The following is a 57,671-nucleotide window of genomic DNA, read 5'->3' on the forward strand; positions in this document are numbered from 1 at the left end:
GGCGACGGCGGCCGGCCTACGGCGGACCGGCGCGACACTCCGCCGCCACCGCGGCGAGAGCCTCGCGCGACCGGACGACCCGCGCCGCTCCGGCGCGGACGCCCGGCTCGCCCTCCTCGTGGCCGCCGCCCTGCTCGCCCTGCTCGTGGCCGACCTGTCCGGCATGAGCAAGGCCGAGACGGAACGCATCTGGCTCCCCTTCGCCCTGTGGCTCCTCCCGGCCTGCGCGTTCCTCACCCGCCCGCGTGTCTGGCTGGCCGCCCAGGCCGCCCTGGCCCTGCTGCTCAACCACCTGTTGCTGACGGGCTGGTGAACCGGGGCGCGACGGCGCTCACCCGGCGAGTTCTCCGAGGAGCGCCCAGGTGCGGCGGCGTGCGGCGTCCCCGGCGATGCCCGTGCCCGAGAACACCACCTCCGTCGCCCCGGCGTCGCGGTAGCGGCGCACCTCGGCGGCGACCGTCCGCTCGTCGCCGATCACCGCCACGTCGGCTGCCCGCCGGCCGCCGGAGAGTTCGACGACCCGCGCATAGGACGGGAACTGTTCGTAGAACGCGAGCTTTTCGGTGGCCTTTTCCCGTACGGCGTCGGCGTCGTCGGTGACCACTCCGTACACCAGGGCGACGATCCGTGGCGCGGGACGCCCCGCGGCCTCCGCCGCGGCGGTGACGGCCGGGACGATGTGCTCCTCCAGGGCGCGCGGTCCCGCCAGATACGGCAGGATCCCGTCCGCCAGCTCGCCGCTGGCACGGAGCGCCTGGGGACCCATCGCGGCGACGAGCAACGGCACACCGGTTTCGGCGCCCGGCACCCGCGCCGGGATCGGGGTGGTCGCGGTGAGCAGTTCACCGTGGAAGTCGGCGGCGCCGGTCTCCGTCAACTGCCGCAGGGCGGTGAGGAATTCACGCAGGCGGGCGATGGGCCGTTCGAAGGGGATACCGAATCCCGCCTCGGTCAGGAGCTTGGTGCCGAGCGCCAGTCCGAGATGGTAGCGACCGTGCGTGGCCGCCTGGGCGGTCTGGGCCTGGCTGGAGATCAGCAGCGGGTGGCGGCCGAACACGGGAATCGCGGAGGTCCCCACGTGCAGGCCGGGTACTTCGCGCCCGACGATCGCGGCGAGCTGGGGTGAGTCCGCGCCGAAGGTCTGCCCGAACCAGGCCGACCGCAGCCCGGCGGCCCGGGCCTCCTGTGCGAGCCGCACGGTGGCGTCGATCTGGTTGTCGGCGTCGGTCGCGTCGAGTGCTACTCCCAAGGTCATGTCAGCGAGAACCAGGGGCGGCCGGCCGGGCATTCCGGTCCTGTGTGACGGCTCTTTGTCAGTCATGTGAACGCGGCCGTGGCACGCATCCGGCACGGGGGTCGCCCAGCCCGCGCGTCCGTTCCGCAACCGCACGGGACGGTCCGCCCGATCGTGCCGCATCGATACGGAAAACAGTGCAACCTTCGGGGCAATCGGGTTGTCTCAGTTTATGTCCGACACACAACCTTCGGGGGATGTCATGGTGCGAAGCAGAACCGTCTGGGCCACCGCCGCCCTCCTGACCGCCACCCTGGGCGTGGCCGCGGTCCCCGCCACGGCCACCGCCACCCCGGCCACGGCCGCCCGGGCCGCCGCCTGCCCCACCGGCTGGGGCAGCCTGGCCAAGACGTACCTCGCCGGCACGGCGACGCCGCTGACGAACGTCAGGACCGGCCGCCACGACTGCTACGACCGGTTCGTCGTCGACGTCCCGGGCGCGGGCGCCGCCGAACTGGGCTTCTCGGTCGCGTACGTCGACCGGCTCTACCAGGACGCCTCGGGCCGCCCCATTCCCGTCGGCGGCGGCGCCATCCTGGAGGTGCGGGTGAACGCGCCCTCCTACGACCCCGAGACCGGCACACCCACCTATCCGGGACGGGTGGCGCAGCCCCTGCCGGGCGTGAACCTCGCCGGGTACAGCACCTTCCGGGACACCCGGTACGCCGGGAGCTTCGAGGGTGTGACGCAGTTCGGACTCGGCGTACGCGCGCGCCTGCCGTTCCGGGTGCAGCACCTGGCCGACCACCTCGTGGTGGACGTCGCGCACACCTGGTGACACCGGCCGCCCGGACAACCCCCGGCGCTCGGCCCTCCGGGGCCGGCGCCGGGCGCGGCGCGGGTACGCCCGTCGCGAGCGCGTGTTCACGCGGCCCCCGGGACATCTCGGCCGGGATTTCGTAGGCTGTCGGTCGCCGTTCGCCACCCCCACCGCGCCCCATAGAGGACCGGATGCAGACCCTCAGACTTGTCAAGTACCTGACATCAACAGCCGTGGTTCTCGCGCTGCTGGCCCCGGCACCGACCGCGGCCGCCGCCACGCCGGTCGCCGCCCAGGGCGCCATCGCCTCCGCTTCCGCCGCCGAGGCCGCTCCCCCGCCGGCGGAGGACTGGCAGCCGCCCCTGTCCACCCGGGGCCGCTACATCGTCGACGCGCAAGGGCGCCGCTTCCGTCTGAAGTCCGCCAACTGGGACGGCGCCCAGGGCTCGTGGTCGGGAAGCGGCAGCACCGCCGATCCCGCCAACCACCACGCCGGCCAGAACTCCTCCGGCATACCCCTCGGCCTGGACCGCGCCCCGCTGTCCGAGCTGCTCGCCGACTTCCACCGGCTCGGCATCAACAGCATCAGGCTGCCGTTCTCCAACGAGATGATCCGCACGACGACCCCGGTGCCGGACACCGCGGTCGCGGCCAACCCGCAACTGCGCGGCAGCACACCCCTTCAGGTCTTCGACGCCGTCGTGGCCGCCCTCACCCGGGACGGGTTCGCGGTCATCCTCAACAACCACACCAACACCACCCGCTGGTGCTGCGGCGTGGACGGCAACGAACGCTGGAACAGCGGTCAGTCCACTCGGCAATGGACGGACGACTGGGTCTTCATGGCCCGCCGCTACTCCGCCGACCCCCGTGTCGTGGGCGCGGATCTCTACAACGAGGTGCGCCGTGACGTACTGGACGACCCCAACTGGGGCCTCGGCGACGACCACGACTGGTACGCGGCGGCCCAGCTCGCGGCGGACCGCATCCTCACCGAGGCCGACCCCGACCTCCTCATCGTCGTCGAAGGCATCAACTGGACCGGTCTGCCCGTGGACGGGCTGCCGCACGAGCGCCCCACCCTCACGCCCGTCCGCACGCTTTCGCACGCCCTCCTGGACGCGCACAAGCTGGTCCACTCCGCCCACTTCTACGGCTACACCGGCCCCCGGCACAGCGGTGCCACCGGGATCGGCGAGACCCACGACCCGCGCTACCAGGACCTGACCCGCGACCAGCTGTCCCAGGTCCTCACCGACCAGGCCTTCTTCGTCACCGCGGAGGGACAGCACTACTCGGCCCCCGTGTGGATCAGCGAGTTCGGCATCGGCGCCCAGGAGACCGGCGCCGCCGCCCGCACCTGGTTCGGCAACCTCACCGACTACTTCGCCGACCACGACGCCGACTTCGCCTACTGGCCCCTGGTCGGCTGGGAGGGCCACGACGACTGGGCGCTGCTGCGCTACGACACGACAGGGCGCCGGTACGGCATCCTCGACCAGGCCGACTGGCGCGCCGCCGCCTGGGATCACCTGATGACGTCCGCGACCCGCACCGGGACCGTCCCGCCAGTGCCGGTCCGGCGCATGCTCGCCACCGACCACGGCGACGCGGTGCGGTCCCGGCGGGTTCGGGCCGGCGGGGACTGGGATCCGGGGGCCTCCAAGGCCGCCTGCCCCGACGGACTCCGGCTGATCGGCCTCAGCCACACCGGCGGCCGGAGTCTGTGCACCGACACGACCGGCGGCGACCTGCGGGCCCCGGGCGACACACAGACGGTCGTCACCGACGAACGCCACGTCCCCGCCGGCGGCGACTGGGCCGGCGGATACACCAAACTCCAGTGCCCCGCCGGGCAGTTCCTCATCGGCCACAGCCTCCGTGGGGAACGCGTGTCGGCCGCCCTGTGCGTGCCCGCCCGCACCGCGCTGGGCCGGGCCGGACGGACCGTCTGGTTCGACCGGTCCGACAGCCGGCCCACCGACAGCGGCGGCGACTTCGCCCAGGGCCGCTACAAGGGCCAGTGCGCCGCCGACGAGTACGCCGCGGGCATCGCCTTCACCACCCGGTTCGGCAGCACACCGGGCCCCGCCGCCCTGCTGTGCGTCCCGCTGGGCCCGTGAACACCGCGCCCCCAACGGGCTTCGCACAGCCGCCCGTTGGGGGCGCGGACGCCCTTGCGTCCCGGAACCCCTGCGAAATTGTCCGTGATCGGTAACAGGCGGATCCCGCCGGGCCTTTTCCCCGTCCTGACAGCTGCACGGGATCACCGGGGGCACGGGATCCACCGACACGACACGAACAGGGCAGACATGGCGCGGCATGGCGGGCGGGGATGGTACGGCCGGGTTCTCGCGGCGGCGGTCGGTGTGACGGCGATGGCCGCCGTCACCTCGGTATGGACCGCGCAGGCCGGTCCGGTGGACGGGGGGCAGGCGGGAGCGGGCGCCTCGGCACGCCCCTCTGCGGATTCCGTGCCGGCCCGGGTGTCGGTGGACATCGCCCATGCCTCGGACCACGGTGCCCGCGGCGTCAACATCACCATCGACGACGGCCCGGACCCCGACTGGACGCCGCAGGTCCTTCAAGTACTGCGGGAGAACGGCGTGAAGGCCACCTTCTGCATGGTGGGCACCCAGGCCCAGGCCCACCCCGACCTGGTCAAGGCCGTGGTGGCGGACGGGCACCGGCTGTGCAACCACACCGTCTCGCACGACACCACCATGGACACCAAGCCCGAGTCCTACCAGTCGCAGCAGATCCTGGACGCCGAGCGAATGATCACCGAGGCCTCCGGGGGCGTCCGCCCCGTGTACTACCGGGCGCCGGGCGGCGCCTTCACCCCCTACAGCCGCGATCTCGCCGCCTCCCGCGGGATGCGGCCGCTGGGCTGGAACGTCGACACCAAGGACTTCGAACGGCCCGGCGCCACCGCCATCGTCGCCACCGTCGAGAGCGAGGTGTCCAACGGCCCGACGATCCTCTTCCACGACGCGGGCGGGGACCGCTCACAGACCGTGGCGGCCCTGCGCGAGGTACTGCCGTGGCTGCGGCAGCAGGGGTACTCCTTCGGCTTCCCGGTGCGCTGAGCGCACGGTCACTCCGCGCCGCGCCTGTCCTCCTCGCTCCAGGCCCGGGTGTCCCGGGGCCGGACGTACGGTTCGTCGCCCTCGGGCAACCCGCCGGCCACGGCCCGCTGCCGGGCCAGCTCGGCGTCGAACTCCAGGCCGAGCAGGATCGCGATGTTGCTGATCCACAGCCACACCAGGAAGACGATCACTCCGGCGAGCGTGCCGTAGGTCTTGTTGTACGAGCCGAAATTGGCCACGTAGAAGGCGAAGCCGGCGGAGGCGATCAGCCAGATCACCAGGGCCAGCACGCTCCCTGGCGTGATCCACCGCAATCCGCGCCCCCGGACGTTCGGGGTCGCCCAGTACAGCAGGGCGATCATGATCGTGACCAGGACCACCAGCACCGGCCACTTCGCGATGGACCACACCGTCAGCGCCGTGTCCCCGATGCCCAGCGCGGCGCCGGCCTGGCGGGCCAGACCGCCGGTGAACACCACGATCAGCGCGCTGGCGACCGCGAGCACCAGAAGCACCACCGTCACCCCCACGCGCAGCGGCAGCACCTTCCACACCGGCCGCCCCTCGGGCATGTCGTACACCGCGTTGGCGCTGCGGATGAAGGCGGCCGTGTAGCCGGAGGCCGACCACACCGCCAGCACGAGACCGACGATCGCCATGACCGAGCCGACGCCGCCCCGGCCCTGGAGCTGGTGCACCGCGTCGCTGATGATGTCGCGGGCCGAACCCGGCGCCACCTTGCGGAGGTTGTCCAGGACCTCGTCGGTCGCCGACTTCCCCGCCAGCCCCAGGAGCGACACCAGCACCAGCAGAGCCGGGAACATCGACAGCACCCCGTAGTACGTCAGTGCCGCGGCCCGGTCCGTGAGTTCGTCGTCCTTGAACTCCCGCAGTACGCCCTTGAGCACGGCCGACCAGGAGCGCTTCGGCAACTGTCCCGGCCCGTCCGGCGCCCGCCGTTCCACCTGCTCGTCCGGCCCGGACGTCCCCTCCCGACCGGTCACCGACGGCGTGGCGTCGTCATGGTCGGATTTCGATGTGCGTGCCATGACAACGGAGTAACCGCAACGGGCCGTTCCATGCGTCGACCAGGGCGGTGGCCGGAACCGGGTGAGTCCTGACGCAGCGTCCAGCCTGGCGGGGACTCGCCCTAGGCCCGCGCGGTCCCTTGCGCGACCATGGGGAGCGGGTCAGGAATCGCGCCAGGGGGAGGGGCGGTCGATGAGTGGTGGATGGCGTGGGCCGGGTCGTCGGCGGAAGACGAGCCCGCAGCCCGGTCCGGTGGAGCCGGAGAACGTCGGGAGCGGCGAGCTGGCCGAAGGCATCTCCTACAGCATCACGCGACGGGACGGGGCCGACGGCATCCCGGAAGTGAACATCACCTACACGATGACGCCGGAGGCCAAGGCGCGCTGGACCCTGAGCGCCGCGTACGAGAACAGGGGCGCGACGCATCCCGACACGCTCACCGCGGCGTTCGAGCTGGCCGAGGTGCTGAGGGAGCAGGGGTCCACGGGCGACGCGGTCGAGCTCTACCGCCACGCCGTGACCGGACGCCGGACCGTGCTCGGCCATGGCCACCCCGACACCCTGGAGGCCACATCGTCCCTGGCACAGGCGCTGGAGGAGCTGGGCGAGCTGTCGGAGGCGGACCAGCTGACCCGGACGGTGTGGGCCGAACAGGTCCGCGCATCCGGTGACGCCGACCCCGAAGCCCTGACGAGCCTGGCCCGGGTCGCTCGCCTCGCCCTCCGGATGAAGCGGACGGCGGAGGCGGAGCGACTGGTCCGCGAGGTGCTGGCGGTCCGCGAGCGGGTCCTGGGCCAGGAGCACCGGTCCACCCTGAGCAGCCGCAACGACCTGGCCGGTGTTCTGCGTGCCCAGGGGCGGGTCGAGGATGCCGAGCAGCTCTACAGACAGGTGGCGGAGGACGCCGGGCGGCTGTTCGGACCCGCCGACTCGCTGAGTATGCACGCGCGGGGCAACCAGGCCGCCGTCCTCGCCCACCAGGGCCGGTGGGTCGAGGCCGAGCAGCACTACCGGACGGTGGTCGACTTCCTCGTGCGGACCAAGAGCGCCGGCCACGTGGAGACGCTGTCGGCCCGGCAGAACCTGGCCTCGGTCCTGCACGGAGCGGGCAAGACGGGCGACGCCGAGGCGCTGATGCGCACGGTCGTGGACGGCTACTGCAAGGTCTTGGGCACCGATCATCCCAACTCGGTCGCCGCCATGCGCAACCTGGCCGCGATGGTGCACCGCCGGGGTGGCCGCGCGGAGGCGGAGGCGCTGTGCCGCAAGGTCGTCGCCGTCTACGAGCGCCGGTTCGGGCCGGGCGACCCCCGTACCGCCGAAGCCCGGGCGAACCTGCGTCTGGTCATGGAGACCGACGGCTGAACGATGCCTGTGTCGGTGCTGGTGCCGGTGCTGGTGTCGGCGCCTGTCAGACGCCCACGTGGATGTGCGAGGCCCACAACGACGGGAACCAGGCGTACCGGGTGTGCAGGTCGGCCACCGTGGCATGCAGGGCGAGCGCCACGTGGTCGTCCTCCGCCCGGGAATCCGCCCCGCCCGCCCCGGCCGTCCCGGTGTGCGTCGGCGCCCGTCCGGCGAGCGCCGCGTAGAAGGAGGTGGCCATCTCCGGTGCCAGTTCGTCCCCGACCGGCCACAGGGTGCCCACCACGTGCCGGAATCCCGCCAGTTGGAAGGCGCCCGTGATGTGGATGGCCTCGTCCACCAGCTCCTGCCGGGTGGAGGAGGTCGCGCAGGCGGACAGATAGGCCAGGTGTGCGCCGTCGAGGCGGAGCCCGGCCACATCGGTGACGGTGAGCGGACGTGTCGCGTGGTCGTGGGTCAGGATGCGGCACGCCGAGGGATCCTGTGTATCGGCCACGGCATGGCAGGCGAAGTGCACGGACCGCGCGTGCCGCAACGCCGCCAGCACGCCGTCCCGGGTTGCCTCCTCGTTGACGAGTGAGACAGGTGCGCGGCCGTTCGTCGGATACCGGCCCACCGCCTGGGCCTCGGCGTCCGCGTTCGGCAGGTCCCCCGCCCCCGGAGTCCGCGACATGCTGACGATCAGCTGTTCCGAGCCACCCGCCGAGGTGCCCCTGCGCCGGGTGCGCGCGTGCTGGAGCGCCGCCACGGTGGACGTGTACGACGAGGCCACCTTCGCCAGAGCGCACCGCTCGTTCTCCGGGTCGGCTCGGGGGCCGTGGTAGCCGGCCGCGTGGAGAGGCAGGAAGGCCGACGCTCCCTGGGGGGACCACCACACGCGCGTGGGAGTGCCGTCGATCGCGGACGGCAGGAGCCGGGTGAGCCGTTCCAGAACCGGTCCGGTGATCGTGTCCCACAGCCACTCCAGTGTCTCCGCGACCGTCTCCTGGCGGGCCAGCCGCCCGTCGAGGCCTTCGGAACCGCCGGCGGGCGCGTTGACGGCGGAGAGGAATCCGGTCACCCTGTCCTGGACCTCTTCGGCGGTGGTCCCCAGGGGCACGACGTCGAGTGCTCCGTCGGCCACGATCAGGGCGTCGCAGCGGATACTGATGTTGATCACCACGACCGGTCCCGCCCCGGCGCGCCGGATGATCTCCTGCGCCGACGCAGGACGCAGGAAGTCCGCCATCCCGGGCAGGGACCGGACCTCGGCCACCAGTTCGTCCCACTCGGCCTCAAGGGTCCGCATCCGCTCGGCGACCCGCTGCTCCCGCGCCGCCGAGTACGTGTCGGCGCCGAGTGGCACCGGATCCTCGACGTCACGCAGCCGTACGAATCGATCGGCCAGTACCGGCGCGCGCTCCCGCAGCCGCGCCACGTCGGTCTCCCGGGACCGCAGGAGACGGCCGAGCAGCACGCCGCGCCCGTGCTCCAGGACCTCCAGGGCCTGTTCGGGCCGGCCGGCCTCCAGGGCGTACGCGGCCGCCTCGGCCGCCAGACCGTGCTCGCGGGCCAGCACGTACTGCTGGTCCGCGCGGTCCAGGTCGCGGGTGGCCAGCCGCGGCAGGAGCCGCACCGCCTCCGTCAGCCAGTGGCGAGCGGCCTCCCAGTCGTGTCGCGTGCCGCACACCTGCCCGAGCGTGGCACGGGCGCGCAGCCGATCGTGGACGGGTGCGGTCCGCACCTCGACCGAGCCCCGAGCCACTTCGAGGGCTTCCGCCGACAGACGTTCGTCGTCCGTTGCCAGGGACAGTTCGTGCAGCGCCTCGGCGAGCGCGGTGCGCGCGGGGATCTGTGCGGGGTGATCGGCGGGGTAGCCGCCGACGAGGGTGCGCAGCAACTCGACGCATTCCGTCAGATCGGCCTCGCTGCCCAGGACCTCGGCGCGGGACCGCAGGGCCTCGGCCAACTCCCGGAGGGTGATCCGGCCCGCTCCGGAGTCGCCCGACCGCAGGGCCTGCACCTGGCGCAACAGGCCCACCGCCTCGTCGAGGTCGGCGGTGCCGACGCCGACGGCGTCATGGCGCAGTCGCAACTGGCGAGCGAGATTGCCCAGCATGAAGGGTCGTTGGACGTCTCCGGCCGGACACGCGGCGATACCTGCACGCTGGGTCTCGACGGCCTCGTGCAGCTGCGGTCGGTGGCCGGTGTGCTGGTAGCGGGCGAGCTGAGCGCTGCTGAGGGTGGACAGTACTGCGGAGCGGTCCGGCGAGTGCGGCGGCAGGGCGGCCAGGGCCCGGTGGAGGTGGTCGGTGCACTGGTCGAGGTCACCGAGGTCGTTGTCGCCGTAGAAGCGTTGCAGCAGGCTTTGGCCGAGGGCCGTGTGCAGAGCCGCGAAGTTGGGGCTGTGGCGCGGGAGGTGCCGGACCGCTTCCCGCCGGAGTGCGATGGCTCGGTCCAGGTCGGCGGGAGCACCGGTGCGGTCGTGCCGGTGGGCCAGCTGGGCGGCGAGCTCCGAGGCGGTGGCCCTGGCGTTCTCCGCGGAGTTCTGGTGCGAGCCGAACACGTCGAGGGCGGTGCCGAGCGTGGCGATGGCCGACTCGAGGTCGGCCGGGTCGTCGGTGAGGCCGTACCGGGCGGCGTGGGCCTTGCCCAGCTCGGACAGCGCGACGCCGCGGTTGGGATCCTCGTGGGGAAGCGTCCGAGCGGTGTCCCGCAGCGTCCGCACGGCCCGGTCGGCCCACCGCACCTCGCCGGAGCGCGCGGCACGCTGCAACGCGAGAGCGGCCGCCCTCAGGGTCAGCAGAAGGCGGTTGAAGTCGTCGAGCGCGTAATTCCCTTCGACGACGTGCCACAGGAGGGCGACGGCCTCGTCCAGTTCGTCCAGGCGGCCGTCGAGCCGGAACCTCTCCGTCAGGGACGCGGACAGATTGGCGGCGAGCTGCCACGGCTCCGTGCCACCGCTCCTGAGCGTCTCGTCGCGGGCCCTGCGCAGGCCGTCCACCGCCTCGTCCAGAGCCTCCCGCTCCCGCGTCAGCTCGTACCAACTGCTGAGGAACGAGGCGAGATTGACCTGCCGAGGCAGTCGCTCCGGGCTCTCCGGCGGGGTGTGGCCCAGCGCCTGCCGTTGTACCGCCACGGCTTCACGCAGCTGCTCCCGGTCGCCGTCGAGGTCGTACAGCTCCCCCAACGTCTCCGCGAGGCCACCGAGTTGGGCGGCCCGCTCGCCGGGCATCGCGGGCGGCAGCGCCACGCAACGGCGCAGCAGTTCGGCGGCCTCCTCCAGCGGTGAGAGCTCGCCGGTGCGGTGATGGAGCCGGCGCAGGGCGCGGCCCAGACCGTAGAGGTAGATCTCGCGGTACGGGTGTCCGCCGGGGGCCACGTCGATGGCGCGCCGATAACAGTGGATCGCGCGCTCCAGGGTCGGCAGATCCTGGGTGTGCTCGTAGAGTTCCGCCTCGGCGTGGGCGAGGTTCCTCAGGTGCACGTCCCGGCCGGGGGTGGCGTCGGAGGTGGCGTCGACGACCCGGCGGTCGAGGTCGCGCGCCCGCCGCAGCGCGGCGACGTCCCCCGTGCGGTGGTAGAGCTCCAACTCCCGTAAGCCCTGGCGGTGCAGCTCGTCGATGGACGGCCCGGCCGGCCGCCCGAAGCGGGGAACATCGTTGCCCATACCCACAACCATAGGGTCGTGGGGAGGCCCGGGGCAGGGTGCCGCAGACGCCTCCCCTGCCGGCTTCCGTCCTCAAGTCCCGGTCGGGGGCGGTGAGTCGACGGGATGCACGTACCGAGGAGGAGGCGGCAGGCCCTGCCGCCAGTGCAGGCACAGCGCCTCCGCCAGGCTCCGCTCCTCCTGGAGGCTGTCCGGCAGCGGAAGGTGCAGGGCCTGAAGCAGGTCGAAGCGGTGCAGTTCGAACGCCGCGCGCACGGCGTCGCCGTAGGTCAGTGCCGCCTGGACGGCCCCGTGGTAGGCGAGCAGGGCCACGGCGGCGGGAGCCAGGGCGAGCAGCACCCACCAGCCCGAGCGGAGCAGCAGCACGGTGCTGACGAGGGCGGTCACCGCGGTGGTGACGCACAGTCGTGCCGCCGCGTCGAGGGAGTCGCGGCCGTCGTCGACGACGGCACGCGCACGCTCTCCGAGCACGGGGTACAGCCGCGGCCAGGCGACCGCGGCGTCCCAGCCGTGGTCCCGGCCGGCCGTGTCCCGCAGCGCCGCCAGCACATTGCCCAGGGCCGTCGGCCGGACGAGGTGGTCCGGGAGCGGATACCGCCGGCGCAGCACGGCCGCCGCGGCGCCCGCCCGCTGCACCTGCGCGGGCGACGGCTCCCCGGCCGGCCCGGCCAGCTCGGCCCGCGCCGCCAGCCGTGCTCTGCGCCGGCGCTGGAGCGCCCGGAGCGGACCGGCACCGAGCGCTTCGGGCCATCCGCCCTCCAGCAGTCGCACCACGGCCAGTTGGAAGGGCTGGAACACCACGGCGACCACGGTCGTCCCGACGACGATCCACACCGCCTGCCCGGCGCCGACCGCGGTGGCGGTGCGCCAGGCCCGCCGCAGGGAGACGTCGGCTCCGGGCGCCCCCGCCCAGACCAGGAGCAGGACGAACACCGTCGCCGCGTAGGTCGGCAGATAGGCCACCGAGAAGAACCTGACCGAGCCGTCGAGCGGCTTGGGGACGACGGGCCCGAGGCTCACGCCGGGCTCACCCCAGTTCCATCGGACCGTGGTCGCCGGCCCGGCACACCGGGCGGTACCGGTCGTCGTAGAAGGCGGTGTAGGCACAACTCCCGCACACCGCGCAGCGGAACGCGATCACACTGAACCGGGTCGACTCGCCGGGGGCCGCGGCGCGCACCTCGTCGCCGGGTCCGCGGTCCTGCTGTATTCCCAGGACGGTTCGCAGATAGGTGCCCGAGGTGGCCCCGATCCGCTCGTCGCCGACGACGAGCAGGAGCCGGCCCAGGCGCTCCTCCGCGTTCAGCAACCGCTCCAGGGCCGCGGCGGCGTCGTTCAGGGCGGTCCCGGCGGGCAGCGACAGCCACGGGGCGCCTTCGCTCTCGGCCCTGGGATCAACCAACATCGCGTAGCTCATTCGCCGTTCAGCCCTCCGCCCCCGCCGGACCTGCCCGCCCGTACGACGCCCAGACTCTACCCACGGGCGGGCGTTGGACTACCGATGGGCGCCGGTCACCCGAAGGGTGAGGTGGTTGCGGCGCGCCGGCCGTAGTGGCGGGCCAGGGCGTGGAAGGCCTGCTTCGGTTCCCAGTGCCAGCCGGCTTCCGGGTGGCCGGGGCGCTTCTGGACGGTTCTGGTGACGGCGTAGGACGCCATGTCGAGGTCGTAGCGGGGGTCGTCGGCGCGGTGCGGGGCGTCCGGGGTGACGAACTCGAACGCCATCGCCGCGTACAGCCTCATCGACTCGAAGACGTCGAGGAGCGTGGTGACGTGGTCGGCCTGGGTGCGTTCGCTGCGGACCAGGTGGCCCTTGATCTCCTCGGGGTCCTTGTCGTAGTCGACCACGTCCCACCCCATGCCGCCGGTGTCCGGGGCACCCACGTGGGCGCAGGTACCGAACTCGGTGATGGCCAGCGGCTTCCCCCAGCGCATGTGGCGGCGCAGTTCCTTCACATGGTCGGCGGGTCGCGGGAAGGAGGAGTAGTAGTCGATGCCGACGACGTCGAACAGGGACCAGTCGACCTGGTCGTCCTGTGCGGCGGCGTAGGACAGCCGGCCGTCGAAGACCGAGCGGCCGGTCCTGGCGGCACGGGCCGTGAAGGCGTCCAGTCGGCGCTGCATGACCACGGGGTCGTAGGTCCCGTTCATGAGGTTGTGTACGCGTTCCAGTACCGTCTCGCCCGGCACGATGCCGGGCACGAAGAGCCAGAACTCGCAGCCCACGCTGAAGTCGACGCTCGCGCCCTGCCTGCGCAGCCGCTGCGCGACCCGGCCGGTCTCCGCGAGGTGTTCGAGGATGTCCCGCGCCGGGACGTCTCCGAGCGTGGGCTGGAGCCATACGTGCAGGCCGTGTTCGGCTGCCTCGGTCGCGGTCGCCGCGAGGCGTTCCACGCCGTCGCCGGTGACGTCGACCGTGTCGGCGTGCAGGTCGTGGCGGATGGCGCGGAGGTCCGCCCGCATCCGCTCGGCGGTCCACCCCGTGGCCGGGGTCTCGCCCTCCCCCACCGTGTAGACGACGCCCCGGTGCCGCAGCCCGCGCCCTCGTCCCGTGGCGTGTGCCCGTCCCGCCGGTCCGAGTACGGCCGCCGCGCCGACCGCCGCCGTCCCGGCCAGGAACCTGGCCCGACTGATCCGATTGGTTCGCTCCATGCCCCCACGGTGCCGGTGGCACGCGGAGGGCGCAGTCGGCCGATGGTCCGGATCGTCGCGACGAAGGTCGGTGAGGGGGCCGGGCCGGTGGTCGTTCCGGCGGCCGGGACACGTCCGAAAGGCGTCGCCCGGCGTGTGTCGCGCCCCGGCCCCGGCCCTTCAGCCGACGGTGACCTGTCCGTACGGCACGAGTCGTACGGGTCCCACGAGACCGAAGTCCTGTCGGGCGACGGCGCCGAAGACCGCGGGCTGGGCGACCCGGAGCCGGTTGACGAGCGGTATCGCCACCTCCACCTCGATCACGTTGCGGCCGCGCCGGAGCAGGGGGCCCACGTCGACGACCGGGTGGAGACGGTCGAGGGGCGGGGCGCCGGCGCCGTTGACGGTGACGCGGGCGGTGTCGGAGACCTGGCCGAGTTCCAGGTGGGCGCCGTGCGCGGAGGTCCACCCGGCGGGCAGGTCGATCGTCGTCCGGTAGCGTCCGATGCCCGCGGAGTCGGCCAGTTCCGGGATCCCCGACCAGGGCAGCAGCGTGTCGAGGGTCAGCGTGCGGTGTACGTGGTCGGTCCGGGTCGGGGCGGAGCCGGGGTACCAGTCGTCGACGTCCAGCTGCCAGCGGCCCGGGGTGATGGGGGCGGGTACGGACGGGACGGTCGTGGTGATCGTACGGCCCGAGGACAGCCGTGTCGTGCGGGTGCCCGCCTCGGTCGAACGGATCGTCAGCGAGCGCCCGTCGAACAGGGCTTCGGACGCGTCCGTGTCGACGACGTGCGGCTTGGCCCCGTTCCGGTCGCCGAAGAGTCCCGGACGTCCCAGTGCGACGATCATCACCTGGCCGGGCTGGAGGGCGACCCGCACGGTGACGTCGCCGTCGTCCTCGGTGTACCGGGCGATCCGCGTGGCCTCCCCCGTCCAGGGGTCGAGCAGGTAGGGGATCGTCGTCCCGCCCCGGGTGCGGCGGGTGTGGCGCAGCGTCACCTGGTGGTCGATCGCGGCCACCGGCGGTTTGACCGTCTCCGCGTGCTTGCCGTTGCAGAGGTAGTAGAAGTCGGCGTCGCGGGTGACGCGGTGGGCGTTCAGGAGCGTGGAGGCGGTGGCGTGGCGTACGTCCGGGGTGACTCCGAGCCCGGCGAGGACGTCGCCCACGGCGGCCTTGTCGGTGACCCGGGTGACGTGGGGCAGGGCGAGCAGCCGGGCCAGGAGCTCTCGCAGCCGGTCGGTCTCGCCGTCGTCGGGGACCCCGGGGGTGAGCGGCTGGTCGAAGGCGCCCAGCAGGACGATCGGCAGGCCGGCCTCGGCCAGCGTCAGCAGGCGGCGGGCGTCGGCCGTGGCGAGGGTGGGGGTGGAGGAGTAGAAGAAGTCGCCCTCGACGAACAGGGCCTTGTAGGCAGACCCGTTCGGGGCGAGTCGGCCGCCCGAGACGGTGGCGTTCGGCAGGTCGAGCAGCGGACCGCTGAGGAACTGGTGGGTCCAGCCGAGCGGAACGCCGGTCGCGGTGAACCAGGACGCGCCGATCCCGGTGGCGGCGTAGCCGGTCTGCCGGAAGACGGCGACATCGGCGCGGGCGGTGCCGGACTGGAGTACGCCGTGCACACGGCCGAGGTAGGCGGCGATGTCTGCCACGTGGTGCCAGCTGGGCTGCCGGGGTCCCCACGACTCCCCGTACCCGGGGCCGCCGTTGTAGGGGCTGAAGGCGGCGAAGCCGGGCCAGCTCGCGCCGGGTGCGGTGGCATAGGAGAACCCGTGGACGACGGTCTGGTTGACGCCGGCCGCGTAGGCGCCGCCCATGGTGCGCAGGAAGCGGTCCCAGGTGGTGCTGTACGCGGAGCCGTTGTAGGCGCCCGCCTCGCAGGACAGCACCGTGTGGCCCGCCATGTCCCTGCCGCCCGCGAGACACCGGAAGTCGTCCAGGTTCTTGAAGCCGAGGGATTCGCCCTCGGGGATGTCGAGGATCGACGCGGACTCGATCGCGTCGGTCTGGAGTCCGTAGGGCTGGGCGCGCAGGGTCATGCCGAGGGAGTGGGCCCAGTCCCGCATCGCGCGCACGTGGTGCCGGTTGAAGAGTTCCGAGAAGGTCTCCCAGAAGTCGTGTCTGATCTGCCGGGTCAGCTGCGCCTCGAAGGCGAACACCTGGTTGCTGTCGCTCAGGACGAGGGCGGGCAGGTAGGGCAGCAGGGGCCGGCCGGTGTGCTTCGCGAAGGCGTCCGGCAGCGACGGAGTCCAGGTCAGGCCGTCCGTCTCCAGTTCCACGGAGTCCTCGAAGAAGGCGCCTCCGGCCGCCTTCAGCAGGCTCCGCAGGGTGGGGGTCAGCAGCTGCCGCTCCCAGAAGCCGGTCACGGCCGCGGTGCCCGCCGGGTCGAGGTGGTCGACGACGTAGGCGGCGGGCGCGGAGTGCGGGCCCGACTCGGGCTGCTGACCGCTGCCGCGCGTCCAGTAGGAGATCAGCGTCCACTCCCCGGTGTCGGGAGCCGTCCAGGTCAGGGTGCCGTCCTCGGCGACGGTGGAGGTGAGGTCGCGGACGCTGGAGAGGTCGAGTCCGGTCTCCTTGCGTGTGGAGTGGGCGGGTTCGACGCGGGCGGCCTGTACGGCGAGGAGCCGCTGCCGGGTCACACCGGCGGCGGGCGCGTGCACGGGTGGCGGCACCGGTCCCTGGAAGGTGGCTCCGCCGCTCAACGGGGCCCGGCCGTGGACGAGTTCCTTGGCGGCCGCGTCGTCGTCCGGGTTGACGTCGGGGACCGCGACGGGCCAGCTCGGGCCGAGCGTGAGGTCGATGGTGAGGCCCCGTCTCGCGGCCCGGCGCAGCGCGGCCTCGACGCCGTCGCGCCATGGCCGGCTGCCCCACCCGTGGTGCGCGGTGTCCAGGACCGACTTGTCCTTGACGCTGTGATGGACGGCGGCGATCTCCGCGCCGCCGAACCCCGCGTCCGCGATCTGGTCGACCTCGCGGGCGATCTCGTCGGTGTTCACCAGACCGTCCGGCCACCACCAGCGGAACTTGGGCCGCACCGAACGGGCGGGAGCGGCGAACCAGTCGGCGGCGGGGCCCGGCGCCCCGGTGACGGACGGCGCCGCCGCGGCCGCCGTCCCGGGTCCCACGGCAGCCACGATCCCGGCCGCGATACCCACCGTCGCCCCGGCGGCGAGAACCGCCCGCCGTGACATTCCGCCGCCCTGCTCGACCTGCTCGACCGGTTCCCGCATGAGCGCTCCCAGATGATCGTTCTCGGTTTTGAATCGTTTCAATTCGACTCGAACGCGGGAACGCTAAGCCTCGGTTCGGAGCAAGGTCAAGATGTCGGACGGATCAAGTCGCGGAAAGGGCGCGGGTCATGGAACCGGCTCAGCCGATTCCGGACGACCCCGCTCGCCGCACTCGCCCCGCGGACGCCGATACAGGACGGCGAGTCCCGTCTGCGCGACGGGCAGCGTCGGGACGCGGCGGACAACGGGACCATGAGCGCGTCCCTGATGTGTTCCCGGAAGCGAAGATCGAGCCGGGCACGACCCGGCCCCCGGCGGGAACCCGCCGGGGGCCGATCTCCTGACCTCGACCGAGAAGGGTCAGATCCGACCGCCGGTGAGCCGGGTGAGAGGGCCCTGCGGCTGGCGGGTGGAGCGGCGCCCCACGGCGTACGAGGCCGCGGTGAGCGCGGAGAGGCCGGCGCCGACACCGGCGGCGATCAGCTTCCGGTGTGCGATGACCGTCCAGGCCGTCTTGGCGGTCGCGGCGACATGACCCGACGTCGCGACGATCGCCTGACGGCCCGCCTCGACACCGCGCGAGGCACTGTGCGCCGCGCTCTGCACGGCACCGGTCGTCGCCTCGGCCGAGCGCTGGACTCCGGCCCTGGTGGCCGACGCGGCGTCGTCCGTCTTCGTCGCGGCGCTCTTCGCGGCACGAGCCGCCGGAGCGGTCGCCTTGTCCGTGGTGCGCCGGGCCTTGGACGCGGTCACCCGCTCGGCTGCGGACTGTTCGTTCGTCTTCCTGTTCGGTTCACTCATGGACATCGCGTTGCCGCTCACCGCGACGGCAAACCCGTCCGGTCGCGCGACATGGACGACGGAGTCCCCTGAACGAGATCGGCGATCAGCTGCTCACCGGTCACGGACGGGTCGTCCTTGTGCGCTTCCCACCTCGTGAACGTCTCCGCGGCCGCCTCGGCGAAGACGGACGGTACGCCCACTCCCCGGCAGGCCCGGGCGATCTCGCGCATCTCCGGCTCCCAGCGCCATGCCCGCGGCCCGGCGGAGGCCAGGTGTTCCGTCGCGGCCAGCGGCGTGTCCGGCAGCATCTGTTTCGCCAGGTCGAGCAGGTCGTCCAGCACCCCGTGACCGTCGGCCAGCGCGCAGGCCTGGGCGGCAAGGGCGTACGAGATCTTGTTGTACGCGGCGAAGGCCAGCTTGAGCGCCGACGCCCGCCCGATCGGACCCGCCAGGGTGACCGGGGTGAGCGCGGTGCCGTCGAACAGGGCCGCGACCCGTGCCACGGCCGTGTCGTCGCCCGAGAGACAGAGCCTGGTCCGCCCCGTCTCCCGCGGGGGCGGTCCGGTGATCCCCCCGTCCACCACGGTCACGGCGCTGCCCTCGAACACACCGGTGATCTCGGCCATCCGCTCGGGACTCACCGCGTTGGCATCCACGTAGACGCCCCGGAAACCGGCGGCCGCCACCTGTCCGGCGACGTCGAGCGCGGCAGCGGGGGGACAGACGCTCAGCACGACCTCACAGGTCGCGGCCAGTTCCTCGATGCTCGCGGCGGACCGCAGCCCGAACTCCACGGCCCGGTCCCGACTCGCCGCCGACCGCCCCTGCGGCAGCCACCAGACCGCGGCTCCCGCCGTCACCGCCTGCGCCGCCACACGTGCGCCCATGGCTCCCGGGTGCAGAATTCCCACGTCTCGATGCCCCATGTGCGGACCCTAACCGGCAGGCCGCCTCTCGGACCACGGAGCACGGGACACCGGCCGGTGGCGGCCGACCCGTACCCGGCTGTCGCGCAGGGGCCGACGCGCATGCCCCTGCACGCGCACCGCGTCTGACGGCGGGTCGGGGCTCAGCCGCCGCCCGGGACCGTGTCGCCCTTGAGGCGTTCCAGGTCCGAGGGTCGGACCTGGATCACCACGATCGCGATCAGAGCAGCCAGGACCGTGAAGATCGCCGCCATGACGAAGGCGGCCGAGACGCCGGCCGTGAGGACCTCGTCGGACCAGGGGGCGGGGAGTTGCCCGGTGCGCCGGAAGTTCAGGCGTTCGGCCGGGGTCGCCTGGGCCAGGAAGTCGGAGACCTGCTCGTTCGCCTCGTTGCGGCTGGCCGTGCCGAACATCGTGACCAGGATGGACAGGCCGAGCGAACCGCCGACCTGCTGGGTGGCGTTGAGGAGTCCGGAGGCCGCGCCGGTCTCCAGCGGAGACACGTTGGAAAGCGCCATCAGCGTGAGGGAGACGAACTCCATGCCCATGCCCAGGCTGAAGACGAGCATCGGGCCGAGGACACTGCCCGCGTACGTGGAGTGGACGTCGGTCAGGGTCAGCCAGGACAGGCCTCCGGCCGCGAGGATCGCGCCCACCACCATGAAGGGCTTGGGGCCGTACGTGGGCAGGAACCGTGAGGCGAGGCCGGCGCCGACCGCGATGACCGCGCTGACCGGCAGGAAGGCGAACCCGGCCGCGAGCGGGCTGAAGCCGAGCACGTTCTGCACGAAGAGCGTGAGGAAGAAGAACATGCCGAAGATCGCGGCGGCTAGGCACAGCATGATGCCGTAGGTGCCCGCCCGGTTGCGGTCGGCGAACATGTGCAGCGGTGTGATCGGCTGCCGGGAGCGCCGCTCGATCAGGATGAACACCGCGAGGACGACGACGGCCGCCACGAACGAGGCGATCGTGAGCGCGTCCCGCCACCCTTCCTGCGCGGCTCTGATGAACCCGTACACCAGCAGCACCATGCCCACGGTGGAGGTCAGCGCGCCGGCGATGTCGAAGTGGCCGGGGTGGCGCTCGGATTCCTTGATGAAGCGGGGCGTGGCGAGGGCGATGAGCAGTCCGATGGGAACGTTGACGAACAGCACCCACCGCCAGTTCAGCCACTCGACGAGGATCCCTCCCGCGAGCAGGCCGATCGCGCCGCCGCCCGCCGAGACCGCGGCGAAGACCCCGAACGCCCGGTTGCGCTCGGGTCCTTCTGGAAACGTCGTGCTGACCAGCGAGAGGGCGGTCGGGGACGCGATGGCGCCGCCGACGCCCTGAAGGGCGCGCGCGGCGAGGAGTTGGGCCTCGTTCTGGGCGAGTCCGCCGAGCAGGGAGGCGAGGACGAAGAGCAGCACTCCGAAGATGAACACCCGCCGTCTGCCGAGGATGTCGCCGATCCGGCCGCCGAGCAGCAGCAGGCCGCCGAAGGTGAGGGTGTAGGCGTTGACCACCCACGCCAGGCTGGTGGTGGAGAAGTCCAGGGCGCGCTGGATGTCCGGCAGCGCGATGTTCACGATGGTGATGTCCAGCACCACCATCAGCTGGCACGACGCGATGACCAACAGCGCCATCGCGTTGCCCCCGCCGCCCTGTCGGGCGGTGGTTCGGGATGCTGAGGTCGGCTGCGGGAGGCTGCTCATGATGTGTCGCCCGCTCGGGAGCGGGCCCTGGGAGAGGTCAGTGGACGGAGGCGTCCGCTGTCGGGTCCACCGTTAGACGCTACGCCCGTGGCCGGACCGTCACCACTCGATCATCCGTGGGCCGTCCGTGGTCCGTCCGCCTGCGCGGTGCGCGCCGGCGGGCGTGTCCGTGCCGTGCCAGGACTCCCCCGTCGTCCTGGCACGGCCCCGGTGGTCGCGGCGGTGCGCCGCGGTGATCACCAGGATGAGGGAGGGGCGGGTGGTGTGTCGTTGGCGGACGGTCCACATCTGCTTGGCAGAGCGTCCACCGGCGGTGCCGAGGGGAAGACGTCCTACGCCTCGGTCAGCGCCTGTTCGCGCAGTTCGCTGGGCGGGAGGCCGTAGGCGGTGCGGAACGCCCGGGTGAACTCGGCGGCCCGGGGGTAGCCCCAGCGGGCGGCGACGGCACGGATGGGCAGGTCGCGCAGTCGGGGGTCGGCGAGGTCGCGGCGGGCGTACTCCAGCCGCCGGTCGCGGATGTAGGAGGCCACGGTGAGGCCTTCGGCCTGGAAGAGGCGGTACAGGTAGCTGCGGGAGACGTGGTGTGCGGCGGCGATCCCGGCGGGGGTCAGGTCCGGGTCGTCCAGGTGCCGGTGGATGAACGTCTTGACGTGGAGGGTGAGGGTGCGGTCGCGGGTCTCCGGCGGAAGCCGGAGGTCGGCGTCCACGGTGTGCGCGAAGAGGGCCGTGACCAGGTCCGCGACGACCGTGCCCAGCCGGGGTGCGTCCGTGGGCTGGTACGAGGAGGTGTCCGCGACCAGTTGGCGGAGAAACTGCGAGAGCAGCGCGCCGATCCCCTCGCGGCCCGACAGGAGACTCCCCAGGACCTGATCCGCTCGGTGCCCGGGAACGGCCACCAGAGCACGCGGCACCTCGACGCCGAGGACGGTGACGGGCTCGGAGCCGGTGAACACCTCCCACGACCGCGAGGAGGAGTTGATGTGGAAGTCGTTCATCCGGTAGGCGGCCTGCTGTCGGCCCCAGTCGGCCGCTCCCTCGCCCTTCAGCAGGAGGGACAGGTGGTACGTCTCGGGGTCGGACTGGCGGATGAGTTTCGGCGTGCGACGGAAGACCAGGTGGTCGAAGGTGGCGGGCCACACGACGACGTCGCCCAGCGCTATCACGCGTTGGGAGCCGCGGTAGTCCGCGTGGCGATCGCTGCTGAGCTGCATGGGCGCGTGGGTCCGGCCCATGCGTTCCGCCCACGCCTCGAACCGGTCGCTCACCGGCAGGTCCGTGGTGCGGAAGACCGACTCGTGCAACACGAGCGTAGTCAACCACACCGGCGGCACGGGCCTGTTGGCAGCGGGGGGGGGTCAGCCCAGGTGGGCGGTGTCGACGGTGACGGAGTCGGTGTCGGAGGCGGTGACGGTGATGTAGCCGGGGTCGCCGTTGCGGTCGAGGTAGCACATCGCGTACCCGACGGAGACGGACGTCTTCCGTACCGGGTTCTCGGTGACCTCCTTCCGGCAGCCCTCCGCCGTGGGCACCTCGGACGAACCCCACGAGGCCAGCCTGCCGTTGGTGGACATCAAATAGCCGCCCTGGAGGTAGAGGGCGTCGGTGCCGGTGCCGGCGACCACGGGCGGGGTGGGGGTGAAGTCGTAGCCCGTGGGGGCTTTCTGACCGTCCGACTGATCCATGACGAAGCCGCGCACCAGTGCGGTCGAGGGCGAGGACGTCGAGTCGGGCAGGGCGGCCGTGACCGCCGCGCCTCCTCCTGCGACGACCGCCACGGCGGTGACTCCGGCGATCAGCGGATGGGCGTACGCCAGGCTCAGCAGGGGCCCGATCACCGGGATCGAGAACTTCATCTGGGTGTTCTTCTGCGTGATCCGGGCGCTGCCGCTCGCGGTCGCCGTCTGCGTCGAGGAGTGATGGGTGCCGGGCTGGGGTGGCACGAAGGCGTCGTCACGGGAGTCCTGGTCGCCGAGGTGCGCGCCGCGCGTGCGGTCGGTGTTCATGGCTCGGGACGCTAGCGACAGGCAACCCCGCGGTCTTGTTTTGTCAGAGATTGCCGCCAAGGGGCCGTTTATGGCCGCTCGTTGTGATGCGAGTGATCGGCGCAACGGAGGCTTCGGACTTGCTACTCCGCAGTCATATTACTGAAACGTAACCTACCGACCGCTACCCGAGGTAACCCTGCCCTCGCTACGGTCCTGACAGTTCGTCTAAGAGCGGTACGGGGCAACGGTGGGCGACCGGGACCCGTACCGCTCGGTCGTCACGGTCCGCACCCCACCGGGCCGTCCGCCACCCGAGCCGCAGACGAAGGCTCGGCCTCCCCCTCACCGGAGGTCCGCCATGCCCGCCCCCACCCGCCTGCTGGCCGCAGCCGTCACCGCTGCCGCCTGCCTCGGCGTCACCGCAGTACCCGCCGACGCGACCCCGCAGTCGGACGCCGTGGTCTCGCGCGGCGTCACCATCCCCACGTTCTACAACCCGCCCGCCGCCCTTCCGGCGGCCGACGGCGCCCTGATCCGCTCCGAACCGCTTCCGCTGGCGTTGAGCCTGCCGGGCGTCGACGGACCACTGCCCGGCACGGCGACCCGCCTGATGTACAAGTCCACGGACTCGGCCGGCCGCCCCATGGCGGTCACCGGTGCGTACATCGAACCGACGGCCCGCTGGACGGGCAGCGGACCACGGCCGCTGGTCGCCGTGGCCCCCGGCACGATGGGCCAGGGCGACCAGTGCGCCGCCTCCCTCGGCCTCGAACACCCGCTCCTCGTCAACGGCCAGACGCTGTCGGTCGGTTACGAGGATCTGGCGATCTACCGTCTCCTCGCCCGGGGCATCGCCGTCGTGGTCACGGACTACACCGGGCTGGGCGCGACCGACCGGCTGCACACCTACGTCAACCGGGTCGACGAGGCGCACGCCGTCCTGGACGCCGTCCGGGCCGCCCGTTCCCTCGACTCCACGTCGTTGACGGCCGGCTCCCGGGTGACGCTGTTCGGTTACAGCCAGGGCGGCGGGGCCACGGCGGCCGCCGCCGAACTCCAGCCCTCGTACGCCCCCGACGTCACCCTCGCCGGGACCTATACCGGGGCTCCGCCCGCCGACCTGGTCGCCGTCACCAAGGCCATCGACGGCAGCGACCTGGCCGGTGCGCTGGGCTGGTCGGTGAACGGCTTCCTGGAGTCCGATCCCGCTCTCGTGCCGATCGCCGAAGCGCATCTGAACGCGGCCGGCCGCGCCGCGCTCAAGGACCTGTCGACGATGTGCGTGGGCGACGCCCTCCTCTCCTACAACTCGGCGAGCAGCACCGACTGGACCACGGACGGGCGCTCGCTCAGCGACATCGTCCAGTCCGAGCCTGCCCTCAAGGCGTTCCTGGCCGACCAGCGCATCGGCACCCTCGAGCCGGCGTCCCCGGTACGGGTGGCGACCGGTACCGCCGACGACCTGGTACCGCACGCACAGGCGCGGGCCCTCGCCGTCGCGTGGTGCGCCAAGGGCGCCGACGTCACCTACAAGCCGGTGATCCTGCCCGGTCTCGGCCGGTCCCTGATCAACCACTTCACGCCGTTGCTCGTCGACCAGGGCGACGCGATCTCCTGGCTGACCGACCGGCTCAACGGCAGGCCGGCCACGTCCAACTGCGCCACGCTTCCGCTTCAGCCCTGACACGAGTCAGCCGATGGCGCCCGGTACGCGCAGTCGCGACGTACCGGGCGCCGCCGGGGCACGGTCAGGGGCCGGGCGCGTGGCCGTCAGTCGGAGCCGGCCCGAGCCTGTCTGTGTCGTTCCTGGTCGTTCTCTCGATCGGTCTGCGTCAGTCGGACAGGCCCAGCCGGGCGACGATCCGCTTGCCGACCGGCTCCTGCGTGACGCCGAAGTCCTCCGCCACCGCTCTCACGATCTCCAGGCCGTGCTGGCCCACCCGCGTGGGATCCGGGGCACGGGGCACCGGCAGCACCGGATCGCTGTCCCAGACGACGATCTCCACCGCGGCCCCGGCGATGCTCAGCTGGAGCAGGACCGGCCCGGGCGCGTATCTGAGCGCGTTCGTGACCAGCTCGCTCACCACGAGCTGGGACAGATCCATGGCCCGGGCCGACACGGCCAGGCCGTCCCGGCTCTGCACACGACTCATGAAATCGCCCGTGAGCCGACGCGCCCGAGCGATACAACCGTCCTTGCCGTCCAGCGCCACCGTCGTCTCGGCCGGGTTCCCATCGGGGACGGAAGAACCCTGGTCGGGCGGGACAGGTTCCATCCGGACCGCCTTCACTACCCCGTTCATACCGGCGCGACTACCCGCGAACCCACCCCCTACGCCCCAGCCGCACCACTCACTCGGTCATCGTGCCGCCCGTCGTCCGAGGTGTCACCCGAAGGCGCACTCGGGTCACCGTCCGCGCCCGGCAAGGCCTGCCCCCGGTCCCGGCGCGCCGCCGCGAACCCGGCAGACGCCGCGAGGGCGCCGGCGCCGACCGCGAAGGCCACGACGAACGTGTTCAGCGTGTCGTAGACGCCACTGCTCTCGTAGGTGGTCCCGTCGTCGAGTACGCAGTCGAAGGCGGGCGGGAAGTAGGAGGCCCGGTGGGTCACGAGGCGCAGGCGGGCCTCCCGCGGGACCTCCTCCCCCCGGCAGGCGGGCGCGGGGGACGAGTCGGCACCGGACCGGGACTCGTGCTCGGCGAACGCCACCGCTCCGCTCGAGAGCAGGTAGCAGCCGACGGCCGCCGCGACCGCCATCCCGGCCGACCAGCGCAACAGGTGCACGGCCCAGTCCGGCCGCCGTCCCGGCAGCGCCACGGAGACGAGCTTGACGAGGACGGCGACGCACCAGAGCGGGCTCGCGAACAGGGCCGCCAGTCCTGACAGGGCCAACACGTCCGAGGGCTCCCCTTCTGTCATGTACTGCGCCTGTCGTATACCGCTTATGTCATGCACCGAGCGATCACTGCCGTGGGTAACAGTGACACGCCTCCGCTCGAAACCTCCGTCTCGAGCCGGGTCCGGGTTCACTCTGTAACGCTTTTCGCACCTCGTCCCAAGAACGGGTGTAGCGCCTTTGAAGGACCCGACAAGGAGACGCCTGTGGACGACGCGGAACGGTTACCGGGTGGGCCCGCCGCGGCGGTACGTGACCCGCGGCTCTTCGAAGAGTTCTACCGCCGCCACGTGGCCGCGGTGATGCGGTTCGTGGCCCGGCGCGTCGACGACCCGCACACCGCGGCCGACCTGACGGCCGAGATCTTCCTCGCCGTCCTGCGCTCGGCGCACTCCTACCGACCGCACCTCGGCAGCGAGACGGCCTGGTTGTTCGGCATCGCCCGCAACGTGGTGTCGTCGGAGCGCCGCCGGGTCGCCCGGGAGACCGAACGCGACCTGCGCTTCTCCGGACGGCGGCTGCTCGAGGCCGACGACATCGTCCGCATCGAGGACAGACTCGACGCGGAGAGCCCGGGGCGGCGCGCCCTGGCCGCGCTGGCGAGACTTCCCGAGGGCGAGCGGGCCGTCATGGAGTTGATCGCGGTGGACCAGCTCACGGTCACGGAGGCGGCGGCCGCACTGGGGATACGCCAGGTCACGGCCCGCGTACGACTGCACCGGGCACGCAAGGCGCTGCGGCGGGAGGCGGAGTCCCAGGCCGCGGAGACGACTCCCCCGGCCGCCCGCACGAACTCCACGGAAGCCACGACGCCGGACGCACCGCTGCTGTACATCGCGAGGGGGGAAGCATGAGCACGAGGCCGACGTTCGAGGACCGGCTCTTGGACGAGCTCAAGGCGGAGATCGAGCTGCGCGAGACAGGAGTCCGCCGGACCGGTTCGACCGCGGTCGAACCCCGTCCCGGCGGAACGAGGGGGGCCGTGCGCCGGCTCTTCACCCCGCCCCGGATCGCCGTCGTCGCGGCGGCCTGCGCGCTGGCCTGGTTCGGCGGGGCGCTGGTGCCCGGCTCGTCTGCCTACTCGACGGCGTACGCGGTGGAGCGCCACGGAGACGGCACCGTCACGCTCAGCGTGAAGGACCAGACGATCGATGTCGCGGCCCAGCGCGAGCTCGCGACGAGGGTGCGTCCGTGGGGCATCGAAGTGACCATCGACGTGCTGGCTCCGGGCTATGTCTGCGAGCGCAGCAGGTTCACCCCGTTCCCGGTCTGGGCCGTCGACAGGCACGGCAACCGTGTCCCCGTCATCCCGATCAAGGCCAGTTGGGACTTCACCCTGCACCGGGGCAACGTACTGACCTTCGAGAACATGGAGGGCATGTCCCGGCCGCGCGCGGTCGAGTTGTACTCCACCAAGAGCCAGGCCGAGCCCTGCGTTCCGCTGAAGGTCACCCTGCCGGACGACTGACGCCCCTCCCAGCCTGACGAGCCCCTCACCCGCACAGAATTCGGTCCACGTATGCAACCCCCGCCCTTGGTTCCTCCACGCCCGGAGAAGTCACCCTCCGTAATCGAACAGTCACTCAACCCACTCCCGCCGGCGCGGTTGGGGTGGCTCGACGCGTTGCGCGCCGTCGCGGCTCTTGCCGTGGTCCTCGACCACTCGTCGTACGCGTTCCTGCCGGAGTTCCGGCAGGAAGTGATGCCGCAGTTCAACATCGGGCGGTACGGCATCATGCTGTTCTTCCTGGTGAGCGGGTACATCGTGCCCGCGTCACTGGAGCGCCGGGGCTGCGTCCGGTCGTTCTGGATCGGACGGGTGTTCCGCATGTACCCGCTGTGGGCGGCCGCCGTCACCGCGATGCTCGCGCTCAACCTCCTGGGCGTCGCCGAGTTGCGCGCCGGCCTGGGCCGGCAGAGCCTCACCACGGTCGCCGTCGCCCATGTCACCCTGCTCCAGGAGCTGCTGGGGACGCCCAGTCTCCTTCTCGTCCTGTGGACCCTCTCCTACGAGATGGCCTTCTATCTGCTGGTCGTCGCGCTCTTCACGGTCCGTCTGCACCGTCGATCGGCGGCGATCGCCGTCACCCTCGCCGTGCTCGCCGCCGTGAGCGCGGCAGTGGGGGGCACGCTGCCGGTCTCCGCGCTCTCCGGCGCGGTCGGCACCGGCCCGCTGGTCGCACTCACCACGATCGCCCTGGTGCTCGCCATCTGCGGTGCGAGCTCCGCGACACCCGCGCTCCGGGTGGCCGGCGGCGTGCTGGGCGGGGTGGCGGCGCTCGTCCTGGTCGCTTTCAACGGCACGGTCGCGATGTGGGAGGGCCTGGTGATTCTCGCCGTGATGTTCCTCGGCACCGCGGTCCACCGGGCCGAGAACGGTGGGAGCGGCCGGCGCCGCATGGCCGGCACGGCCGCCGTGGTGGTCGCCTGCGCCGTGGGGGGTGCGTACTGGTACGGCGACGGCGCCCACTCCACCCGGCGCGGCTGGATCCTGGCGTTCCTGATGGCCGCGCTCACCTTCGGCGCCGGGCTGGCGGCGCGCCACCGGCGTGTACCGCGCCCGCTGACCGCACTGGGAACGATCAGCTACTCGGTCTACCTGGTGCATCCTGTGCTGCTGACGGTGACCGACGGCACGGTCGGCCGGTGGCGGTACGACGTTCCCGCGCTGGAGGCGGCGTTCGTCGCCGTGCTGCTGCCGCTGTGCGCACTGACCTACCGGTACGTCGAGGTACCGGGTCAGGCGTGGGGCCGCAGACTGGCACGCCGCGTCCAGCCGGGATCACGCGGAGGCGGTCAGCCGATGTGGTAGCTGTCGCCGTACACCTTCCAGTCCAGGGGCGGGTCGAGGTCGAGGTTGCCGTTGCGCAGGAAGACGCGCTGGGCGGTGTCGACCCGGCTGGTGTCGCTGTGCGCCTCCTCCTGCTTCATGGCCCAGACCCGGGCGTCGAGGAAGGCGTTCAGATACGTCGTCTCGTCGCCGCCCTGGGCCGGCGGCTTCGCCTTGGTCAGCGCGCGCTTGCGGATGTTGCGGAAGCTGGTGGGGTCGGTTCCGTCGCCGTGCATGACGATGGCGTCGTAGTAGGCGAACTGACCGAGGACCCGCAGGCCGTCCGTCTTGCCCTGCCGGACGGCGGGGTTGAAGTAGACGCGGTCGCGCTCGTCGTTCTGGGCCTGCTGGAAGGCCGTGTCCTGGGCGGCCTTGCGCCAGTCCTTCGGGTAGTTCGGGTCGAGACCGGAATGCGAGTCGGTACCGTCGACCTCACGCAGGGCGGGCAGGTACTTGGCGAGGACGTTGCCGGGCTTGCGGTCGCTGTAGAGCTGTACGAGGTCGAGCATGTCGTGGGTGCCGGAGCAGAAGCCGATGATGCCGGCGGTGTAGCCGCGTCCGTCACCGATGTCCTCGATGTACCGGTACTGGGCCTTCCAGTCGAGCGAGGAGTTCTCCGCGCTCGACACCAGCTTCATGGCGATCTCCTTCTTCGCCGGGTCGTCGAGGCTCTTCGCCGTGGGGGCCGCGGTCGCCTGCTGGGCGGCGAGGAGCGGCGCGACCGCCAGGGCGCCGGAGAGGGCGAGGAAGAGGCGGCGGGAGGTGGGGGCGGGGCCGTCGACCGGCCGGGATATGTGCACCACAGTGGCTCCAGGTGAGGAGTGGGGGGTGGGGTGACTACTGCACTGCGACTGACAGGAAAGTTTCCTATCAGCGCTGCCCGGCAGAAGTAACCCATCGAAGCCATGTTCGTACGATCGAACGAACGGCCGCCTCACGGAGCACACACACCGTTGCCGCCCACCGAATCCGACCGCCGATCGGAGAGCGGCGGAGCCATTCCTCATCCATTTCATCCCGATAAACTCTGAATTGTGATCAGATCAGCACGGCTCCGGCGTCGCCACCGTTCCTCCGGCGGTCAGGGGCAGGCCGTACTGCTGTCACCGGTGTTCGTCACCGTCCTCATCGCCGCACTGGCCTTCGCCACTCCGAGAGAGGTCGCCTTCAGCCGCCTCCTGCCCGCGGCGCCCGCCCTCGCCGCCGCGGTGTGGCCCGTCCTCCCGACGGTCCTGCTGGGGGCGTTCTGCCTTCTGGTCATGATCGGCATCAGCTTCTTCCACTCCGATCTGGGAACGCCGTACACGGCTGCCGCGATCGCCGCGGTCACCTTTGCGGCCGCATACGCGAGCCATCTCCGGCTCCAGCGCGAGGAGACGCTCTTCCAGGTCCGACTGGTCGCCGACGCAGCCCAGAAGGTGCTGCTGCGCCCGCTGCCGCACCGCATCCAGGGCATCGAGATCGAGTCGCTGTACCGGGCGGCCCAGGAGCAGGCCCGGATCGGAGGCGACTTCTACGAGGCGGCCGACACGCCGTACGGAGTCCGCCTGCTCATCGGCGACGTACGCGGCAAGGGCCTGTCAGCGGTGGGGGCGGCCGCGGCGGTGATCAACTGCTTCAGAGAGAACGCGTACGACCAGCCTGACCTGAACGGCCTGATCCATCGCCTACAGATCACCATGACCCGCTACAGCGCCGCGATCCCCGCCGACGATCAGCAGGAGCACTTCGCCACCGCTCTGATCACCGAGATCCCCTACGGCGGCAGACACGTCAAGGTCCTCAACTGCGGGCATCCGCCACCGGTGTTCGTACAGGGCGGTGAAATCCACGTTCTGGAGCCCACCCGGCCCTCCACACCCCTCAATCTCGCGGCGCTCCTCGGAGACCACTACCACGTGGACACCGTCGCCTTCGTCCCCGGCGACCAGATGCTGCTCTACACCGACGGCGTAACGGAAACCCGCGATCGCAACGGCAAATTCTTCCCGTTGCCGGACTGGATGCGCCGGCACCGCGCGGCCCCGCCCCGTGAGCTGCTCAACCAGCTTCACCGGGACCTGCTCCGCTACGCCGGCGGACGGCTCGACGACGACATCGCGGCCCTGGCCGTACGCTGCCGGCACGTCTCCGCTCCGGAGCACTAGCTGTTGCGGGCCATGGCGCCCCGGGCCCTGATTGCCTTTCGCGTCGAGCCACCGAGGGCTGGTGACCGGGCTCAGCCGATCCGCCAGGGACGGAGCTTCTCGGGGTTGCGCACCGCCCAGATGTGCCTGATCCGGTCGCCCGCGATCTCGAACGCGAACACGGTCGCGATGTCGCCGTCCTGCCGCGCCACCAGGCCGGGCAGCCCGTTGACCGTGCACTCCCGGAACGTCGTGCGGTCGCCCGACACCCGGGAGATCTCGGCGTAGGCATGTGCGACCTGCTCACCGCCCACGATCCGGTGCAGATGGGTGACGGCCAGCCCGCCGCCGTCTGCGGTCGCGGTGGCGTCGGGATCGAGCAGGCCGATCAGGGCGTCGATGTCCTTCGCCTCCCACGCCGTCCTGAACTGCCTGACGATGCCGGCCTGCCCGGCACTCGGGCCCGCCGAGGTCTGCGAGTTGCGGATGCGACGACGGGCGGACGAGGCCAGTTGGCGGCACGCCGCCGGAGTGCGGCCGACGATCTCGGCGACCTCGCCGAACGGGTAGCGGAAGACGTCGTGCAGGACGAACGCGACGCGCTCGGCCGGGGTCATCGCATCGAGGACGACCAGGAAGGCCATCGTCACCGACTCGTCGAGAGTGACCCGATCGGCCGGGTCGATCCCGCCGACGCCGGAGCGCCCGGTGATCCACTCCGTGGGCTCGGGCAGCGGTTCCGGGATCCAGTCGCCCACGTACGTCTCCCGCCTGGCCCGCGCCGAGCCGAGCAGGTTCAGGCAGGTGCGGCTGGCGACCGTCACCAGCCAGGCGCCGGGCGACTCGATGGCCTGCTGCTCCCGCGCGGACATGGCGTACCAGCGGGCGTAGGTCTCCTGCACGACGTCCTCGGCGTCGGCAAGCGATCCGAGGAGTCGATAGCCGAGATTGATCAGCCGGCGCCGCTCGCTCATGATCGCGCTGAGGCCCGGATCGCTCTGGTCGTCGCCGGGCTCGGCTCTGGTGGTCATGGTCCGGCGGTCTCCCTCGCTCGCTGCTGTGCCTCTACCCGTTACGACAAGACAGCGCACCGGAATGTGAGGCCGACGCACCGCCTCACATTCCGGAGGGCCGCGTTGTCTTACCGGTGAGGACGGCAACACGACGGAGAGGAAACTCGGATGAACGACTTCCAGGCCATCGCGGACCGCGTCGAGATCGAGGCACTGCGCGGCGAGTTCACCGACGCGGTGATGATGCGTGACCGACCCCGCCTGGCGTCGCTGTTCACGCCGGACGGCGCCCTGCGCATGCCCGACATCCCCGCCGAGCAGGTCGGCCGCGAGGAGATCCGCGCCGGGGGCGAGCGGCTTCAGAAACTGTGGGACTTCTTCGTACAGACCACACACCCCGGCACGATCCTGCTCGACGGCGACACCGCGACCGGCCGCGCCTACATCCAGGAGCTCGTGCGCACCCTCGACGGGTATCAGGGCCTGAACTACGCCGTCTACCACGACCGCTACCAGCGCACCGCGGAGGGCTGGAAGTTCGCCGAGCGGGCGTACGAGGTCAGGTACCTCGACACCTCCCCGCTGGCGGGCACGGCGCCCCACGCGGCACAGGACTCCGGGACCGACCGGGCAGACGCCATGGCCACCCCGGCTCCGGCCCGGTCCTTCACCGACCCGGCATCGTCCGAGCAGCTGGAGCGGGTGGCCGCCGCGCTCCGTGCCCATGGCTTCGCCGCCGAGATCCTCGACGACGCCGCCGCTGCGCGCGCCCGCGTCAAGGAGCTGATCCCCGAGGGCGCCGGTGTGTTCACCGGGGCCAGCGAGACCCTCCGGCTGTCCGGCATCGACGAGGACATCAACGCCGGCGGCCGGTACGACGCCATCAGGCCGCGCGTTCTGGCCATCGACCGTGCCACCGGCGCCGACGAGATCCGAAAGCTGGTCGCCAGTCCCGACTTCGTCGTCAACAGCGTCGCGGCGGTCACCGAGACCGGCTCGCTCGTTCTCGCCTCGGGCAGCGGCAGCCAGTTCCCCGCCAACTCGGGCGGCGCCGCCCACGCGGTCTGGATCGTCGGCGCGCAGAAGGTGGTGCCCGACCTGAGCACCGCGCTGCGCCGCGTCGAGGAGCACGCCCTCCCGCTGGAGAACGCTCGCGCCCTGGCGGTGTACGGGGTGCCCAGCGCCGTCAACCGCCTGCTCATCGTCAACGCGGAACCCCGCCCAGGGCGCTGCACCGTGCTCCTTCTCCGCGAGGCCATCGGGTACTGACCAGGCCCAGGGGCCTGTCGGGTGGGAAGGCAGGCTGCCCAAGTGGTCCTTCCGACGGTCAATGAGGTACGCGCGCCGCACGAGCGGTACGCGCCGTCGTACGAGGCGTGGAGAAGTTCGGCGCGGACAAGGTCCACGCCTTCGGCCTGCTGCGTGCCCGGTTCGGCGCACCCGACCTGACCTCGGCCAGGGCGCGCTACGGGCACGCGCAGGCCTGAGGCCGCCGGCGTCGCTCAACTCGCACGGGAACGGCCCAGGGCTAGAGCAGTTGGAGCACCTGAGCGGCCAGGAACCCGAGCAGGCCGACGTGGAAGAGGACCAGACAGATCCACTGCGGCACGGACATGCGCCAGGACGCCGCCTTGAGGATCTCCCACTCGCTGACCGCGAAGGCGGCCAGCACCAGGGCGAGCACCTCCCAGACCACGTGCCACCAGCCCGAAGGGGTCGCCCCCGTGGTGGCGTCCATGGCGGCCGGGATGCGCGCGACGCGCCCCAGCACGACAAGGCCGATCAGCAGCTTGTGCCAGCCATGACGGACCGTCGGCGTGGCGGTCATCACCCGAGGGGCGGGTGCGGATCCTGTAGGCATTCGCACATTTGATCACCCTCCCGAGATGGAAGCCATCGTTCCGCTCGCCCGGCCCAGGTGACCGCCCCCTCCCCCGCTTCGCGGGATCCCTTTACGCGGGTGTCATGCCCCTGTAACTTCCGTCCGCAAGTCCTTTCAGGAAGTTGCCGGTTGCTCTTTCATGGCGACTCCCTCCATCCGCTGCCCGTACCGGGAGAGGCCATGAGGCGCGCACCGAGAACGTCCCGCAGACGCAGGCCACCACGTCCGCTCGCCGCCGCCATGGCGGCGGCCGGGCTGTTCGCACTGCTCGCGGGCCCGTCCGAATCCGACCCCGTCCCGCTGCGGACGACGGCCGCCACCTCGAACGCGGCGACCGTCTTCTACTACACGAAGACGAAGAACTGGTCCGCGACCTATCTGCACTACGCCCCCGACGGCGGCGCCTGGACCACCGTCCCCGGCGTACGCATGGAGGCCGCCTGCACCGACTGGGTGAAGCAGACCGTCGACCTCGGCTCGGCCGCGGGGCTCCAGGCCACCTTCAACAACGGCAGCGGCACCTGGGACAACAACGGCGGTGGCAACTACGCGCTGGGCACCGGCACCGTGACCGTCAAGGACGGAGTGATCGCCCACAGCGATCCGTGCGCCGGCACGGAGACGGGCAGCGGCAACGAGGCCACCGTCTACTACTCGACCGCCACCTCCGGATGGACCACCGCCAACATCCACTACGCGCCCACCGGCGGCTCCTGGACGACGGCCCCGGGCGTCGGCATGGAGGCCGCCTGCACGGGTTGGTGGAAGAAGACCCTGGACATCGGTACGGCGACATCGCTCAAGGCCGCGTTCAACAACGGCACCGGCGTCTGGGACAACAACAACAGCGCGGACTACACGATCCCGCTCGGCACCACGACCGTGAAGGACCGGACGGTCACCTCCGGCGCGACGAACCCCTGCGCGGCCGAAGTGCCCGACACGGAGCCACCGACCGCCCCGGCCCGGGTCACGGCCGGCGCCACCGACACGTCGGTGGTGGTGGGCTGGGACGCGGCCACCGACAACAAGGGGGTGACGAAGTATCAGGTCACGCGCACCGGAGGCACCTTGGGAACAGTGGTCACGGACGTCGGCTCGACGGTCCTCTCCGAAACGGGGCTCGAGGAGAGGACCACCTACACCTACACGGTGAAGGCGGTCGACGCGGCCGGGAACACCTCGCCCGCCTCCGACGCGGCGACCGCGACGACCGGTGAACGCGCGCCGGCCCCGGCGGCCGGCACCCCGCTGGGCACCGACCCGCGCAAGGACCCCATCTACTTCGTGCTCACCGCCCGCTTCTACGACGGCGACACCGCGAACGACCGCGGCGGCAGCCAGCACATCAAGTCCGGGAACGCGGCGGGCGCCGACCCGATGTTCCGTGGGGACTTCAAGGGGCTGGTCGAGAAACTCGACTACGTCAAGGCGCTCGGTTTCTCGGCGGTCTGGATCACGCCCGTGGTCCTCAACCGCTCGGACTACGACTACCACGGCTATCACGGCTACGACTTCTACAAGGTCGACCCGCGCCTGGAGTCCGCCGGCGCCTCCTACCAGGACCTGATCAACGCCGCCCACGCCAAGGGCATGAAGATCTACCAGGACGTCGTCTACAACCACAGCTCACGCTGGGGCGCCAAGGGCCTGTTCACGCCGACCGTGTACGGGGTCCGCGACTCCCAGTGGAGCTGGTACTACGACGAGAAGGCCGAGGGCTTCGAGTACGACGGCCTGACGGTGGAGCCCAAGTCGGGGAAGTCGTACTACAACGGCGACCTGTGGTCGACGGCCGAGCCGACCGGCAACACCTGTCTGAACTGGGGCAAGCCCACCGGAGGCAAGAGCGCCGAGGGCTACACCCTCTACAACTGCCAGTGGCCGAGCCCCACTTCGGGCATGTTCCCGAAGGCCTACTACCACCGGTGCTGGATCGGCAACTGGGAGGGCGAGGACTCCCGGTCCTGCTGGCTGCACGAGGACCTGGCCGACTTCGACACCGAGTCGACGCCCGTGCAGAACTACCTCATCGGCGCCTACGACAAGTACATCGACATGGGCGTCGACGGCTTCCGGATCGACACGGCCGTCCACATCCCGCGCGTCACCTGGAACCGCCGTTTCCTGCCCGCCATCCACGACCGGGTCGCCCGGAAGTTCGGCACGGAGGCGGCCGCGAACTTCTTCGTCTTCGGTGAGGTCGGCGCGTTCGTCAACGACAAGTGGAACCGCGGATCCGTGAACCACTCCGCACAGTTCTTCACCTGGAAGGAGCGCAAGGAGTACAGCGCGGACGACGAGACGGCGGCCATCGAACAGTTCACCTACGAGAACAACCTCGGCACCGGAAACCAGCCCACGTCGACCAACGCCTTCCTGAGCGGCAACAGCTATCACACGCCCGACCGCAGCCAGTTCTCCGGCATGAACATCATCGACATGCGGATGCACATGAACTTCGGTGACGCGCAGAACGCCTTCAGCAACGGCAAGGACTCCGACGACAGCGTCAACGACGCCACGTACAACGTGGTCTACGTGGACAGCCACGACTACGGGCCGAACAAGTCGAGCACGCGCTACGGCGGCGGCACCGACGCCTGGGCCGAGAACATGGCGCTCATGTGGACCTTCCGCGGCATCCCGACGCTGTACTACGGCTCGGAGATCGAGTTCCAGAAGGGCAAGCAGATCGACTGCGGGCCGAGCTGCCCGCTGGCGTCCACCGGGCGCGCCTACTTCGGCGACCACCTGGCCGGTACCGTCACCGCCTCGGACTTCGGCACGGTCGCGAGTGCGAGCGGCACGGTCGCCACCACCCTGGCCCAGCCACTGGTCAAGCACCTCCAGCGGCTGAACCAGATCCGCCGGGCGGTCCCGGCTCTTCAGACGGGCCAGTACTCGACCGACGGGATCAGCGGCGGGATGGCCTTCAAACGCCGCTGCACCAGCGGCGGCACGGACAGTTTCGCGCTGGTGACGGTCACCGGCGGGGCAAGCTTCACCGGCATCCCGAACGGCACGTACACGGACGCCGTCACGGGTGACGTGAAGAGCGTCTCGAACGGCACCCTGTCGGTGGCGGCCCCCGGCAAGGGCAACCTGCGGGTGTACGTACTGAACGGGCCCGGGAAGATCGGCACCGACGGGCCGTATCTGAAGTAGCACCGCTGCGGGACCAGGGCTGGTTCAGGGGGCGCCCGGCGTGTCGCCCAGCCAGTCGAAACGGCGGTCGTCGCCGGAGCGTCGTCCGTACAGGGCACGGCCGCCGGGCCCGTAGCGGCCTATCTCCGTGATCAGCGCCACCTCGCGCAGCTCGTGCCGGGTCCGGTCCGTGACGTCCAGCAGCAGCCCGTCCAACGGGCCGCCCACGAGTTGCGCGTATGTGCGGTCCGGGCGGGGTCCCGCGTCGTCGTGATCGGCGCCGTAGACCCGGCCCCGCAAGAACTCAACCTCGTCCATGACCAGCAGCTTGTCACCCACCACTGACAACGGCCCGTTGAGCAGTCTTCGGCCAAGGCCATGGCGGAAAACCGGCATCCGGGCGCGATCCCCGACCCGGCCGGGTATCCACCCCCTACGCATCGTTGTGTATGGGGTGGGGGGGGCCGGCCCTGATGGCACGCAGGCGGAAGCGGGCGCGGACCGGCGAGTCGGCGCGGGCCCGGCGTCGACGGACCGTGCGCGAACTGCGTGCGGCGGGCCGCTACGGACCAAGGCTGCGCGAGGTACTGCCCGCCCTGGCCGCCTCGGTCGTCGTCGTGGGCGCCGCGCTCGGAGGACTCGCGCTGGTCTACCGCGCGTTCGGCGGTCCGGCCTGCGCGCTGTTGCTCGCGCCGCTCGTGGTGGTCGCCGCCGTCCTGCGCCGTCGGTCCCGGCGGCCCGCCCGGCGGCGGGGCGGGTACTACACCGCCCAGGAGCTGGCGGAGCTGGACATGCCGGAGCTGGTGCTCGCCGTGGCCCGGATGCTCCGTCGGGACGGCTGGCGGGTGTTGCCGCCGCCTCGGCACGACACCCACCATCTCGCCGCCCGCGACGGCCGCGGACGGCTGCTCGACGTGGCGTTCCGCCCCGTTGCCGAGCCGCTGCCCGACGAGGAGTCGGCCTGTTCCTGCCGGGCGCGGCTGCGGGTACGGGGGCGGGCCGGGCCCCCGCTGCGGCTCGTCGTGCACCGGGGCACGTTCACCCACCGGGACGAGGTGTGGGCCTCGCGCGAGCCCCACACGTTCCTGATCGACGGTCCTCGTCTACAACTCTGGGCGCGTGGAACGCCGTTGGCCCAGCTCGCGGGCGGGATCGTCCCCTCTCCGCGGCGCGTGTGATCCCCGAGCGCCGCCCGGGTCTGGGGGACCCGGGCGGCGGTGTCGAGCGGTCTGCGGTCGGCGACCGGACCGGTCAGAGAGTGAACCGGTCAAGGCGTGAACTCAGGGAGTGGACCGGTCAGGGCGTGAGCTGCCAGCGCTGGATGTACCCCACGTCGATCGACGCGCGGTCCTGGACCCGCAGCTTCCAGGTGCCGGTGAGGGGCTGGGCCGACGCGTCGATGGTGAAGGTCTGGTCGACGTTGTCGGCGGAGCCGCCGGTGCGGTTGAGGAGCGAGTAGACGGTGCCGTTGGGGCCGACGAGGTCGACGGTCAGGTCACCGCGGTAGGTGTGGACGATGTTGACGTAGACCGAGGTGGTGGCCGAGGCGTTGCCGTCGCGGCCCTCGATGGTGATCGGGGACTCCACCGCGGCGCCGTTGTCGGGGATGTCGACGCGGGTGGCGGTGGCGTAGATGTACGCGATCCGCCAGGTGAAGGTGTCCGTGACGGACGCGCCCGTGCTGTCGGTGACCGTGACGGCGACGTCGCTGGTCCCGAGGGTGGTCGGCGTCCCGGAGATCAGGCCGCTCGCGCTGAGGGTCAGACCGTCGGGCAGGCCGGTGGCCTCATAGGTCAGGCCCGCACCGGAGTTGGTGGTGTACGCGTCCACCTGAAGGCTGACCGCCTGGCCGACGCCGCTGGTCTGGTCGGCGAGCGGGGCGACGTTGACGCCGAGGGCTATGCGGCTGCCGACGTTGATGGCGGCCCAGGCGTCGGCGACGGCGAGGTAGGTGGGGCTGTACGCGCCGAACAGGTCGGCCGACGCCTGGAGGGTGGCGGTGCGGGCGCCGGCGTAGTTGGTCGACGAGGTCATGTACGTCGTCAGCGCCCGATACCAGATGGCGGCGGCGTTCTCGATGCCGATGCCGGTGACGGCCTGGCCGTCGAAGGTCGGGCTGTCGTAGGCGACGCCGTTGACGGTCTTGGCCCCGCTGCCCTCGGAGAGCAGGTAGAAGAAGTGGTTGGCCGGACCCGATGAGTAGTGGACGTCGACACTGCCCAGGGTGGAGCTCCAGCTGTCGCGGGAGGCACCGTCCTTGGAGGGCTTGTCCATGTACCGCAGCGGGGTGCCGTTGCCGTTGATGTCGATCTTCTCGCCGACGAGGTAGTCGCCGGGGTCGGCGGCGAGGTTCGAGTGGAACTCGACGGCCGCGGCGAAGATGTCGGAGGTCGCCTCGTTGAGACCGCCGGACTCGCCCGAGTAGGTCAGGTTGGCGGTGGCGGCGGTGACGCCGTGGCTCATCTCGTGGGCGGCCACGTCGAGGGAGGTCAGCGGGTGCGTGTTGCCCGAGCCGTCGCCGTAGGTCATGCAGAAGCAGCTGTCCTGCCAGAAGGCGTTGACGTAGCTGCTGCCGTAGTGGGCCCGGCTGTAGGCGGCGACACCGTCGTTGCGGATGCCGTTGCGGCCGTACACGTCCTTGTAGTAGTCCCAGGTGGCGGCGGCGCCGAAGGCCACGTCGACGCCGGCGGTCTGCCGGTTGGACGGGGTGCCGTTGCCCCAGACATCGTTGTCGTCCGTGAAGAGGGTGCCGGTGCCGGAGGTGCCCTGGTTCAGGTCGTACGTCTTGTGCCCGGCGCGGTCGCCGTCGGTGAGCTGGTACGTCGATCCCGCCAGCGTGCTGCCGACGGGAACCGTGCCGACGTACTGGCCGGTGCCGGTGCCGGTGTGCACCTTCTCGGCGGCGAGGATCTGCTTGCCCGTGGTCGCGTCGGTGACCACCTGGAGTTCGCTGGGCGTGCCGTCCTGCTGGACGCCGTCGACGACCGTCTCCCAGGCCAGGACGGGCTTGCCGGCGCCGGCCCAGACGACGAGACGGGGCGCGCGCTCGGTCTCGGTGCCGGTGACGTCGGCACTCTTCGCGGCCGCGAGGGCCTTGCCGGTGGCGTTGGTCGCGGAGAGCTTCGGGCTGAGGGACGGCAGCGTGAGTGTCGCCCCGCTCGCCTTGGACACGGTGGTCCGGCCGCTCTTGAGGTGGACGACCAGGTCACCGCCGAGGACGGGCAGTCCGGCGTAGGTGCGCTCGTAGCGGGTGTGCGTGGTGCCGTCGGCGTCCTGGACGACGTCCCTGACGACGAGCTTCTCCTGCGCGCCGAGGGCGAGCCGCTGGGCCGTGGCGCCGGCCGTGGTCTGCGCGCTCTTGATCAGCGAGGCGCGGCGGGCCGGGGACAGGGCCGTCGCCGCCGCACCGGCGCGAGGCGTGGCGGTGATCTTGGCGGGGCCGGGGTCGGCGGGCGCCGCGCCGGCGGTACCGGCCGGGGCTCCCAGCGCGAGCAGGGTCCCGATGGTCGTCAGCGCGAGGGCGGTGGCGCGTCTGCGCCGGAGGATGGGGTGGTGTCGCCGGGGCAACGGGTTCTCCTTCTGTGCGACGGTCGGCCCGTGGTGGGGACCGAGGTGGGGCGGACCGACGGGATGAGGCCGGTCCGGAGCGCTGCACGGCAGGCGGGTGGAAGGAGGTGGGGGGTGGGTGGGATGCCCCGCATGATGCGGGTGTGAAGGAAGGGTGAACTTCGGCAGCAGCGTGGCACTGCGTGCACAGGTTTGTCATGGGAATGCCAAAACAACGGCTGGAAATGACCATGCCCTGCTGGGGATCCGCCCTGCTCGGCGCACGTTTTCAGCCGCGGGAGCGGCCCCCTTTCCCGAAAGGGTGAATACGGGACCCCCACGGCGTGTCGCGGCACGCCGGGCAGCACCCTGCGAGTTCAAGGGGCGACGGCAGTCGACGGCGGGAGACAGGGGGCACGGTGGAAGAGCAGCGGCGAGGACCGACTTCGTTACGGGAGCGCATGCGCTACCGGTTCGACAACACACTGGCCCGCAGCACCGGCAGGCTGGTCGGATGGCTGGCGGTGACCTGCCTGGGCATCGTCGTTCCGGCGAGTGCGCTCCTGGTGTGGACGGACCCCTCCTCGCCCCGTTCGCTGTCGGGCCGGCTGACCGCGGTGTGGCGGGTGAGCGCGGAGACCCTGCGGCTGGGCGCCGTGACCGGCGCCCCGCTGCGGATGCTGCTGTCCGTGCTGCTGGGCCTGATGGCCCTGCTGTACGTGTCGACCCTGATCGGCGTGATCACCACCGGCCTCACCGATCGCCTCACCGAACTGCGCCGAGGCCGCTCCACCGTGGTGGAGACGGGCCACTCGGTGGTGCTCGGCTGGTCGGAGCAGGTGTTCACGGTCGTCGGCGAGCTGGTCGCGGCACGCGCCGATCAGCGCTGGAGCGCGGTCGTGGTGCTCGCCGACCGGGACAAGACGGAGATGGAGGAGGCGCTGGCGGCGGTGCTCGGATCCACCGGCACCACACGGCTGATCTGCCGCAGCGGCTCCACGGCCGACCCCGACGCGCTCGGACTGGTCAGTCCGGGGTCGGCGCACGCGGTGCTGGTCCTGCCCGGCGCGGAGGCCGCCGGAGACCTCGAGACGGTACGGACGCTGCTGGCCCTGCGCGCCGTCCTCGGCGAGCACGCGGGCCCGCCCGTCGTCGCCTGCGTACGGGACGAGCGGTACCGGACCGCGGCCCGGCTGGCCGCGGGTCCGCGGGGCATCGTGCTGGAGTCCGACCGGACGGCGGCCGGGCTGATCGCGCACTCCGCGCTCCACCCGGGCCTGACGCCCGTGCTGCGGGAGCTCCTCGACTTCGCGGGCGACGAGTTCTACCTCACCGCCGCTCCCGAGCTCGCGGGACGTCGTTTCGGCGACGTCCTGCTCGACTGCGCGACGGCCGCCGTGGCCGGGCTGGTGCGGGCCGACGGCACTCCCCTGCTCAACCCGCCGCCGGAGACCGTCGTCGCGCCGGGGGACCGCCTCGTGGTCGTGGCACCGGACGCGGACACCGCGCGGTGGGAGGACTGCCGGGACCTCGTGGAGCCGTCGGCGCCGGCCGAACACGGCGCCGGCGCGGTCGAGCCGTCGCGTTTCCTCCTGCTGGGCTGGAACCGTCGGGCGCCGCACCTGGTCGACCAGCTGCGCCGCTGCGCGCGGCCGGGCTCGGTCCTGCACGTCGTCACCGACCCGGCGGAGCAGGCGCCACCGACGCGGCCGCTGCCGGAACCGCGCAGGGATCCCGCGCTCGCCGACGGGCTCGCCGTGACCTTCGGGACCGCCGATCCGACCGACCCCTCGTCCCTGCGCGGTCTCGACCCGGACTCCTACGACCGGATCATCGTGCTCGGGCCGGACACCGGGGACGACGCCGACCGGCCGGACCACCGCACGTTGGTCGTCCTGCTGATCCTGCGGTCGCTGGCGCAGGAGGCCGGGCACGCCGTGCCGGTGGTCGCGGAACTCGCCGACGAACGCAACCGGGCCCTGGCCCCGCTCGGACCGGGCTCCGAGGCGGTCGTCGGCGCACAGCTGACAGGACTGCTCATGGCGCAGGTCTCGCAGAACGGGCACCTGGCCGGCGTGTTCGAGGAGCTGTTCGCCGCCGACGGCAGCGCGCTGCGGCTGCGTCCGGCACATCACTATGTGCTTCCGGACCGCGCCGCGTCCTTCGCCACCGTCGTGGCTGCGGCGCGCGACCGGCGCGAGTGCGCGATCGGCTACCGCTGTCACGACCCCGCCGCCGCGCCCGCCGGCCCCGAGGTCCGGCTCAATCCCGCCAAGGCCGGCAGACGGGTCTGGAGCCACACGGACGAGATCATCGTGATCGTGAGGGACGGCGCGGCCGAGGGCGGCGCCGGTGGGGCGGAAGGGAACCATGTGGCGCGGGCGGACGTCTCCTAGCGCGTCCGCCCCGGTCGTCGCCGCGCATCACGGCTCTGGGCCGTTCGAGTGGTCGCCTTCCGCTCGCCGTCGTAGCGTCGGTAGAGAACTTTCATCCGGGCGCGGGCACAGACGGCTCCCGGTTCCGTCGGGCGGGAGCGGACATGCGACACACGACGAGAACAGCGGTCATGCTCTGTGCGGCGCTGGGCCTCACGGCGGCCGTCGGCTCGGCCTCGGCCGTGCCGACCGCGTCGCCGCCCACCGCGCGCGCGGCCGCGGTGCGCCAGGCCACGGCGCCCGTCCTGGTCGACTGCCTCTGGCACGCCAAGGTGCGGCCCGGCGACTTCATCCTCGCGTGCGGCGACGGCAACAGCCGTCTGGTCTCGCTGCACTGGGACAGCTGGGGCTCGAAGTCGGCGCGGGCCACCGGGGTCAACGTCGTCAACGACTGCGATCCGTACTGCGCGGCGGGCGCCTTCCACCCGTACGCCGTCGTCGTGAAGCTGGACCGGCCGCAGCCGTGGAAGAAGCACCCGCAGGTGCAGCACTGGAGCCGGATGACCCTCACCTACCTCGGGGACCGGCCGGAGCAGTTCGGGCGAGTGGTCACCTACCCCCTCTGGAACTGAGCCTGCTGCGGGACCCTGTGTCCCGCCGTCTCGCGCCGACTCCCGGGTGTCCTTCCCACCTGCCATGATCGAGGCATGACACGGATACGGCCACGGTGGCGGCTCGGCGCCCCGGTTCTGCTCGCCCTGCTCGTCCTCACCGCCGGATGCGCCGATCCGTCGAGCGACCCCCGGGCGGCCGGCCCGGCGACTGCCTCGACCTCCGCCTCGGCACAGGCGAAGGGATTCTGCCCGCCCCCCGAGGACACCCGGGCGTCGCCCTCTCCGTGCATCAGCTACGGCTGGGACCAGCGGGTCGCCGAGAACCACGCCTACCGTCAGGCCCAGCCCATCACCGCCGAGCAACGGCAGCAGGCCCAGCCCCGGGCGACGGCACTGGCCACGGCACTCCAGGAACTCGCGCCGAAGGGGACCACCCTGGACGGACTGCGGACGGCCGCCGCCGAGGCGCTCGGCCTGGAGGCGGCGCAGATCGAGGTGCAGGGCAACTTCCTGGTTCCCCTGCACGACATGCTCGTAGGGGGCGGCGAGGGCCGGGTGTGCGTCAACGGGACCGTCGACAGCAGCGGTCACGCGACGGCGGAGGTCGTCGGGCGCACGGTCGAGGGGACGTGTCTGCCCGGGCTGGGCGGGCACTGACGTACGGCGGCCCGGGACCCGTCAGTCCATCAGGCCGGCCGCGACCGTGGCGCCCAGTTCCCAGCAGGCCGCCACGTCCGCCTTGTCGGGTTCCCCGGTGACGGTGACCGGCTCGGCCGCGCGCCGCCAGCCCAGGCCGGTGGTGATGGTCTCGATGCCGCGCACCGCGCCGGTGACGTCGTTGCCGCCGTGCACGTAGTAGCCGAAGGGCCGACCGCGGGTGGTGTCGAGGCAGGGGTAGTACACCTGGTCGAAGAAGTGCTTGAGCGCGCCGGACATATAGCCGAGGTTGGCCGGCGTGCCCAGCAGGTAGGCGTCGGCGGCCAGGACGTCGGAGGCGGTCGCGGCGAGGGCGGCCCGGCGTTCGACGCGGACTCCCTCGATCTCCGGCGCCGTCGCGCCCGAGACGACCGCTTCGAAGAGCGCCTGGCAGTTGGGCGAGGGGGTGTGATGGACGATCAGCAAAGTGGCCACGGCACGGAACCCTGCCCGTCCCCCGGCCCGGCCGCAAGCGAGGCCGCGGCCCGGACCGGGTCCGGGGCCCGCACCTGTCACGCGTCGGCACTCACGTCGGCCCTCACCCTGGACCGGGCACCGGCGTGACGGTCTCGGTCGTGCCGTCCGGGAATCGGACCTCGAGGGTGCCGTCGGAGACGAGGACCGCGCCCGCTCCGGTCCGTACGTCCGCCGCGACGAGCGGATCGGCGGTGAGGACCACCAACGTCGCCAGCAGTTGTGCGCCGCCCGGGTGCGGTGCGGTGAGGACGGGGACGGCCGAGTGGTCGCCGTAGGCGTTGTGGCCACGGGCCCGGGTCACCTCGGCGGTGGCGTCGTCCCAGCCGAACAGGGCGACGAGGGCCGAGGTGAGGCCGTCGGTGCGGCGGGCCACCGCCCAGGCCTCACCCGTCCGGGCGAGGGGCGGGGCGTCGTCGCAGGCCACCGCCCAGCCGCCGGCCCGGACGGGCGTGCCGGCGGGGGCCTCGACGCGGTGCACGCGGATCTCCCACGGCCCGCGCACCACGCTCGCGGTGGTGATGCGCAGGTGCTCGTCGCCGTCCGGGCCGAGCGGGGTGTGCCAGGACGCCGCGCGCCGGCCCTCCGCGTACAGCGGGTGGATGCGGCCGCGACGGGACGGGCCCGTGGGGGCCAGCAGGGCGATGCGGTTGTCGGGGCCGGGTGGTTCGCCGGGGGGCGGGGTCTCGGGGGCCGTCGCGGTGGAGTAGGCGAAGCCCGTGTAGTGCGGGCTGTCGTCGGACGCGGCGGGCGGCGGCGGGAGCCGGTCGGTGCCGTGGTTGACCAGGCGGACGATCCCGTCGGCGGCCGTGGAGTGCAGCAGCCACCCCGGCGCGGGCAGGGCCAGCTGCCGGTCGGCGGTGTCGACGGGGCCCGCTTCCTCGGGTGCCGTCCACACCGGGTGGTCGGCGGGCAACAGCAGACCGAGGAAGGCCTTGCTCGCCCAGTACGGGGAGGCCGGGCCCGAGTACGGCTGGGTGACAGGCAGGTAGGGCCCGTACCAGCCGAGGCTCAACAAGCCTCGCTCGTCGGGCACTTGGTGGTCGGCAAAGTGCTTCAGGGCGCCCGAGGCGAGGCGGCGGGTGCGCCCGGGTGGCAGCGGGGTGGCGTCGGCGAGGGCGCCCGCCCAGAGCGGGGCGGCGGTGGCGTAGCGGTAGATGAGGGAGCGGCCCTGGTGGACGGGGGCCCCGTCGGAGCCGAAGAAGTACTGGTGGCTGTCGAGGAACTCGCGAAGGCGGGCGCGGTGTGTGGCGACACGGGCGGGGTCCGCGCGGTGGCCGGCGACGCGGGCCCAGAGGACGGGGTAGAGGTGCAGGGCCCAGGCGTTGTAGTAGTCGAACTTGCGGCCCTCGCCGTCGGTGTACCAGCCGTCGCCCCGGTACCAGTCGTCGAGGCGGTCCAGTCCCCCGTCGATCTCGGCGCGGGCGTACGGCCCGCCGACGGAGGCGAGGAACTCCTCGGTGATGACCTGGAACAGCCGCCAGTTGGAGTCGTTGGCGGTGGCGCCGACGAAGCCGCCCAGCCAGGCGACCGCCATCTCCCTTGTGCTGTCGGGCAGTCGGTCCCAGATCCAGGGGCGGGTCTCGTGCAGGGCGATGGCGATGGAGGCGGCCTCGACCATGGGCTGGCTCCGGTCGGTGATGGGCGGCCAGTGCTCCGGATGGCGGGGGTCGACTCCGGCGGCGAGACCGGTGGCATAGCGCTCGATCAGCGTGGGGCCGACGTCTCCGCCCGAGCCCGCGATCCGGAAGGCGGCCAGGAGGAACGAGCGGGCGTACCCCTCCAGTCCGTCCGACCAGGCACCGGAGTGGCCGGTGCGGCCGGGCAGCCGGTACTGGGCGAGGCCGGGGCCGGCGTACGGGTGGAGCGCGGCGAGCAGCCGGTCGGCGGTGGCCTCCCAGTGGGCCCGGGTGTAGCCGGTGTACGGGGACAGAGCGGGGTCGGGGGGCGGCAGGTGGCCGGCGTCGGCCGACAGGTGCGGCGCGGTCATACGGGACGGTTCCTTAAGTCGGTCGGTGGGCGCGCCCGGGTGGGGGCGCGGCGACGCTGTCGCGTACGACGATGTGGGTGCCGAGCAGATGGTGGGTGGCGGCGGCCTGTTCGGGGTCGCGCAGGGCGATGCGCACGGCGGCGCGGCCGAGTTCCTCGGCGGGTGTGCGCACGGTGGTGAGGGGCGGGTGGAAGTCCTCGGCGAGCGGGATGTCGTTGTAGCCGACGACGGAGATGTCGTCGGGGACCCGCAGCCCGGCCTCGGCGATGGCGCGCAGGGCGCCGGCCGCGACCATGTCGTCCCCGGCGAAGACGGCCGTGAACTCCGGGCGCTCCTCGAGGAGTTCGGTCATCGCGCGGAGCCCGGCGGCCCGCCCCAGGCCGCAGTCGACGACATGGGCGGCCTCCGGCGGGAGCCCGTGCCCGGCGAGGGCGGCGCGGTAGCCGCGTACCCGGGCGTCCAGGGCGGTGTTGCCCGGCAGTCCGCCGAGGAAGACGATCCTGCGGTGGCCGGCCGAGAGCAGGTGTCCGGTGATGGCGCGGGCCCCGGCCTCGTTGTCGAACTCGACGACGAGCGCGGGGATGTCGGGGTCGGGGGCGGGCCGTCCGCACAGCACCAGGCGGGCCCCGGCGGAGGCGAGGGCCTGCGCGTAGTGCGCGACGCGCTCACGGTAGGCGTCGTCCTCGACGACCCCGCCGACCAGGATGACCAGCCGGGCGCCCTCCTCCCGCATGAGCTGGACGAACTCCAGCTCGCGCTGCGGGTCCCCGCCGGTGGTCCCGACCAGGCAGAGCCAGCCGTGGGTGGCGGCCTCCGCCTCGACGCCCTCGGCGACCTGGGCGTAGAACGGGCTGGTGACCTGGCGCAGGACGACGGCGACCGTCTTGCGGCCGCCGCCGACGAGGGCACGGGCGTGGGCGTTGGCGACGTAGTCGAGGGCGCGGGCGGCGCGCAGCACCCGGGTGCGGGTGGCCTGCGGCACCGGGTAGTTGCCGCTGAGCACGCGTGAGACCGTGGCCACGGACACCCCCGCGCGTTCGGCCACCTCGCGGATGGTCACCCGTCCCTGTGCCGTCATGTCGTACCCCGTTTCCCTCGCCCGTGTCCGTTCCGCCGCTGCCGCCGACTCAGGTGTTGGCGTCGTACTCCTCGGCGTACTCCCCGGCCATTCTGTCGCCGCCTCGCGAGCGCCATTTCCGCACCGCCTCGTCGTACTCCGACATCGGGGCACGGCCGGCGACGACGGCGGTGACCGTGTCGTCCATCAGGGCCTTGAGCGTGGCGCCCTGGGAGGTGTCGGTCGGGGACTTCAGACCGAAGGAGGCGTTGCGGATCGCGACCGGTACGACCGTCCGCTGCCAGGTGTGCAGGGCGCGCACGGCATCGGGCAGGCCCGGCAGGAACAGCACCTGAGGGCCCTCGGCCAGGTAGCGGAACGGCAGGTTGGAGACGTTCTCCACCTCGCCGAGCCGGGTCGCCCGCGGGGAGCCGTCCTTGCCCCGGGTGAAGTGGACGCCCTCCAGGCCGTAGTGGACGAGTTCCCATTCCTTCGTGCCGAACGGCGCGGCCAGGTGGTCGAGGAGGCGCAGCAGCATCTGGACGCGTTCCTTCCCGGCCTTCTTCAGGATCGTGTAGCCGAAGGAGCGGCGGGCGGCGACGATGCCGCCCGGGGTGCCGTCGACGCTGTACGGCAGGGCCGGCGCCGGGGTCAGCAGCCCCTCGGCGTCGGGGTAGCGGGTCTGGTAGGCGCCGAAGCCGTCCTGGAGGGCGGCGACGGTGCCGTTGAGGAAGAGGGTGCCGAGGTCCACCTGGGACATCGAGGTGGCGTCGGGGTGGTAGGACCCGTTCTTGCGCAGCTGGGCCTGGAAGGCGACGGCGGCCTTGTAGCGGTCGTCGCCGTAGTGGGGGTGGAAGGTGCCGTTCTTGTCGACGGCCCAGGCGTTCGGGGCGTGGTGGGCGGCGGCGTGCACGGCGTTGCCGAAGAGGGAGCCGACGGAGGCGCCGAGCCCGTACCGCTTGCCGTGGGTGGCCTTGCGGGCGACGGCGGCGAAGTCCGTGGAGGTCCAGCCGCCTCTCATGCCGGCCTTGGTGAACAGGCCCTGGTTGAGCCAGAGGGTCGAGCCGGGCAGCGGGCGTTCGAGGGGGATGCCGTAGAGCCGCCCGCCGATGCGGCCCATGTCGCGCCAGGCGTGGGTGGGGATGCCGGCCAGGTTGGGGTAGTCCCGGACCGCCGCGCCGGAGAGGTACGGCGTCAGGTCCTCGGCCCTGCGCTGTACGAACTGGGCCTCGCGCGGCAGGGTGACATTGGTGAAGACGTTGATGATGTCGGGCAGCGAGTCGGGGTCGCCGGCCATGACGGTGGCCATCTTCTTCTGGTAGTCGGCCTGCGGGACCACCGTGAACTCGATCTTCACGCCGAGGGCCTTCTCGACGGCCCGCCAGTACTGGTTCTGGTCCGCCGCCTTGGGCGGGGTGCCGAAGGTGACGGTCAGGACCTTCACGGTGGAGCCGTCGCCGGGGGTACGGGCGACCGAGGTGACGAGGGAGGAGGGGTAGGACGTGAAGCCCGCCTGGACGCCCGCCTCGGTGGGCGCGAGGTCGGGCCGGGGGCCGGCGGGAGCCGCGTAGGCGGGCCAGGGGGCGAGTTCCTTGCCCGCGTTGGAGACGCCCTTGTCGTCCGAACCCGTGGTGGAGCAGGCGGTGAGCAGACCGGGGACGGCGACGGCGGCGCCACCCGCGGCCACGGATCGCAGCAGCGTGCGTCGGGACATGCCGGACATGACGAATGACCTTTCTGCGTGGCGAGGTGCGGGATCAGCTCTTGACGGCGCCGGTGAGCACGCCCTTGGTGAAGTACTTCTGGAGGAAGGGATAAACGAGCAGGATCGGCACGGTGGCGATCACCAGCACGGCCATCTGGATCGTCTGCGGTGCGTTGACCGTGGCCTCGCCGGTGGTGGTGTCGGTGAGGCCGGAGCCGGCCACGACGTAGGTGCGCAGCACCTGCTGCACCGGCCAGTGGTCGCTCTCGAGGTAGAGCGAGGCGTAGAACCAGGAGTTCCAGTACGCCACCGCGTAGAACAGTCCGACCACGGCGAGCGCCGCCTTCGACAGCGGCAGCACGATGGACCACAGGGCTCGCCAGTCCCCGGCGCCGTCGAGGCGGGCGGCCTCGTACAGCTCCTCGGGGATGCCCTGGAAGAAGCCGCGGAGCACGACCAGGTTGAAGACGTTGACCAGCACGGGGAGGACCAGGGAGCCGTAACTGCCCAGCAGGTCGAGCTCCTTGACCAGCAGGAAGCCCGGGATCATGCCCGGCGGGAAGAGGAAGGTGAAGAGGATCAGCAGCAGGACCGGGCGGCCGCCGAACACACCGGGTCGGGAGAGGGCGTAGGCGAGGGTGACCGTGCAGAAGAGGCTCAGCGCGGTGCCGACGAGGGTGACGCCGGCGCTGACGGCGAGGGCGTGGGTGACGATGCCGCCGTCGAGGATGTCCCGGTACGCCTCCAGGGTGGGGTGTTCGGGCCACAGCACCCAGCCGCCGTTGGCCACGACCTCGCGCGGGGCGGCGAGCGAGGTCGACACGATGACGAGGAAGGGCACGCAGACCAGGAGGACGACCGCGGCGAGGGCGACGGCCTTCGCGGCCTGGGTGGCGAGCCGCGGCTTCTCCATCCAGCCGGGTCGGACGTGGGCGCTCACCGGTAGACCCCCTGTTCGCCGAGACGATGGGCGACCCGGTTGGCCGCGTACACGAGCAGGGCGCCGACCAGGCCCTTGAACAGGCCCGCGGCGGCGGCGAATCCGTAGTCGCCGCCGACGATGCCCCGGTAGTAGACGAACGTGTCGATGACCTCGGCGGTCTGCGGGCCGACGGCGTCGCGCTGGAGCAGCATCTGCTCGAAGCCGACGGAGAGGATGTCGCCGAGCCGCATGATGAGCAGCAGCACGATCACCGGCCGGATCGCCGGCAGGGTGATGTGCCAGAAGCGCCGCCAGGGCCCGGCGCCGTCGATCGCGGCGGCCTCGTACTGCTGCTCGTCGACCTGGGAGAGCGCGGCCAGGAAGATGATCGTGCCCCAGCCGGCGTCCTTCCAGATCACCTGTGCGACGACGAGCGGGCGGAAGGCGTCGGGATTGCCGACGATGTCGACGGTGTGCAGGCCCGCGTCGCCGAGATAGCCGTTCACCATGCCCGTGTCGCCCAGGACCTGCTGGAAGAGGGCGACGACGATCACCCATGAGACGAAGTGCGGCAGATAGGCCACGGACTGCACGAAGCGGCGGACCGTGCTCCAGGTGAGGGTGTGCAGGAGCAGCGCGAGGCCGAGCGGGACGGGGAAGTAGAAGACGAGTTGGAGGACCGCGATCCAGAGGGTGTTGAGGACCGCGTCCCAGAACTCGGCGTCCTCGAACATCCGCCGGAAGTTGCCGAGGCCGACCCATGGGCTGCCCCAGATCCCGTCGAACGGGACGTACTCCTTGAAGGCGATGACATTGCCGGCGAGCGCGCCGTAGTGGAACACGAGGAAGTAGGCGAGCCCCGGCAGCATGAGCAGGAACAGCGTCCGGCTGCGCGTTCCCTGAAAACGTTTTCGCTCGTTCCGGCGTCGAAACGAGCGACGGGACGCGTTGCTCTCTTCCGTTTTACTGGGGTTCTCACGCAGCAACGTCGCCACGGAGTCTCCTCCCCTCAGGGGTCGAGTGAGGTGAAGTTAAAACGTTTTCAGAACCGGGGTCAACACTTCTGACACAGCCCGGGCGTACCCCGGCGTATGAGAACCCGTGGCATGGCACGCTGACATGACGGGTACTCAGGGACTGGTACTCAGGGACATGACACACGGAGACACGGCACGCAGGGAGACAAAGGTGCTCACTCGGAGTTCGGTGATGGTGTGCGCGGCCGCGGCGCTGGCGCTGGCCGGCTGCTCTTCCGGGGACGACGGGAAGGCGGCGGAGCCGACGGACGAGACCGTCGTCACGGCGACCGTCTCGGACGCCCCGCCGTCGCCCGCCTCGCCCTCCCTCTCTCCCTCCTCGCCCTCCTCCGACGCCTCCGCCTCTCCCTCCGTGTCGGTTCCGGCGTCGGCGAGCCCGTCGCCGGTGCCCGTCACCGGGCCGGACCAGAAGCTGGTGACGATGACCGTCAGCGGCGGCTTCGCCGGGGTGAACCGGGAGGTGGTCCTCCGGGGCGACGGCACGGTCCGGACCACCGACAGCGGCGAGTCCGCGGTGCGTCGCACCACCGCGGCACAGTTCACGACGCTGCGGACGCTGCTCGGAGATCCGGCGCTCGCCGATGTCCCCGCCTTCGCGATCGACATGGGGTCGGCGGACAAGTTCCAGTACACGCTTCAGTTCGACGGCCGTACGGTCATGACGGACCGCTCCACCGACGCACCCGCGCTCGACCGTCTCATCGGCGCCCTGGAGAAGTGGCTGCCCACGAACTGATCTCGAGCCGGCCGACGCCCCGGCGTATGTGACAGATGCGTTCCGAACTCTTGACGGCCGTCTTATGACTGCGTAGACATGACAGCGCAGACATGACTGCGCAGTCAGGCGCACGACGTCTGGCATCATCGTGCGCACGTGCGGCCACCGGGAGACACCATGACGCGAGGAACAGGGCGGGGCGGGAACTCCGCGGCGCCACGCAGCGTGGACGTGGCCCGCCTGGCCGGCGTCTCGCAGAAGACGGTTTCCCGGGTCTTCAACGACGAGCAGTACGTCTCCGCCGATGTGCGCCGACGCGTCCTCGAAGCCGCCGAACAGCTCGGCTACCGGCGCAACAACGCCGCCCGGGCACTGGCCTCCGGGAGGACCCGCTCCATCGGCGTGGTGACGCTGGGCACCGCCCTGTACGGGCCCGCCTCGCTGCTCATGGGAGTCGAGCGGGCCCTCCGGGACACGGGATACGCGCTCCGGGTGGTCAACACGATGGAGGGGGACCCGGCCGGCATCACCGGTGCCGTGGACTCGCTCCTCGATCAGGGGGTCGACGGCATCGTCATCTCCGAGCCGATCGACGAACAGGGAGCCGACGGTGAGGTCTCCCTCCGCGTCGACGTGCCGGTCCTCGTCCTCGGCGCGCCGTCCCCCGTCGTCGCGCCCACGGTACTGACCGCGGGCGACGGAGCCGACCTGATGGCCCGCGTCGCCACCGAACACCTCCTGGACCTCGGGCACACGACGGTCCATCACCTGGCCGGACCGCGGCGCTGGTACGCCGCCCGGGACCGGCTGGAGGGCTGGCGGACCACGCTGGCCGCCCACGGCAGGGACGTGCCGCCGGTCGTCGAGGGCGACTGGTCGGCCGCGTCCGGATACGCCGCCGGACGAAAGCTGGCCGCGGACACCGCCGTCACCGCCGTGTTCGCCGCCAACGACGACATGGCGATCGGTCTGATCCGCGCGCTGACGGAGGCGGGACGGCGGGTGCCCCAGGACGTCAGCGTCGTCGGCTTCGACGACGTTCCGGTCGCCGCCTATGTGACTCCTCCGCTGACCACGGTGCCGCAGCCCTTCGACGCCGTGGCGCAGGAGGGACTCAAGCGCCTGGTGCACACCATCGAGAACCCGGAAGCGGATCCGCTGCCGGCGAGCGACCCACCGGTCGACCTCGTCGTCCGGTCCTCGACCGCGCCCCCGCCGAACCGGACGACCCCGGCTCGCGGACGGCGCACCGCCGCCGCCTCGCGCGCGGCCGCGCCCACTGCGCCACCGGCGAACGGAGGCCACTCGACACCGCACTGAACAGCACGATCCGACCCGGCCGACCACCCTCATGGCCGCGCGCGTGACCCGAAGCCGAGCCGCTGTACCGTCCGCGCCCTTCGCCACCGGCCCGTTGTCGGAGCCGCACCGGGCCGCCGCTGATCGCGGCGGACCCTGAGCCAGGTCTCCGACCTTCGCAGCCTCCCTCTCCCCCTCCTCAGCCTCGACCGCATCGGTGTGTCCGCCCCGGTCGTCGCGCCCACGCCTTCCTCCACCACGCCTGCGCACGCCCTCGCCAGGCGTGCCGTGACCATCGCCTCCGGCGGGAGTTCACCATGCCCCAGAACACGTCCACATTCATGTCCGGCCCCTCCCCGATGAGCCGCCGGCTGTTCCTCACCACGACGGGCGCCCTGTCGCTCGGCGCCGCCCTCACCGCCTGCGGCGGGAACGACTCCGGCGGTTCCGCCGGCTCCGGCAAGCCGGTCGGGCAGGCCGACATCGACAAGGCGATGAAGACGCCGACCGAGCTGACGTTCTGGACCTGGGTCCCGAACATGGACAAGGAGGTCGCGCTCTTCGAGAAGCGGTACCCGGCCATCAAGGTCAAGGTGGTCAACGCCGGCCAGGGCACCCCGCAGTACACCAAGCTGCGGACGGCCCTGAAGGCAGGCAGCGGCGCCCCGGACATGGTGCAGATCGAGTACCAGGCCATTCCGACCTTCACCATCACCGACAGCCTGCTGGACCTGCGGCCGTACGGCGCCGCCGCGCTCAAGTCCACCTTCGTGGACTGGACCTGGTCCCAGGTCAGCGGCAACGACGGCGAGATATGGGCGATCCCCCAGGACACCGGGCCGATGGGCATGCTGTACCGGCAGGACATCTTCGACCAGCACGGCATCGAAGTGCCGGGAACCTGGGACGAGTTCGCCGCCGCGGCCCGCAAGCTGCACAAGGCCGACCCCGACGTCTACCTCACGAACCTCGCGGCCAACCAGGTCGCCGCCTGGCACGGCCTGTTGTGGCAGGCGGGCGCCAAACCGTACGTGACGTCCGGCAAGGGCGACATCACCATCAGCGTCGACGACAGCGTCTCCCAGAAGCTGGGCGCGTACTGGGGCGGCCTCGCGAAGGAGGGGGTCATCGGCGTCGAACCCGACTTCACCGACTCCTGGTACGCGGCGCTCAACAAGGGCAAGTACGCCACCTGGATCACCGCCGCCTGGGGTCCGGTCTTCCTCTCCGGCTCCGCGAAGGCCACCGCGGGCAAGTGGCGGGCGGCCCCGCTGCCGCAGTGGGACGCGGCCAAGCCCAGCTCGGGCAACTGGGGCGGCTCGACGACCGCCGTCATCCGCTCCACCAAGAACCCCGTCGCGGCGGCGGTGTTCGCGCAGTTCCTCAACACCGACCCGGCCAGCGCGAGGATGTTCGCCACCGAGCAGTTCTTCTTCCCGGCGACCAAGTCCCTGCTGACGGACGCGGAGTTCGTCTCGGACGCCCCGTCCTTCTACGGCGGTCAGAAGGTCAACCAGGTCTTCGCCGACATCGGCTCCACGGTCAACTCCTCCTTCCAGTGGCCCCCGTTCCTCGACCAGGCGGCGACCGACTGGACGGAGACCGTCGGCAAGTCCCTCGCCGACAGGACCGACACCGTCCGCGCGCTCGGCACCTGGCAGTCACGGCTGACCTCGTACGCCAAGAACCAGGGCTTCACCGTCAAGGGGAGTTGAGATGCGCCGTCAAAGGGCGGCCGGACCGCTGTTCGTCGCACCGTTCATGGTGCTGTTCCTGCTGCTCTTCCTCGCCCCGCTCGGCTACGCCGCCTACCTCAGCCTGTTCCAGGAACGCCTCATCGGCGGCACGGCGTTCGTCGGGCTCGACAACTACGCCCAGGCCCTGAGCGATCCGCAGTTCCTGCACGGCATCGGGCGCGTCGCGCTGTTCTTCGTGTTCCAGGTCCCCGTGATGCTGCTGCTGGCGCTGGTGTTCGCCCTGGCCCTCGACAGCGGGCTGCTCCGGCTCGCCCGTGTCATCCGGCTGGGCATCTTCGTCCCGTACGCCGTCCCGAGCGTGGTCGCCGCGCTCATGTGGGGCTATCTGTACGGGCCGGACTTCGGCCCCTTCGCTCAGCTCAGCCGCGAACTCAGCCTGCCCGTCCCGGACTTCCTCAGCGAAGGGTGGATGCTCGGCAGCCTGGCGAACATCGTGACGTGGGAGTTCGTCGGCTACAACATGATCATCCTGTACGCCGCCCTGCGCACCGTCCCCGAGGAGCTGTACGAGGCGGCCGCGGTCGACGGGGCCGGCGCCTGGCGGACCGCCTGGTCGATCAAGCTGCCGGCGCTGCGCCCGGCGCTGATGCTCACCCTGCTGTTCTCGGTGATCGGCAGCTTCCAGCTCTTCAACGAGCCGAAGCTGCTGATGAACATCGCCCCGGACGTGATCAGCAGCTCCTACACCGCCAACCTCTACGCCTACACGCTCGCCTTCACCGGCCAGCAGGTCAACTACGCGGCCACGGTGTCCTTCCTGCTCGGCCTCGTCATCGTGATCGCCTCCTACGCCGTCCTGCTCACCGCGAACCGCAGGAGGACCTCGTGACGACCACGACCCCCACGGCCACGATCGCCGAGCCGACGCGGCCGGCCCCCGCCACTCCCCCGGGACGCCGTCGGCGCGGGCCCCGGCGCAGCACCCCGCTGACGATCGCCATGCTGGCCGCCCTGGCCTACTTCCTCCTCCCCCTCTGCTGGCTGCTGATCGCCTCGACCAAGAGCACCCAGGACCTGTTCAACAGCTTCGGCCTCTGGTTCTCGCACACCCCACAGCTGCTGACGAACGTCAGGGAGACCTTCACCCAGGACGACGGGGTCTTCGTGCGCTGGCTGCTCAACACGGTGCTGTACGCGGGTGTCAGCGCGGTCGGGGCCGCCCTGCTCGCGGCCGCCGGCGGGTACGGCTTCGCGAAGTTCCGCTTCCGTGGCGACCGGACCGCCTTCAACCTGGTGCTCGGCGCCGTCATGGTCCCGACCACCGCGCTGGCGATCCCGACCTATCTGCTCTTCGCCAAGGCGGGCCTGGTCAACACGCCTTGGGCGGTCGTCCTGCCCTCCCTGGTCAATCCCTTCGGCCTCTACCTCATGCGTGTCTACGCGCAGGACGCCGTCCCGGACAGCGTCCTGGAGGCCGCCCGCATCGACGGGGCCGGCGAGGCCCGGATCTTCTTCCGGATCGCCCTGCGGCTGCTGGGTCCCGGCCTGGTGACGGTGCTGCTGTTCACCCTGGTGGCGACCTGGAACAACTACTTCCTGCCGCTGATCATGCTCAACGACCCGGATCTGTACCCGATCACGGTCGGCCTCTCCTCCTGGGCCGCGCAGGCGCAGAACGGCGGGGCCGGCGCCAGCAGCGACATGCTCGCGCTGGTCGTGACCGGATCCCTGATCTCGATCGTCCCGCTCGTCGTGGCCTTCCTGCTGCTCCAGCGGTACTGGCAGAGCGGCCTGGCCGCCGGCGGCGTCAAGCAGTAACCCCTTCCCCGTGTTTCCCCTGCTCCCCCTTGCTTGCCCTGCTTCCCCTTGTTTCCCTTGTTCCCTCCGGAGGTTTCCTTCATGGCGGCTCTGCCTGCCCGCGTCCTCTTCGGTGCCGCGTACTACCACGAGTACCGGCCCCCCTACGGCGACGAACGCCCCGGCGAACGCCTCAAGACCGACCTCGACCTGATGGCCGACGCGCGTGTCACCGTCATCCGGGTCGGCGAGTCGGTGTGGTCGACCTGGGAGCCGGAGAACGGGCGATTCGACCTCGACTGGCTCCAGCCGGTGCTGGACGGTGCCCACGAGCGCGGCATCTCCGTCGTCCTCGGCACACCGACGTACGCCGTCCCGCCGTGGCTGGTCCGGCAGTACCCGGAGATCACGGGTGAGCGGCGGACCGGTGAGCGCATCGGCTGGGGCGCCCGCCAGGAGGTCGACTTCACCCACCCCGGCTTCCGGTTCCACGCCGAGCGGGTGATCCGTAAGATCGTCGCCCGGTACGCCGGGCACCCCGCGGTCATCGGCTTCCAGGTCGACAACGAGCCGGGCCTGGAGCTCTTCCACAACCACGGTGTCTTCCAGCGCTTCGTGGACCACCTGCGCGAGACGTACGGCGACGTCGAGACCCTCAACCGCGAGTGGGGGCTGGTCTACTGGTCGCACCGGCTGTCGACGTGGGCCGACCTGTGGACGCCGGACGGCAACGCGCAGCCCCAGTACGACGTCGCCTGGCGGGCGTTCCAGGCCCGCCAGGTCACCGAGTTCATCGGCTGGCAGGCGGACCTCGTCCGCGAGTACGCCCACCCCGGGCAGTTCGTCACCACCTGCATCTCCTACACCCGCCCCGCGGTGGAGGACGACGAGCTGACCGACCGCCTCGACATCGCCACCGGCAACCCGTACTACGACATGCAGGACGGCCTCCTGCTCCCGGACCCCGCCCCGGACGACCACGAACAGAAGTGGAAGACCACCGGCGTGTGGGCGCTGTACCAGACCGCCGACTGGATGTTCTCCTCCCGCCAGGAGCCGTTCCTGGTGACCGAGACCGACGCCGGCTCCATCGGCTTCCCCTGGGACAACCGGCCCGCCTACGACGGCCAGTGGCGGCAGGCCGCCTGGGCGCTCGTCGCTCGCGGCGCCCGCATGATCGAGTACTGGCACTGGAACACCCTGCACTTCGGCGCCGAGACCTACTGGGGAGGCGTCCTCCCCCACACCGGTCAGCCCGGCCGGACCTACGCCGAACTCGCCCGTCTGGGCGCTGAGTTCGAGGCGGCCGGTCCACTGGTCGCCGGGCTCGAACCGGACGCGGACATCACGATGGTGTACTCGACGCCGAGCAAGTGGCTGATGCAGAAGTACCCGCCGCTGGCCAAGCCGGACGGCGAACCGGAC

The 57,671-nt window shown here is 71.7% G+C and carries 47 protein-coding genes (2 of these 47 only partly in view); 22 read left to right on the top strand and 25 right to left on the bottom strand.

What is annotated here, in order from left to right:
* Positions 1-313 carry the 3' end of a hypothetical protein gene (locus G9272_RS03155; RefSeq protein WP_171401817.1) on the top strand. Its footprint begins 1,052 nt before the window's first position, so 313 of the gene's 1,365 nt are visible here — the last part of the coding sequence; its start codon lies off the left edge, out of view; its stop codon occupies positions 311-313.
* Positions 314-331: 18 nt separating this feature from the next.
* Here the strand turns inward: G9272_RS03155 and G9272_RS03160 are convergent, their stop codons facing one another.
* Positions 332-1,255, bottom strand: a complete 924-nt coding sequence (locus G9272_RS03160; RefSeq protein WP_171395085.1) for an LLM class F420-dependent oxidoreductase — start codon at positions 1,253-1,255, stop codon at positions 332-334.
* Positions 1,256-1,496: 241 nt separating this feature from the next.
* Here G9272_RS03160 and G9272_RS03165 point away from each other — a divergent pair, with 241 nt between their 5' ends.
* The 3 genes from G9272_RS03165 (at position 1,497) to G9272_RS03175 (ending at position 5,143) form a co-directional block, all read left to right on the top strand.
* Positions 1,497-2,072 carry an AMIN-like domain-containing (lipo)protein gene (locus G9272_RS03165; RefSeq protein ID WP_171395086.1) on the top strand — a complete coding sequence of 192 codons (576 nt, stop codon included), beginning with the start codon at positions 1,497-1,499 and terminating at the stop codon, positions 2,070-2,072.
* Positions 2,073-2,245: 173 nt separating this feature from the next.
* Positions 2,246-4,177 carry a glycoside hydrolase family 5 protein gene (locus G9272_RS03170; RefSeq protein ID WP_171395087.1) on the top strand — a complete coding sequence of 644 codons (1,932 nt, stop codon included), beginning with the start codon at positions 2,246-2,248 and terminating at the stop codon, positions 4,175-4,177.
* 189 nt (positions 4,178-4,366) lie between these two features.
* Positions 4,367-5,143, top strand: coding sequence for a polysaccharide deacetylase family protein (locus G9272_RS03175; RefSeq protein WP_171395088.1), 777 nt, complete (start codon positions 4,367-4,369; stop codon positions 5,141-5,143).
* 8 nt (positions 5,144-5,151) lie between these two features.
* Here G9272_RS03175 and G9272_RS03180 read toward each other — a convergent pair whose 3' ends face one another.
* A complete protein-coding gene (locus G9272_RS03180; RefSeq protein WP_171395089.1) occupies positions 5,152-6,192 on the bottom strand; it encodes a YihY/virulence factor BrkB family protein in 1,041 nt (346 codons plus the stop codon).
* A 232-nt stretch (positions 6,193-6,424) separates the two neighbouring features.
* Between G9272_RS03180 and G9272_RS03185 the strand changes: the two genes are divergently transcribed.
* Positions 6,425-7,537, top strand: a complete 1,113-nt coding sequence (locus tag G9272_RS03185) for a tetratricopeptide repeat protein (RefSeq protein WP_171395090.1) — start codon at positions 6,425-6,427, stop codon at positions 7,535-7,537.
* Between the two features lie 46 nt (positions 7,538-7,583).
* Here the strand turns inward: G9272_RS03185 and G9272_RS03190 are convergent, their stop codons facing one another.
* The 10 genes from G9272_RS03190 to G9272_RS03235 all read right to left on the bottom strand — a co-directional run bounded on the left by G9272_RS03190 (position 7,584) and on the right by G9272_RS03235 (position 22,442).
* On the bottom strand, positions 7,584-11,186 hold the full coding sequence (locus G9272_RS03190; RefSeq protein ID WP_171395091.1) for a CHAT domain-containing tetratricopeptide repeat protein: 3,603 nt from the start codon (positions 11,184-11,186) through the stop codon (positions 7,584-7,586).
* Positions 11,187-11,258: 72 nt separating this feature from the next.
* Entirely contained in the window at positions 11,259-12,206 is a 948-nt protein-coding gene (locus G9272_RS03195; protein WP_171395092.1) for a hypothetical protein, read from the bottom strand.
* Positions 12,207-12,213: 7 nt separating this feature from the next.
* Entirely contained in the window at positions 12,214-12,591 is a 378-nt protein-coding gene (locus G9272_RS03200) for a hypothetical protein (RefSeq protein ID WP_171395093.1), read from the bottom strand.
* 107 nt (positions 12,592-12,698) lie between these two features.
* The gene (locus tag G9272_RS03205; RefSeq protein ID WP_171395094.1) at positions 12,699-13,835 is read right to left on the bottom strand and encodes an abortive phage infection protein; all 1,137 of its coding nucleotides are present in this window, start codon (positions 13,833-13,835) and stop codon (positions 12,699-12,701) included.
* A gap of 159 nt (positions 13,836-13,994) precedes the next feature.
* Entirely contained in the window at positions 13,995-17,036 is a 3,042-nt protein-coding gene (locus G9272_RS03210) for a glycosyl hydrolase (protein WP_171395095.1), read from the bottom strand.
* Between the two features lie 360 nt (positions 17,037-17,396).
* A complete protein-coding gene (locus G9272_RS03215; RefSeq protein WP_171395096.1) occupies positions 17,397-17,843 on the bottom strand; it encodes a hypothetical protein in 447 nt (148 codons plus the stop codon).
* A gap of 11 nt (positions 17,844-17,854) precedes the next feature.
* Entirely contained in the window at positions 17,855-18,745 is an 891-nt protein-coding gene (locus G9272_RS03220; RefSeq protein WP_171395097.1) for an NAD(P)-dependent oxidoreductase, read from the bottom strand.
* A gap of 143 nt (positions 18,746-18,888) precedes the next feature.
* Positions 18,889-20,439 carry an MFS transporter gene (locus G9272_RS03225; RefSeq protein WP_171395098.1) on the bottom strand — a complete coding sequence of 517 codons (1,551 nt, stop codon included), beginning with the start codon at positions 20,437-20,439 and terminating at the stop codon, positions 18,889-18,891.
* Positions 20,440-20,771: 332 nt separating this feature from the next.
* Positions 20,772-21,743, bottom strand: a complete 972-nt coding sequence (locus G9272_RS03230; RefSeq protein WP_171395099.1) for a helix-turn-helix domain-containing protein — start codon at positions 21,741-21,743, stop codon at positions 20,772-20,774.
* A gap of 51 nt (positions 21,744-21,794) precedes the next feature.
* Positions 21,795-22,442, bottom strand: a complete 648-nt coding sequence (locus G9272_RS03235; protein ID WP_171395100.1) for a hypothetical protein — start codon at positions 22,440-22,442, stop codon at positions 21,795-21,797.
* Positions 22,443-22,782: 340 nt separating this feature from the next.
* Between G9272_RS03235 and G9272_RS03240 the strand changes: the two genes are divergently transcribed.
* Complete coding sequence (locus G9272_RS03240; protein ID WP_171395101.1) at positions 22,783-24,108, top strand: alpha/beta fold hydrolase; 1,326 nt, start codon at positions 22,783-22,785, stop codon at positions 24,106-24,108.
* A gap of 148 nt (positions 24,109-24,256) precedes the next feature.
* Here the strand turns inward: G9272_RS03240 and G9272_RS03245 are convergent, their stop codons facing one another.
* Together G9272_RS03245 and G9272_RS03250 are read right to left on the bottom strand one after the other, a co-directional pair.
* Positions 24,257-24,700, bottom strand: coding sequence for an ATP-binding protein (locus G9272_RS03245; RefSeq protein ID WP_171395102.1), 444 nt, complete (start codon positions 24,698-24,700; stop codon positions 24,257-24,259).
* 56 nt (positions 24,701-24,756) lie between these two features.
* Complete coding sequence (locus G9272_RS03250) at positions 24,757-25,344, bottom strand: hypothetical protein (RefSeq protein WP_171395103.1); 588 nt, start codon at positions 25,342-25,344, stop codon at positions 24,757-24,759.
* A gap of 183 nt (positions 25,345-25,527) precedes the next feature.
* Here G9272_RS03250 and G9272_RS03255 point away from each other — a divergent pair, with 183 nt between their 5' ends.
* The 3 genes from G9272_RS03255 to G9272_RS03265 are packed head-to-tail and all read left to right on the top strand — an operon-like array spanning position 25,528 to position 28,133.
* A complete protein-coding gene (locus tag G9272_RS03255; RefSeq protein ID WP_171395104.1) occupies positions 25,528-26,175 on the top strand; it encodes an RNA polymerase sigma factor in 648 nt (215 codons plus the stop codon).
* On the top strand, positions 26,172-26,789 hold the full coding sequence (locus tag G9272_RS03260; RefSeq protein ID WP_171395105.1) for a hypothetical protein: 618 nt from the start codon (positions 26,172-26,174) through the stop codon (positions 26,787-26,789). The genes G9272_RS03255 and G9272_RS03260 overlap by 4 nt, the downstream gene beginning before the upstream one ends.
* A 51-nt stretch (positions 26,790-26,840) precedes the next feature.
* Positions 26,841-28,133 carry an acyltransferase family protein gene (locus tag G9272_RS03265; protein ID WP_437184247.1) on the top strand — a complete coding sequence of 431 codons (1,293 nt, stop codon included), beginning with the start codon at positions 26,841-26,843 and terminating at the stop codon, positions 28,131-28,133.
* Here the strand turns inward: G9272_RS03265 and G9272_RS03270 are convergent.
* Positions 28,118-28,954: a chitosanase gene (locus tag G9272_RS03270; RefSeq protein ID WP_171395107.1), complete on the bottom strand. Its 837-nt coding sequence runs from the start codon at positions 28,952-28,954 to the stop codon at positions 28,118-28,120. The two genes, G9272_RS03265 and G9272_RS03270, sit on opposite strands and share 16 nt — an antisense overlap.
* Before the next feature lie 231 nt (positions 28,955-29,185).
* Between G9272_RS03270 and G9272_RS03275 the strand changes: the two genes are divergently transcribed.
* On the top strand, positions 29,186-30,298 hold the full coding sequence (locus tag G9272_RS03275; protein WP_437184248.1) for a PP2C family protein-serine/threonine phosphatase: 1,113 nt from the start codon (positions 29,186-29,188) through the stop codon (positions 30,296-30,298).
* A 71-nt stretch (positions 30,299-30,369) separates the two neighbouring features.
* On the opposite strand, the gene sigJ is transcribed toward G9272_RS03275, so the two are convergent.
* Positions 30,370-31,308, bottom strand: coding sequence for an RNA polymerase sigma factor SigJ (sigJ, locus tag G9272_RS03280; RefSeq protein ID WP_171395108.1), 939 nt, complete (start codon positions 31,306-31,308; stop codon positions 30,370-30,372).
* Between the two features lie 150 nt (positions 31,309-31,458).
* On the opposite strand from sigJ, the gene G9272_RS03285 reads away from it, so the two are divergent.
* Positions 31,459-32,559, top strand: coding sequence for an LUD domain-containing protein (locus tag G9272_RS03285; RefSeq protein WP_171395109.1), 1,101 nt, complete (start codon positions 31,459-31,461; stop codon positions 32,557-32,559).
* 259 nt (positions 32,560-32,818) lie between these two features.
* On the opposite strand, the gene G9272_RS03295 is transcribed toward G9272_RS03285, so the two are convergent.
* A complete protein-coding gene (locus tag G9272_RS03295; RefSeq protein WP_171395110.1) occupies positions 32,819-33,118 on the bottom strand; it encodes a hypothetical protein in 300 nt (99 codons plus the stop codon).
* A 234-nt stretch (positions 33,119-33,352) separates the two neighbouring features.
* On the opposite strand from G9272_RS03295, the gene G9272_RS03300 reads away from it, so the two are divergent.
* A complete protein-coding gene (locus G9272_RS03300) occupies positions 33,353-36,340 on the top strand; it encodes a carbohydrate binding domain-containing protein (protein ID WP_171395111.1) in 2,988 nt (995 codons plus the stop codon).
* A gap of 24 nt (positions 36,341-36,364) precedes the next feature.
* Here the strand turns inward: G9272_RS03300 and G9272_RS03305 are convergent, their stop codons facing one another.
* The gene (locus G9272_RS03305; protein ID WP_171395112.1) at positions 36,365-36,637 is read right to left on the bottom strand and encodes a hypothetical protein; all 273 of its coding nucleotides are present in this window, start codon (positions 36,635-36,637) and stop codon (positions 36,365-36,367) included.
* Positions 36,638-36,792: 155 nt separating this feature from the next.
* Between G9272_RS03305 and G9272_RS03310 the strand changes: the two genes are divergently transcribed.
* Positions 36,793-37,497, top strand: a complete 705-nt coding sequence (locus tag G9272_RS03310; RefSeq protein ID WP_253267691.1) for a hypothetical protein — start codon at positions 36,793-36,795, stop codon at positions 37,495-37,497.
* Between the two features lie 118 nt (positions 37,498-37,615).
* Here the strand turns inward: G9272_RS03310 and G9272_RS03315 are convergent, their stop codons facing one another.
* A complete protein-coding gene (locus G9272_RS03315; protein WP_171395113.1) occupies positions 37,616-39,886 on the bottom strand; it encodes a M4 family metallopeptidase in 2,271 nt (756 codons plus the stop codon).
* Between the two features lie 440 nt (positions 39,887-40,326).
* Here G9272_RS03315 and G9272_RS03320 point away from each other — a divergent pair, with 440 nt between their 5' ends.
* The 3 genes from G9272_RS03320 to G9272_RS03330 all read left to right on the top strand — a co-directional run bounded on the left by G9272_RS03320 (position 40,327) and on the right by G9272_RS03330 (position 43,511).
* Positions 40,327-42,261 (top strand): CASTOR/POLLUX-related putative ion channel, encoded by a 1,935-nt coding sequence (locus G9272_RS03320; protein WP_171395114.1) that lies wholly within the window; start codon positions 40,327-40,329, stop codon positions 42,259-42,261.
* 143 nt (positions 42,262-42,404) lie between these two features.
* A complete protein-coding gene (locus G9272_RS03325; RefSeq protein ID WP_171395115.1) occupies positions 42,405-42,872 on the top strand; it encodes a hypothetical protein in 468 nt (155 codons plus the stop codon).
* A 75-nt stretch (positions 42,873-42,947) separates the two neighbouring features.
* Positions 42,948-43,511 (top strand): precorrin-3B C(17)-methyltransferase, encoded by a 564-nt coding sequence (locus G9272_RS03330; RefSeq protein ID WP_171395116.1) that lies wholly within the window; start codon positions 42,948-42,950, stop codon positions 43,509-43,511.
* 21 nt (positions 43,512-43,532) lie between these two features.
* Here G9272_RS03330 and G9272_RS03335 read toward each other — a convergent pair whose 3' ends face one another.
* The 6 genes from G9272_RS03335 to G9272_RS03360 form a co-directional block, all read right to left on the bottom strand.
* On the bottom strand, positions 43,533-43,985 hold the full coding sequence (locus G9272_RS03335; protein WP_171395117.1) for a flavodoxin family protein: 453 nt from the start codon (positions 43,983-43,985) through the stop codon (positions 43,533-43,535).
* Positions 43,986-44,088: 103 nt separating this feature from the next.
* Positions 44,089-46,014 (bottom strand): DUF2264 domain-containing protein, encoded by a 1,926-nt coding sequence (locus G9272_RS03340; protein ID WP_171395118.1) that lies wholly within the window; start codon positions 46,012-46,014, stop codon positions 44,089-44,091.
* 13 nt (positions 46,015-46,027) lie between these two features.
* Positions 46,028-47,092: a LacI family DNA-binding transcriptional regulator gene (locus G9272_RS03345; RefSeq protein ID WP_171395119.1), complete on the bottom strand. Its 1,065-nt coding sequence runs from the start codon at positions 47,090-47,092 to the stop codon at positions 46,028-46,030.
* Between the two features lie 49 nt (positions 47,093-47,141).
* Positions 47,142-48,794: an extracellular solute-binding protein gene (locus tag G9272_RS03350; RefSeq protein ID WP_171395120.1), complete on the bottom strand. Its 1,653-nt coding sequence runs from the start codon at positions 48,792-48,794 to the stop codon at positions 47,142-47,144.
* Positions 48,795-48,828: 34 nt separating this feature from the next.
* Positions 48,829-49,716 carry a carbohydrate ABC transporter permease gene (locus tag G9272_RS03355; protein ID WP_171395121.1) on the bottom strand — a complete coding sequence of 296 codons (888 nt, stop codon included), beginning with the start codon at positions 49,714-49,716 and terminating at the stop codon, positions 48,829-48,831.
* Entirely contained in the window at positions 49,713-50,567 is an 855-nt protein-coding gene (locus G9272_RS03360) for an ABC transporter permease (RefSeq protein ID WP_171395122.1), read from the bottom strand. The genes G9272_RS03355 and G9272_RS03360 overlap by 4 nt, the downstream gene beginning before the upstream one ends.
* A 319-nt stretch (positions 50,568-50,886) precedes the next feature.
* Between G9272_RS03360 and G9272_RS03365 the strand changes: the two genes are divergently transcribed.
* The 6 genes from G9272_RS03365 to G9272_RS03390 form a co-directional block, all read left to right on the top strand.
* Entirely contained in the window at positions 50,887-51,471 is a 585-nt protein-coding gene (locus tag G9272_RS03365; protein WP_253267692.1) for a hypothetical protein, read from the top strand.
* 159 nt (positions 51,472-51,630) lie between these two features.
* Positions 51,631-52,773 (top strand): LacI family DNA-binding transcriptional regulator, encoded by a 1,143-nt coding sequence (locus G9272_RS03370; RefSeq protein WP_171395123.1) that lies wholly within the window; start codon positions 51,631-51,633, stop codon positions 52,771-52,773.
* Between the two features lie 296 nt (positions 52,774-53,069).
* Positions 53,070-54,467: an ABC transporter substrate-binding protein gene (locus G9272_RS03375; protein ID WP_171395124.1), complete on the top strand. Its 1,398-nt coding sequence runs from the start codon at positions 53,070-53,072 to the stop codon at positions 54,465-54,467.
* A 1-nt stretch (position 54,468) separates the two neighbouring features.
* On the top strand, positions 54,469-55,338 hold the full coding sequence (locus G9272_RS03380) for a carbohydrate ABC transporter permease (protein WP_171395125.1): 870 nt from the start codon (positions 54,469-54,471) through the stop codon (positions 55,336-55,338).
* Positions 55,335-56,267, top strand: coding sequence for a carbohydrate ABC transporter permease (locus tag G9272_RS03385; RefSeq protein ID WP_171395126.1), 933 nt, complete (start codon positions 55,335-55,337; stop codon positions 56,265-56,267). The genes G9272_RS03380 and G9272_RS03385 overlap by 4 nt, the downstream gene beginning before the upstream one ends.
* Before the next feature lie 81 nt (positions 56,268-56,348).
* On the top strand, positions 56,349-57,671 hold the 5' portion of the coding sequence (locus tag G9272_RS03390) for a beta-galactosidase (protein ID WP_171395127.1). Its footprint extends 813 nt past the window's final position; 1,323 of the gene's 2,136 nt are visible here — the first part of the coding sequence; its start codon is at positions 56,349-56,351; the stop codon falls past the right edge of the window.

Origin of the sequence: Streptomyces asoensis, assembly GCF_013085465.1 — a bacterium.
Taxonomy (GTDB): domain Bacteria; phylum Actinomycetota; class Actinomycetes; order Streptomycetales; family Streptomycetaceae; genus Streptomyces; species Streptomyces cacaoi_A.

What these genes read in the sequence shown, in the direction of transcription:
- G9272_RS03160 (WP_171395085.1), bottom strand. Translation starts at nt 1,255, where the DNA reads ATGACCTTGGGAGTAGCACTCGACGCGACCGACGCCGACAACCAGATC.
- G9272_RS03165 (WP_171395086.1), top strand. Translation starts at nt 1,497, where the DNA reads ATGGTGCGAAGCAGAACCGTCTGGGCCACCGCCGCCCTCCTGACCGCC.
- G9272_RS03170 (WP_171395087.1), top strand. Translation starts at nt 2,246, where the DNA reads ATGCAGACCCTCAGACTTGTCAAGTACCTGACATCAACAGCCGTGGTT.
- G9272_RS03175 (WP_171395088.1), top strand. Translation starts at nt 4,367, where the DNA reads ATGGCGCGGCATGGCGGGCGGGGATGGTACGGCCGGGTTCTCGCGGCG.
- G9272_RS03180 (WP_171395089.1), bottom strand. Translation starts at nt 6,192, where the DNA reads ATGGCACGCACATCGAAATCCGACCATGACGACGCCACGCCGTCGGTG.
- G9272_RS03190 (WP_171395091.1), bottom strand. Translation starts at nt 11,186, where the DNA reads ATGGGCAACGATGTTCCCCGCTTCGGGCGGCCGGCCGGGCCGTCCATC.
- G9272_RS03200 (WP_171395093.1), bottom strand. Translation starts at nt 12,591, where the DNA reads ATGTTGGTTGATCCCAGGGCCGAGAGCGAAGGCGCCCCGTGGCTGTCG.
- G9272_RS03205 (WP_171395094.1), bottom strand. Translation starts at nt 13,835, where the DNA reads ATGGAGCGAACCAATCGGATCAGTCGGGCCAGGTTCCTGGCCGGGACG.
- G9272_RS03210 (WP_171395095.1), bottom strand. Translation starts at nt 17,036, where the DNA reads ATGCGGGAACCGGTCGAGCAGGTCGAGCAGGGCGGCGGAATGTCACGG.
- G9272_RS03215 (WP_171395096.1), bottom strand. Translation starts at nt 17,843, where the DNA reads ATGTCCATGAGTGAACCGAACAGGAAGACGAACGAACAGTCCGCAGCC.
- G9272_RS03220 (WP_171395097.1), bottom strand. Translation starts at nt 18,745, where the DNA reads ATGGGGCATCGAGACGTGGGAATTCTGCACCCGGGAGCCATGGGCGCA.
- G9272_RS03225 (WP_171395098.1), bottom strand. Translation starts at nt 20,439, where the DNA reads ATGAGCAGCCTCCCGCAGCCGACCTCAGCATCCCGAACCACCGCCCGA.
- G9272_RS03235 (WP_171395100.1), bottom strand. Translation starts at nt 22,442, where the DNA reads ATGAACACCGACCGCACGCGCGGCGCGCACCTCGGCGACCAGGACTCC.
- G9272_RS03240 (WP_171395101.1), top strand. Translation starts at nt 22,783, where the DNA reads ATGCCCGCCCCCACCCGCCTGCTGGCCGCAGCCGTCACCGCTGCCGCC.
- G9272_RS03245 (WP_171395102.1), bottom strand. Translation starts at nt 24,700, where the DNA reads ATGGAACCTGTCCCGCCCGACCAGGGTTCTTCCGTCCCCGATGGGAAC.
- G9272_RS03250 (WP_171395103.1), bottom strand. Translation starts at nt 25,344, where the DNA reads ATGACAGAAGGGGAGCCCTCGGACGTGTTGGCCCTGTCAGGACTGGCG.
- G9272_RS03260 (WP_171395105.1), top strand. Translation starts at nt 26,172, where the DNA reads ATGAGCACGAGGCCGACGTTCGAGGACCGGCTCTTGGACGAGCTCAAG.
- G9272_RS03265 (WP_437184247.1), top strand. Translation starts at nt 26,841, where the DNA reads ATGCAACCCCCGCCCTTGGTTCCTCCACGCCCGGAGAAGTCACCCTCC.
- sigJ (WP_171395108.1), bottom strand. Translation starts at nt 31,308, where the DNA reads ATGACCACCAGAGCCGAGCCCGGCGACGACCAGAGCGATCCGGGCCTC.
- G9272_RS03285 (WP_171395109.1), top strand. Translation starts at nt 31,459, where the DNA reads ATGAACGACTTCCAGGCCATCGCGGACCGCGTCGAGATCGAGGCACTG.
- G9272_RS03295 (WP_171395110.1), bottom strand. Translation starts at nt 33,118, where the DNA reads ATGACCGCCACGCCGACGGTCCGTCATGGCTGGCACAAGCTGCTGATC.
- G9272_RS03300 (WP_171395111.1), top strand. Translation starts at nt 33,353, where the DNA reads ATGAGGCGCGCACCGAGAACGTCCCGCAGACGCAGGCCACCACGTCCG.
- G9272_RS03305 (WP_171395112.1), bottom strand. Translation starts at nt 36,637, where the DNA reads ATGGACGAGGTTGAGTTCTTGCGGGGCCGGGTCTACGGCGCCGATCAC.
- G9272_RS03310 (WP_253267691.1), top strand. Translation starts at nt 36,793, where the DNA reads ATGGCACGCAGGCGGAAGCGGGCGCGGACCGGCGAGTCGGCGCGGGCC.
- G9272_RS03320 (WP_171395114.1), top strand. Translation starts at nt 40,327, where the DNA reads ATGCGCTACCGGTTCGACAACACACTGGCCCGCAGCACCGGCAGGCTG.
- G9272_RS03325 (WP_171395115.1), top strand. Translation starts at nt 42,405, where the DNA reads ATGCGACACACGACGAGAACAGCGGTCATGCTCTGTGCGGCGCTGGGC.
- G9272_RS03330 (WP_171395116.1), top strand. Translation starts at nt 42,948, where the DNA reads ATGACACGGATACGGCCACGGTGGCGGCTCGGCGCCCCGGTTCTGCTC.
- G9272_RS03340 (WP_171395118.1), bottom strand. Translation starts at nt 46,014, where the DNA reads ATGACCGCGCCGCACCTGTCGGCCGACGCCGGCCACCTGCCGCCCCCC.
- G9272_RS03345 (WP_171395119.1), bottom strand. Translation starts at nt 47,092, where the DNA reads ATGACGGCACAGGGACGGGTGACCATCCGCGAGGTGGCCGAACGCGCG.
- G9272_RS03350 (WP_171395120.1), bottom strand. Translation starts at nt 48,794, where the DNA reads ATGTCCGGCATGTCCCGACGCACGCTGCTGCGATCCGTGGCCGCGGGT.
- G9272_RS03360 (WP_171395122.1), bottom strand. Translation starts at nt 50,567, where the DNA reads ATGCTGCCGGGGCTCGCCTACTTCCTCGTGTTCCACTACGGCGCGCTC.
- G9272_RS03370 (WP_171395123.1), top strand. Translation starts at nt 51,631, where the DNA reads ATGACGCGAGGAACAGGGCGGGGCGGGAACTCCGCGGCGCCACGCAGC.
- G9272_RS03375 (WP_171395124.1), top strand. Translation starts at nt 53,070, where the DNA reads ATGCCCCAGAACACGTCCACATTCATGTCCGGCCCCTCCCCGATGAGC.
- G9272_RS03380 (WP_171395125.1), top strand. Translation starts at nt 54,469, where the DNA reads ATGCGCCGTCAAAGGGCGGCCGGACCGCTGTTCGTCGCACCGTTCATG.